The following is a 57,671-nucleotide window of genomic DNA, read 5'->3' on the forward strand; positions in this document are numbered from 1 at the left end:
GTTAATTTACTTACAGTTACCATTAGTCGTGAGGGCAAAGCTGATGTGGTGGCCAATTATGATATGAGTGAAAGCTTATATGATCAGGATGGTCAATATCATTATTTTAAGGTTGGTGTATATCACTTAAATAACTCAAGTGATCCAGATGAATTTGCACAAGCAACATTTTATTCAATTAAAAATAGTCATAGCGGATATAGTGCTAGCGAATAACAACTTTCCTAAAATAAATGCTGAAATGCCACATTAATACGTGGCATTTTTTACATCATGAAGACTTTGTTTAGTCTCTCTTATTAAACACATTTCAATATAGTTAATACCCATCTCTCTTGTCAAAGATGTCATTGTCTTTGAGCTGAAAAGCTCTTTGATTATCACTATGTGCTTTATTTAATATTTGGGTATTAATTAATAGTAGGGCGCTTAAAATGCTTGGGGGGTAGCTATAGTTTAAATGAACTAGGCTTTATAACCTGGGAAGTCCACTTTTCACTTATCTAGCCTATTGAATAAGCTATTTATGTAGAATGAGATATTACCTATCAAACAAACTATTAACCTTATTTGAAAGTTTAAGAAGCAATATGCTATAAAATCAAATCTTATTGAATTGTAGATATTAAAAAGGCGGTAGAACCGCCTTTTTCTAAGTTAAAGTAATTATGCTATATGCAATTCACTCACTGCCAATCGCTTCGATAACCACTAAGTGATTGGCAGTATCTAAAGAAGTTATTCCACTGCTACAATCGCTTCAGAAGTTGATGAATTATACGGTGATACAGGATTATCTGTATCGAGTGAATCACCTTCGGCATAAGACTCAAAGTCATCAGAGAATATTAGTGTTGAACCGTTTGTATCAGAATAGATAGCTACATTATCTACAGATACAACACCAGTATCTTCTCTAACACCACCATTATCACCAAATCTAACTGCAACATGAGTAAGACCTCCTATTGAATTATTGTCTGGTGTAAAACCATCTGTAGTCAGTCTAACACCGTCAATTTCAACAGTAACAAGTGGATTAACGTCTAAATTACCGTTTGGATATTCCCAAGTGATCACAACATTCATGAACTGGTCAAGCAATACAGTAGCCGCTGATGCGTCAACATCACTAGGGCTACGAACGCCGAAGCTATCATCTTTTATACGAAGGTCTAGAATTGCACCATCATTATTTGTTGCAGAGTTAAACAACGTAATAAATGCGTCACCATTACCAAGATCATCATCAAGACGTTTTATCGCTACTTCAAATCTACCTTGAGCTAAAGGACCATTGTCATCTAGGGCATAACGAAGTTCACCGGTATCACCTGAATCAGTATCACGAATTTCTGCAATTTTGTTTCCTTCAACGCCTGGACCACTTACTTCACCGGTAGACTCAACTGTAACTTCAGAGGTATTAGAATGATAAGGAGAAACTGGATTGTCAGTGTCTAGTGAATCACCATCTGCATAAGATTCAAAGTCATCAGAGAACACTTCAGTTGTACCTGCAGCATCAGAATAAATAACTAGGTCATCAATAGTAAATTTACCTGTGGCTTCTCTTACACCGCCATTATCACCAAATCTAAAGGAAACGTGAGTAACACCGCCAATTGAGTTGTTATCAGGAGTAAACCCTTCGGCAACAAAACTAACACCGTCAACTTCAACAGTTACAAGTGGGTTAACCTCTAAGTTACCATTTGGGTATTCCCAAGTGATCACTACATTCATAAATTGATCTAAGAATACAGTAGCAGCTGAAGTGTCTACGTCGCTAGGACTTCTAAGACCGAAGCTATCATCTTTAATACGCAGGTCTAAAATTGCACCATCATTGTTGGTAGCTGAGTTAAATAGCGTAATAAAGGCATCGCCATCACCAAGGTCATCGTCTAAACGCTTAACTTTAACTTCAACTCTTCCTGCTGCTAGCGGACCATTGTCACCAAGCGCATAACGTAATTCGCCTGTGTCACTTGGATCTGTGTCAATAATAACAGCTACATTGTTAGCGCCATTTGAAACACCACCTACACCGGTAATTGTGATCACTAGTTCGGCCGTTGTACCATCGAAAGATTCTACTGTAATAGTATCAGTCTCACGCTCACCACTCACTAGGGCGGCGATAACTTGATTGTTTGTATCAAGTGTATAGGTCCATGAGCCGTCTTCCATTATAGAAAATTGACCAAAAGTACTGGTGAACGACGATGGAATAATGAAGGCTTCGCCTACATCAGGGTCAAGAACGCTAACTGTACCAGTCAATGCTTCAGTCGTATCACTCGAAACCGCTGCAGTCAGGCCAAAGAAAGCTGCAGGTGTTGGCTCTGAAGTACCATCGCCACCATCAAATACAACAACTTCTGAATAGATAGCTGTACTATAACGGCTGTTATCACCATCTAAAGTATTGCTTTCTTCATAGCTTTCAAAATCATCTTCAAATACGCTTACTGTGCCTGCAACATCTGAATAAACAATAATGTTATCTACAAAGAATGAACCAAAAGGAATTGTTCTGTCATTGTCGCCAAATCTGAATTGAATCGATCTCACACCATCAGCAAACCATTGATCTAAGTCACTGAAATCAGGGTCTACAACAGCTGCTGTTGAGAATGAACCACCACCAATAACTTCACCATTAATGGTAACAGTTAATTGCTCAGTTGCATCTAAATCCCATGCAATTTGTACATCATAGAATTGATCTTCAACAAAAGGCGATGTAACCATGATTCCAGGGTATAAGTCGCTATCAGTATTTCGAACGAAGAAACGAGGCATAATTGTATTGCCATCGCTGTCTGTTTGAGTACCTTGAATACGTAAATCAATAAGTGATTCACTTGAGCTACCTGATGTACCGTAAAGTGTAATATAAGCATCTTTTACGTTGCCATCACTGCCTAGAGCTACTTCTTTGGAGATTGAAGCGCTAAGTTTACCTTGGCGTAGGTTATCGAGGTTAAATCTGATCTCCCCAGTGTCGTTACCTGTATCAGAAATTTTAACAACTTGAGTAAGTGCTGCAACGCGAATTGCAATAGTAGCCGTTGTTCCGTCGATTGATTCAATAGTAATGCTGTCATTTACAGAATTACCAACTTCAAGATTAGCAACCGTTTCATTAGTTAAATCAACAGTATATGACCAACTTCCTTGGGCATCAATACTAAAGGTACCATAATCAAGAACTACGTCGTTTTGCTCTACAATTGCATCTTCTGAAAAGTTTGGATCAATTACAGTTACTGTACCCGTTAAAGGGTCTGAAGCATTATTTTTTACCGTACCGCTTAATGTACCTTCAATGATTGCAGGAACTGGCGTATTGTTGTAACCAATGGCAGAACCCATAACATCAAGTAAAGCTTCATCTACATCACCAGCAACGGCCGAAGTCGTTTGTAAGTTGATTTGAGCTGTTTCAAATGCAGATAGATTAACTTCTGAAAATGAACCATCTTCTAAATCAGAAGCCACATTTGTTATGAGTGTAGCCATGTCTATATCAGCGTTATCAGCATCTAATTGTGATAAAAGTGCTAAAGCAGAACCGTATCTATCGGCATTTTCAGCGCCTTGTGTGCCAAGAGCAACTATACCAACTGCTGTTGGTAAAACGGTTGTAGTATCAAAGCGAATACCGAAACGAGAATTGATTTTTGCAGCTTCTTCGCTAAAAGTATTTAAATCACTACCAGAAGCTTGTACAGCCATTTCTGTTAACGGAGATACCACATAAGAGGGCGCAGGTGTATCTTCATCACCTTCAACTACGTCAACTACTGCTCTTAGCATTGGAGCATCAAGTGTAACACCGGTAGATTCATCTAAGTAGCTACCGCCAGTACATGAAACTAATCCTGCACCTTCAAAATGAACGTCTGCAAATGTTACGCTTCCTGACTCACCAGAAATTGCTGTAGCTTGTGCTGATGTTTCTGCTACGCCACTGTCATTTACTGCAAATATTTCACAGTTTGCTCCGTTTACCGGACCTTTTACTACATTAGCTGTGACGTCTAGCGTTGGAAGTATTACAGTAGTTGATGCACCAACACCTTCTGTAAAACCCGCTTCATCAGTATATCTAGCAGAAACTGATATTGTTGAACCTTCATCGGCTTCAGTAATTGTATAGGTTGTACCAGTAGCCCCTGTTGACCATGCGTAGACTAATGTTTCGTTCTTAATGCCGTCTGCATCAGTAACCAATGCAGAGAGTGTACCACCAGCGTATAAATTGCTACCAGTGATTTCTACACTCCCTCTATTATTGCTGTCTATTACAGCATCTTCACCACCGCAACCGACTATAGTGGTTGCGACGATGATGGATATGAGTGACTTTTTAAACATGCTTTTTACTCCTGAAATTTTCAGTTTTAAAATGTTATCTATTACCGAATTTATGCGGTAATTTTGAACATAAAGTTAACCTAATTGGTATGACGTTAAAGCTGTCTTTCTACAATTTTTATATTACCAATTTGATTTATTTAAATTATTTACTTGCCTTATTTAGTGTAAAAACCTTATAGGCAATAAAGATGAAAGGGCAAATAACTCAAATTTTTTCATCTTTACGGCTTAATAATGGCCATTACTGATCAATCATTTTAATTCGATTAATACTTAACACTTACAGATGCAAATAAACGAGGGCCGTAGTCATTTACTTCACCAAAATTTCCTTCTACGAAGAAATCTTGTGACTTAGGCTCACTAAACAAATTAATGGCTTCTACTTTAAATCTAACATTTTTGTTGTATTTATAAGAGGCGCGGGCTTCCCAAACACCAGCAGCATCAACATAACGTAAGCGTGTTCCGTTTGTTGTATATGGCTGGAAATATTTACTACGATATTTGTAGATAAGTGCCGTATCAAAATCACCAACTTGATAATACATTTGTGCACTAAATACATTTTTAGAAAAACCTGGCAAAGAACCTGGTGCAACAATACCTTCAGTTAGTTGAGTTGTATTACCATCTAAATCAATAACAAAAGTGTCACCGTAAAGGCTGTCTTCAAATTCATAGTTAGTATCAGCATAGTTATAGCCTAACTTAGCACCAATACCATTATCCCAACGATAAGCAAGCGATGCTTCTAACCCGTATAGGTTACTTTTCTTATCTGTGGTTACCGAATTGGTAATAGGTAAAGTGACTGTTTGTCCACCCACTACAAAATCTTCTAATACAGTTTGTTGTTGAAATCCACCTTGAAATTGCTTGTAGTACAAACTGACTGCTACCAGAGAGTCATCATTTGGATACCATTCTGCTGCCACATCAAAATTCCATGACATTAATGGTTTAGTATCAGGATTGCCCGAGCCATTAACTCCAACAAATAGATCTGAAAGTGATGTAGGTGTTTCATCATTATCTGTTTGGAACGTTCGGCTGTAGCCCATATCTGCTGGGTTAGCTCTCGACATACCTCGGTAAATACCACCACGAAGTAATATATCGTCACTATAATCAACTACTAAATTAAAACTAGGTAATACTTCGGTATAGCTACCGCCACCTGAAATACTTTCTAATGCATCACCGCTAACTAAGCTTAATACACCTAACTCATCGGTAACAACATCAAAACTATTTCTAAATCCTAGAGAAGTTACTTTAGTATTAACTACTCGGACACCAAAGTTACCACGAATAGTTCGGTCGAACATTTCAGCGTCATAGTTAGCCATTAAGTAAATTGAATTAGTTTTTTCTGTTACATCTTTGGTGCCGGCATTTTCATATTCAACTTCAGGATATTCGAAACTTCCTCCTTGTGCGGCGGCAACTGCTTGAGAGAAGCAAACGTTATCATAGGTTGCCCATGATGACCCTGTACCGCTTTCAATTACACTGCCATTACTATCAACATTAGTAATAATATTGCCATCAGAAACGCTGGATAAGAAGTCGGATTCAGGGAAGTCGATTTGACAATCTTCTAAAATACCAATTGCTTCAGGGCTTGATTCATCCATGGCGTATTCGGTTCTAGAACCATTACCTTGGCTACCACCATATTGGATAAAAGTTAACTCTGACGTTCTTATTCCGCCCTGTATGCTAGAAAATACTTCACCACCTAACTTATAATCAAAATCTAAACGTGCTGACTTTATTTCGTTAATTCGTGAATTTTCTCGATCAAGACGGGTTCGTAGACTGTCAGTAAAGTTTGAAATATCGGTTACATCAAAATCTGTTACAGTAATATGTGGAATATATTCTCCCATATCCCATGTAAATGGCTGATAGGTAGAGGTTCTACCGCGATTCGATATTTGAAGTTCTTCTCGCTCTGTTTTTGAATAAGAAGCATCGAAATTAATCGTAAGAAAATCGGTAGCGTAATGCTCTATATTTATCCCATAACCTACATAATCTTCGACGCGAGAATAATGTTCGCCAGCAGATTCAAATCTGTCAGCGCCTTCCCAGCGAAGAATACTACCAACATCATTAGTAATGAGGTTTTGACCTGTTACGCCTGGAGTAACGCGTTTCTGTAGCCAGTTCAGATCATGTCGAGATTCGGCCTGTGTTCGATTAGAGACTTGAGCGTCGATATTGATATCCCAAGAATCTGATGGGCGATATTGTAATGCTAAGAAATATGCATCTCGCTCGTCTGAGGTTTCATTTTGGCGATAACTACGGCTACTACCAGTCCAAGCGTAAGGTGTACCATCATCTTGTGCTTTTCCTGTTGTAGGGTCTATGCCCGTTTGATAACCTTGGTTACTACTACCACTAACTTGATCTTCACAATCACCAGCACTACCGCGGAAGAAACCTTCATTAGTATTGTATGGGTCGTTCAAACAAGCCCATAATGAAGAGCCACTTGGACTAGAACTTCTAGCTTCAGCTTCAGGTTGGCTAATATCTTGACGTTGTAAACCTATAGAAAGCCCTAAAGCTTGGCCATTGTCGAATTCAAATTGGTCAACATAACTAAAGGTTCCTCGATATCCCAAATCACTTTGCAATGTATTGTTCACATTACTTTCATTAGGATTATAGTTTACTTTAAATTCACCTTGTACTCGTTGCTTTCCAAAATCGAGAGGTTTCATTGTTTCCAGCGTGATAACACCTGCAACACCACCTTCGATCATCGAAGCATCTTGAGTTTTATAAATAGCGACTTTTTTGACTAATTCAGAGGGGAATTGAGAAAAGTTAACTGAGCGATCACCGCTACCATTGGTTGCTTCACGACCATTGAAATGAGTTGCACTTAAAAAGGGTCCCATCCCTCGTATACTAATTTCAGTCGCACCGCCATTTTCACGATGGGAAGCTGCACCTGTTATAGATTCAAGAGCTTCACCAATTGATAATGCTGGTAATTCACCTATGTCATCAGCTGATAATCCATCAACAACCGTCGTTGACTCTCGTTTAATGCTTATTTGATCTTGAACGGTTTTTCGTGTCCCAGATACTTCAATTACTTCAACATTTTTTTGACCTGTCGCTTGACTGGTATCAGATGATTCTTGCGCATTTGCTGCAAAACCAATAGAACCTGCCATACTTGCAATAACAGTTGTTCGTACCAATTTTGCAATGGGTGAAATGCTGAATTGCTTTTCTTGATTATTTAAGTTTGTATGTTTCCTTGATATCGATGACATATCGACTCCCCCTCTTTTTTTTGTTGTATTACCAATTTGGCTGTTTTTAAATTTACCAATATTTTTTATTAAATACTTTTGGTTTTACAAAATTGTTAACCATACTGTATGTAAACATAATAATTTTATATTTTCCAGTTTTTTTGAGGGAAATTTAATCGTTTAATAGGATGGTTGTCGGGGGATGAATATTTTGTTTCTGCAATAGCTATTTTGTTTACGGGTATTACCAATCTGTTTGATGGGGTGTTTGAAGGTATGATAAAAACTAAGGAAATGGCTGAAACACTGCTAAATAAAAGATCAGCCATTTATAAAGGTACTTTAATGTTGGTTATCTAAATGATAGAAGGTGGCTTGTACATAATCTTTAGGTGCTCCAGCGTTGTTTTGATTATAAACACCTGCTTTGAAATACATATATTGATCGCTTTTGTTATATCCACTTTCTTTCATATTAAAAGTTTTTGTAATATTGGGTTTATCTTGTCGTATTAGCGTAACAAACAATACGTCATCTACCACTGAAATTTTATAACTGAACTTTTCATTTAATGCGATACCATCTACTGGATCAGATAAAGTATGTGAACGCGAGCCTATGATATCAATCCATTCATCATCGCCGCCATTAATTTCATGAGCAAAATAAATAGATCCTTTTGTATTATTTGGCAGTTTACGGTAATAAAGTCTAATTGGTTCATCATCTGTTGCATGAATTTGACCAATAATAACGCGGCCTATCATCTTATCATCACCGGTAGTAGAAACACGATTAACCGCAAGCGTTGCTTCAAGGCTACCTTCTACCGCTCCCGCATTTTTACGTACTGAACCATGTGCAGAACTGAATACCCAATTGTTAGCTGTGATCCCTCGTGTTTTAATTTGTGTATTACCTCGGCGTAGCATTTCACGTAGTTCTGTTCGAGCATATTTAGTGTTTTTCGATGTTTTAGCGCCTACATTAGGGCAGGCGAATACCATACCTCCATCGGTACCTGTGTAAAATAGTGGCTTTAACTCAAAACCTTCACTTAATGGTTTTTCATTAACCATATCGGCTTTTTTATCTTTATTTAGATCAGTTGGTAGGGTTAAGCTCCAATCCAATAAATCAAAGTTTTCGCTGGGTTTTTTAGTTGGATCAAGTTTTGTTATATCTCCTAATAACACGCCTTCAGCTAACGAAGTATGTGAGTCTGGTAGAACACTACCATTAGCTAATACATTGCATTTAGCGATAGTTGATGTAAAAACTGCGAACAACATTAAGGGGCTAATCAATACTTTGTTTAAGGTTTTCATTAAGTTTCCTTTATAGGGTAAAACTAAATTTAATACGTTGTTTAGGATGTGTAGAGCCTTTTGGGCTAGGTCTGTTCCGTATCAGAATTTTAGTGGCGATGAGTATCGGAAAACATGTCATTTCAAACAAAATATCTCCTAAATACCCATACACTCACAAGATATTATTTAAATAATTAAGGGCACTATAATATAAAAATTGCACTAGACAAATTAAAACCAAGTAACGAAAAACGAATGTTTTTTATTTTAATATTATTATGTTTTATTGGTTAAAGCCCCATAAAATATATGTAATAACGTATTTTATTATATATTTTGTTTAAGTATTATAAGACAGATTTATTCTAGGCTATTCTAAATCAATTGGAGAATAATTAGCTTTTATGTATTTAACTTGTGCCACTTATTAAAGCATATTGTATGTTTATTACATATTTTTAAATCAGCTAATTACAGCGTTTTGTTAACCAAATGTTGAAAGTGGTAACTTGATTATCTGTAAACTGGTCAGCACACTAAGTGAAAGTGAATTTATTTTGCTAACCACCGTTAATTACAGACGATTCATCGTAAATTAGTCATTTGAGCTAAGCAACTTTCATTAATAAGCTGTATATTTAGGCTTTAAAGTTAAATAAATTCATCTATAGTTTAAAGGAATCCGAATGACGTTTATACGGCACTTAATTTGGCTGTTTGCATTATTAATAATTTCTCCTGTTAAAGCGCAAATTGCTGGAGATACTACTCCTACCGATGTTATTACTACCCCTATTAGTTTTGAAAAAAAGAGTAGTCGTGTTGAAGCGGTTGGTACAGCAGAGGCTATCCGTTCCGTCGTTTTATTTTCCGCCGTTGCTGATAAAGTTACAAAAGTAAACTTTATTCCAGGTCAGTTCGTAAACGAAAAAGATGTTTTATTGGAGTTAGATTCTCGTCGTCAAAAAGTTGCGTTGGAGCGTGTGACAATACAATTAGCAGATGCTGAACGTACTGTGACTCGTTTGGAAGAAAGTCGAAAAAGAGAAGCTATTGCTCAAAGTGTTCTAGATGACGCAATAACGGCTCGTGACTTACTTAAGGTTCAATTAATTGAAGTTAAAACTGAATTAGAAGATAGAATGGTAAGAGCACCATTTTCTGGTGTTGTCGGTTTAACTGATGTTGAACAAGGCGATCGTATAACTATACAAACGGCTATTACTACTATTGATAATCGTGAACAATTGTTAATTAATTTTAATGCACCTGAAACTGCATTACCTATGTTACAAGGCAAATCGACTGTTGAGTTAGAACCTTGGCAAGCACAAGACAAGCGTATTTCAGCTAATATTTTGGAAGTTGATTCCAGAATTAACCTTACAAACCGTAGTATTCGCGTTAGAGCATTGTTAGATAATCAATCAGACTTATATCGTCCAGGTATGAGTTTTAGAGTGATTATGCAAATGTCTGGCGAAGAATATGCTGTTGTTCCGGAAGCAGCTTTAATGTGGGGAGCAACTAGTGCATTTGTTTGGGTAGCTGCAGAGGGAAAGGCTAAAAAAATTGATGTGCAAATTCGCCAACGTTTAAGTGGCCGTCTTTTAGTCTCTGGGGAATTAAAAATGAATGACAAATTGATTGTCGAAGGTGTTCAGAGTCTACGTGAAGGTCAAAATGTAAATGAATTAGGATCACAGGATTAAACTTATGAGCAAACCATTACCTCAAAATGACTTGCCTTCATTATCTATTCGTCGGCCCGTCTTAATCGTTGTTCTTAACTTACTCATTATTATTGCGGGATTAGCTGCATTTAATGCTATAGAAGTGCGTGAACTCCCTGATGTTGATCGACCAATAGTTTCTGTTACTGCCCATTTTCCGGGGGGATCTCCCGAAACTGTTGATACTGAAGTTACTAGTAAATTAGAAGGTGCTGTCGCTCGGGTAAGTGGTGTTAAGTCAATCAACGCTAATAGTGAAGAAGGCAATGCTCGTGTAAGAGTAGAATTTCGCCCAGGAATCAATTTAGATGATGCTGCGAATGAAATTCGAGAATCGGTGAGTCGCGTACAGCGTGAACTACCAGATACAGTAGAACGTTTAGCTATTATTAAAGCTGATAATGATGCTCAATCGGTAGTCAGTATTGCAGTGTCCAGTACAACATTAGATTTAGAGACTTTAACGGAAAGAGTAGAAACTGATTTAGCACCGTTATTTTTAAGTATTCCTGGTGTGGCCGATGTTCGTTTAAATGGAGACCGTGAGCGCGTATTACGTGTTTTATTAGATCCGCTTCGCTTAACAAGCTTTAATTTATCAGTTACTGATGTAGCACAGGCACTTCGGCAAGCTCCTTTTGACGTGCCTGCCGGTAGTATGAAATCAACGGATCAACAACTTATTGTTCGTGCGGATGCAACTTCAATTAGTGCCGAAGAGGTTTCTGACATTATCATTAGTGATAATACACGTATTGGTGATGTTGCTACGGTGTTTTTTGGTCCTGCAGATGCAGGAAGTATGGTACGATTGGATGGTAGACCAGTTATAGGTTTAGGGGTTATTCGACAAGCTCGATCAAATACCATTGAAATTTCAGATGAAGTACTTAGTTTAGTTAAACAAGTAGAAAGCCGTTTTCCTGAGTTGCAGATGCAAGTAACTTCAGATGATGCTGAATTTATTCGAGGCTCTGTAGAAGAGGTTATTACATCATTGTTTTTAACCATAATATTGGTAGTTGCAACCTTATGGCTATTTATTGGTTCAGGTAGAGCTACCATAGTACCAGCATTATCAATTCCTGTTTCACTGATTGGCTCATTGGCTGCAATTTGGCTTATGGGCTTTTCGATTAATATTCTTACTTTATTAGCTCTTGTATTAGCTACGGGATTAATTGTTGATGATGCAATAGTTGTAACTGAAAATATTCAGCGTCGACGTAGTATGGGCTTAGGGGCTAGAGCTGCAGCAGTTATCGGTACTCGAGAAGTATTTTTTGCTGTAGTTGCAACCACCGCTGTTCTTGTTGCTGTATTTGTTCCTATTGCTTTTTTACCGTCTACAGCAGGGCGATTATTTAGAGAGTTTGGTGGGGTGCTTGCCATTTCCGTGATCATTTCATCATTTGTCGCTTTATCATTAGTTCCAGCAATAACTGCGAGATTACCTGTAAAAAGCAAGAGTACTAATTATTTAGCTAGTTTCGGAAATGTCATTCTTGGTTGGTATCAACGTTCATTACATTTTGCTCTAGATAAGGCGTGGTTTGTTTTTATTGCCAGTTTAGCTGCCGCTTTATCTGCGATTAGTTTATATAGTGTTTTGGATAATGAACTTATGCCGTCTGAAGATAGAGGTAGTATCCGTATTTTTGCTCGTGGCCCTGATGGTGTTGGCTTGAATTTTATGGATAGACAAGCTGATAAGATGGAAGAAATACTTTTACCTTATGTACAAGGAGGTAATATTGATTCAATTTATACTGTAGTTGGTCAATGGGATCCTAATATAACGTTGATTAAAGTACCGTTAAAGCATTGGGATGAGCGTTCTCGTACACAACAAGAAATAATTGATGAAATTAAAGGGCCTTTATCTGAAATTCCTGGTGCACCAGCTAGAGCATCAGGATCTAATAGCCTTAATTTACGTGGTCAAGGTGGAGGATTAGAATTGGCGTTAACAGGGCAAAGCTATGATGAAATTTTTACTGCCGCCCAACGCTTTTCAGAAATGATTCAGCAAGAAATACCTGAACTTGGAATGCCTCGAATTTCCTATCAACCTAGTCAACCGCAGCTTAGAGTAAATATCGACCGACGTCGAGCAAAAGAACTTGGTGTCGATTTGTCAGATATTTCTACCACTTTACGTGTGGCTATTAATGGCGATGATATAGCTGATTTGAATGTGGGCGACCAAGCAATTCCTATTATTTTACAAGCGCAAAGCCAGCAAATAAAAGATCCAACAGATTTAGCTAATTTATATGTTGGTTCAAGTAACGGCGGATTAGTACCATTATCAAGTCTTGCTCATATATCTGAAGAAGGTGTAGCTGCCGAGTTAGAAAGACAAGCTCAGCGACGGGCAATTGAAATGGAAATGGAAATGCCCTCAGATATTCCCATGCAGGAGGTCGTGGAAAAGTTACGTGAATTGGGTGAACAGCATTTACCTGCTAATATTGGGTTAATATTTTTAGGTGAAGCGTTAACTTTTGAAGAAACGGCGCGTGACGTTACATTAACTTATGTTTTGGCTTTTGTTATCGTATTATTGGTGCTAGCGGCACAATTTGAAAGTGTCAATAGTGCAGTGGTGGTTATGGCAACCGTACCTTTTGGTATAGCCGCCGCTTTATTTGCATTATTTTTAACTGGTACTTCAATTAATATTTATTCGCAAATTGGCTTGGTAATGTTAATTGGTTTGCTAGCTAAAAATGCTATTTTATTAGTGGAGTTTGCCGATCAACTAAGAGATCAGGGATATAGCGTACGAAAAGCAGTTGAAGAAGCCGCTAGTATTCGATTACGACCAATTACCATGACCTTACTTTCTACATTATTTGGATCACTACCACTGATTTTATCAAGTGGTGCAGGCGCAGAAGCTCGTAATGCTATTGGTTGGGTGGTTTTTGGTGGACTAGGTATAGCGGTAATTTTTACACTTTATTTAACACCAGTACTTTATTTAGCATTGGCACGTTTTACTAAGCCAAGAGCAGATGAAACTAAACGCCTAGAAACTGAATTAGACCAAGCAGAACAGCTTGTAGCTAAATAGAAAAAGAACACTTAATTCATTTTATTATTGGCACCTTTATGGTGCCAATTTTTTTATATAGCTACCCTAGAGAGTTTTATTTTTAACACACTAAAAACTATGGCGAAAATGGCTTAGTTCAAATTTATCTCCTACACTGAAAATAGTAACTTCACGGCAATAAACTTTTGTATCTATAAATCATAAGTGTTAAGGAAAATAAATATGCTATTTGGCAAGGGTAAATATTTAGCAAAAATTGAAGTGTTAGAAAGTGAGTTGGCAATATTTCATGATATTCAAAAAGATCTAAGAGCTGAATTAGCTTACTTTTCGACAGACTTTAATGGAAAGATAATTGAAGTAAACGCATTATTTTTAGACGCTTGTAAATATAGTGAACATGAAATAAAAGGTAGATGTCTTGAAGAGTTAATTCATCCAAAATCTCTTAAAAGTGATGTTTGCCAAAAAATGCTTAATGCCATTAAAGAGGGCGTACATTGGCACGGTTCTATGCAGTTGAAAGATAAAAATGATAATGATGTATGGTTTCGCACTGTAATACAGCCTAGAAATGGGCAATCATCGCTAGCTATATATGCAAGAGAAGCGACTAAAAATATTACCCAATCTAGGGAGCATAAGGACATGTTAGCTGCATTAACACGTTCATCTGCGGTAATTGAATTTTCTTTAGAAGGCAATATATTGAAAGCTAACGAAAATTTTCTTAAGGGGATGCACTACACTGCGGAACAAATTGTTGGTAAACATCATAGCATTTTTTGTGATCCAGCGGATGTTAATTCTAAAGAGTATCAAGACTTTTGGGCACGATTACGGGCAGGGGAGTTTGTATCCGATCGATTCAAGAGAATTGATAGCTATGGGAATGTAGTTTGGCTCGAAGCATCTTATAACCCTATTCACGATGATAGTGGGGAATTATATAAAGTTGTTAAATTTGCGACAGTTATCACTGATCAAATTAATAGAGAGCTTGCGATGTCCGAAACATCAGCAATAGCTTATGAAGTGTCACAAAAGACCGATAAAAGTACATTAAATGCTATTCATGTTATTGATTCAACAATTGAAACAATGGGACATCTTTCAAATCAAATGGAAGGGGCAAGTAAGGGAATTTTCGAATTAGACACTCAGTCACAGAAAGTTGCTCAGTTAGTTGATAGTATTAGAGGTATTGCCGATCAAACTAATTTATTAGCACTTAATGCGGCTATTGAAGCGGCAAGAGCAGGTGAGCAAGGAAGAGGCTTTGCTGTAGTTGCTGACGAAGTTAGGCAACTTGCTTCAAGAACGAGTACGGCTACTGAAGAGATAATTGGTGTAGTAAGTGAAAATAAGAAGTTAACAGAAAGTGCTGTTTCACTTATTGAAGAAAGTATGAAAGAAGCTGATAAAGCGTTACAACTTTCTAATGAAGCAGGTGAAGTGATGAACGAAATACAAGAAGGCGCTAAACAAGTTGTTGATGCTATCGCTCAATTTAATCAGAATTTATAATTGAAGGCTCATCATTATGTGAGTAAATAAGGTAAGAATTGTTATGCAAAATACAAATAGATTAAGTAGTTCTATTTTAGGTCTGTTCATATTTCTTGGCTTGACTACGCTTGGGTTTTTATTGGCTAATGCCGTCATTGAATATAAACAATATGAGCGTACCATTACTGTAAAAGGGCTTTCTGAGAAAGAGTTTAAAGCTGATATCGTATTATGGCCTATACAATTTATAGCTGCGAGTAATGAGTTAGATGCTCTATATAATGCTATTGAAACTAGTACAACAAAAATTAATGCTTTTTTAACTGATAAAGGTATAGATGTAAATGAAATTAGCTTTTCAGCTCCAGCAATAACAGATAAATCGGCACAACAATATGGAAGTTCAAATCAATATCAATACCGTTATACCGCAATGCAAACGGTTACGGTTTATTCTACAAAAATAGGTATTGTAAGAGAGTTAATGGGGGCATTATCTGAATTAGGTAAGCAGGGTATTGTATTTACGGGCGATAATTATCAATCACAAACAGAATATATATTTACACGCCTTAATGATGTAAAGCCCGATATGGTTGAAGAAGCCACTCGAAAAGCTAGAGAGGTAGCTGAGAAATTTGCTTCTGATTCAGACAGTAAATTGGGGAAAATAAAAAAGGCAGTACAAGGACAATTTAGTATTCGAGCAAGAGATAAAAATAATCCACATATAAAAATGGTACGAGTAGTTTCTACGATTGAATATTATTTGTCGGATTAACTTGTTAATTACCAAAAGGCAGATATGAGATATTCTTTAAAACAAAAGATAATTGATGTATGTAATCAAAAAATAAAGCAAAAAGGTGAAAATGTAGGCTTATCATTTTATGCTTTTTTCGCTAATAAAAATGATGATCCAGAATTATTGTTTGAAGTAGCACAATGGTGGATACTAACACACAAGTTAGATCATTTCGAAAAAGCAGTAAAAATTAAGGAAATGGTTAACGAGTTAAGCTAAGTAACCTGAGTTAGTTAATTCAGTTTCAGAATATATAATTAAATGTTAAATGGAGTTTTTATGGTTAAAGTTACATCCTTAATGTGTGTTTTTGTATTTGTCCTTTCAGGTTGTGTCTCTAGCTCGGATCTAGAAAAAAGGGCCGCTATTCAAGCTAAAGCAGGTGACTACTATGCGTCAATTGGTCAACCTCAAGCTGCAGCTCAATCACATCAGGCAGCTAAAGATAATCGAAAAGACGCTATTAAAGGCGGTCCTCTTCTCGTTGAACTATTTGAATTGTTTTTTGGTGATGATAAGTAAAGTAAGCTTATTGAATTAATATACATAAAGTGGCGTTACATAATTTTTTGAGATCATTTGCGGATATTTCAATTTCTAAACCACGTTTACCACCACTAATAAAAATAGTGTCAAAGGTTGTCGCGCTTTTATCAATTAATGTGGGTAAGCGCTTTTTTTGTCCTAAGGGACTCACTCCACCTAAAACATAGCCGGTTGTTGTTTCAACTTTTTGTGCTGGTGCCATGTGTGCTTTTTTCATTTTTAACGTTTTAGCCGCAAGCTTTAATGATAATTGTTCAATTACAGGTATGATACAAACGGCCAATTTATCATCACTTTCAATCACTAAGGTTTTAAACACACGTCCAGGATTAACAGACATTTTTTCAGCAGCTTCAAGACCATAAGACTTTGCATTAACTTCATGTTGATAATGGTGGAGTGTATGTTTGATTTTTTGTTTCTCAAGTAGTTTTATTGCGGGGGTCATAAAACAAACGTTCCCTAGATGTCAGATAAATAATAACTTTTGTCGTAGATATTGAGCGTTATTACGCGTTAAACTCTCATCAATAATAAATGACTTTTTGATAATAAATAACAATATATGACTTTTCGTGTACTGCATACCTCAGATTGGCATTTAGGCCAATATTTTTATGGCAAAAGCCGCGCTAAAGAGCATCAAGCGTTTATTAACTGGTTAATTGAAAAAGTAAGCGAGTTAAAAATAAATGCAGTAATAGTGGCTGGTGATATTTTTGATACGGGTACACCACCGAGTTATGCTAGAGAATTATATTTTGATTTTATTGTTAAATTACAACAACTCAATTGCCAATTAGTACTACTTGCAGGGAATCATGACTCTGTTGCTATGTTAAATGAAGCAAAGCATTTATTATCACAAATGTCATGTACGGTAATTGCTAGCGCTAGCAGTATTACATCTGATCAAATAGTTGAATTAAAAGACAATAAAGGTCATTTGGGCGCTATTGTTTGCGCAGTACCTTTTATTAGACCAAGAGACATTATTACTAGTCAATCTGGTCAATCAGCAAGTGAAAAACAAGAGTCGCTTCAACAAGCTATTGCTGCGCATTATAAAAAGCTATTTAAAGAAGCCAAATTAAAAGCTGATGGTAATGTGCCTATTATTGCTACAGGACATCTAACTACTGTTGGCGTGTCAACGAGTGACTCTGTTCGAGATATATACATTGGAACGTTAGAAGCTTTCAATGCGAATGCTTTTCCTCCGGCAGACTACATTGCCTTGGGGCACATTCATAAGAGTCAGAAAGTAGCAAAATCAAAGCATATTCGTTATTGCGGCTCGCCCATTCCATTAAGTTTTGACGAAGCAAAGCAAGAAAAATGTGTTTTGATTGCTGAATTTGAACAAGCCGTATTAACACAAGTAACAGAATTAACTATTCCTCGTTTTCAACCTTTACTTATGGTGAAAACGAGTATTGATGATCTTGCTGAGCAAATTGGAAGCGTGGTAAGTAATACACCGTTGGAGAATAAAGAGCAGTGTATTTGGTTAGATATTGAAATTAATAGCGCTGAATATTTGCAAGACTTAACGGTTAGAATTGAGGACATTATTAAATCCTTACCTGTTGAAGTCTTGTTAGTTAGACGAGCCAAGGCTTCACGTGAAAAAATGGTGAGTCATGAGAAAAAAATCACCCTGAATGAGTTAAGTTTAACCGATGTATTTGAAACACGTTTGGCAGAAGAGCACTGGCAAACACAAGAGGAAGTTGCAAGAAAAGAGCGTTTACAAACGCTCTTTGCTCAAGTTGTAGAGCAGGTTCAACGGCCTATTGAGCTTGATGAGTTGAGTGATGGAGACAAAGTGTGAAAATACTAAGCTTACGTTTTGAAAACATTAACTCACTTAAAGGTGAATGGAAAATAGATTTCACACAAAGCCCATTTGATAGCAGCGGGCTATTTGCGATAACAGGGCCAACGGGGGCTGGAAAAACCACTATATTAGATGCAATTTGCTTAGCCCTTTATCATCAAACACCTCGGTTGACTGTTTCAGATAAGCAAAACCAGTTAATGACTCGACATACTGCTAGTTGTTTAGCCGAAGTTGAGTTTTACGTTAAAGGACAAGGCTACAGAGCATTTTGGAGTCAACGTAGAGCAAAAGGGAGTTTACAAGGAAACTTACAAAAACCTGTAGCCGAACTTGCAACTATTGAAGGTAAAGTGCTCGCCACTAAAGTATCTCAAGTACGTAGTGAGGTAGCTAAAATAACGGGTTTAGATTTTAGTCGTTTTACTAAGTCGATGATGTTATCTCAAGGGCAGTTTGCTGCGTTTTTAAATGCACCTGCTAATGAGCGTGCAGAACTATTAGAAGAGCTAACAGGTACTGAAATATACGGCACTATTTCACAACAAGTATTTCAAAATTATAAAAGCGCCAATGAAGCACTTAATTTATTACGAGCACAAAGCCAGGGAGTAAAATTACTCGAAGAAACAGAGCGAGTTGAATTAACCAATGAACTTTCGTCTATTAGCGATGAAGAAAAAGACTTGTTAAAAAAGCAACAATTATGGCAACAGGCGTTAACATGGAAAATTAATTCTAATGAAAACCAGCAACAACTCGATAGTGCTAACCATCGATTACACTTAATTGAGCAAAAAGAAACAGAGTCAAAGTTAGATTTTGACTTACTTGAACGCTCAAAGCCAGCTGAAAAAATTCGCCGTAGCTATGAAATTTATCAGGAAAAACGTCTGCAACGTCAGAAACGTTTAAGTGAGCAAGAACTGCTTATAAATGCTTGTAACCAAGATAAAAAAACAGCAGATGAGCTAACTCATACGTTGGCGGTTTTTGATCAAAATATAAAACAACAAGAGCAGATAAATACTGATATTGAAAATATCATAATAGAGCAGGTTATTCCTTTAGACGGCAAAATTAACGATCTTCATAAACAACTAGCATTATTAAAAGATAAACAGACTAAACAGATAGAAGTTAAAGAAGTTCTAGATAACTGCATCAAAAATAAGTCTGACACCCACAAACGATTGGAAGATAAACTTGCATACCAAAAAACCTATCTCCAACAGAATTCATTTGTGAGTTTGTTGCCGGAAAAGTTACCTCTTTGGCAAAATCAGTATCAGTATTTGTTTAAGCAACATAATGAGATTCAACAGCTTGAACAAAATACTATACAGTTTAAACAAAAAGAAACGACGTTAATTAATGATTTAGCACACAAACAACATACACACGCAAAATTAATAGCAGAATATGAGAAAAATACGGAACAAGTTTCCGACTTAACTGATAGTAAAGCAAGATTACTGCGTGAATATAACTTGGAAAATGAACAAGCACTGAGTAATCAGTTAAATGAAATGCAAGGACAATATTCAGTACAAGTTCAATTACTTGAAATATCACGTCGATATTCTCAAATACACGGTGAGGTTATTCAACTTACTGAAAAAATAACGAAACAAGAGCAACAAATAGCAATAGTTGATATCGATGTTGCGAAACTAAGAACTCAGTATCGAGAGGCTCAGCAACAACGTGATGATGTCGCTTTAATTATTGAACAACAAAAATTAATTTTATCTTTAGTTGAACACAGAAAAGAGCTGAAACCTGAGCATGCATGCCCACTATGCGGTTCATTAGAACATCCTGCTATTACTGAATATGAACAATTAGGTGAACAAGATCAAAGTGAGCATCAACAACGCTTAAGTCAACTCAATAACAGTTTGTCTGATTTAGAGCTTCAAGGAAAATCAGCAAGTACACTATTAACAAAACTAACAACTGAGTTGGCTCAATGGCAACAGCAAAGCAAAGATAAACAGCAAGAATTAGAGCAGTTGGTAGGCAAATGGCAAGTTCAACAGGCAAATTTAACTATTGATGTCGATATTTTACAATTGACGGAAATTGAAACTAACTTTGCTCAAAATCAGTGTATTTTCGATAAATTACAAACCCTTTATCAAGATCTACAGAAAATTAATGCCGAAATATTGCAAGTACAAAATATTCTTAATGAAAATGATAAAAACGTATCTGGTAGTCAAAATAGTATTAAGGAAATAGAAACGCTATTACAGGTTAATAAACAAAATTGTGATTCAATTGCTGAGCAACAAGAAACCTTACACGCAAACATAAAAGAGCAATTACGATTATTGTCATCAGAAGTAGGGCTGGTATTAACAACAGAAAGTAATATTTTTCAAGATGAAAGTACGTTAGTAAGCCAGGAGGTATTTGAGCAATGGCATCAAGAAAATAAACAGCGAGTTTCAGCCTATCAAGAAATACTAAGGGAACAGGAGCAGCATAAAACTGAACTGACGGCAATTGAACAACAATTAGCTGTTGATCAATCTCAACAGAATCAATATCAGTTGGAACTTACTGAAATATTAACACAATTAGATTTATTAGCGCTTGAATTAAAAAGCGCAGAACAGCAAAGATATAATATTTTTGGACATCAAGATGTATCTCAAGTACGAAAAAATATTATTAATGAAGAAAAAACAGCAATTGCTGAACGAGAAATTTTAGAAAAAAACTATCAACAAGCAATACAAAAAGTACAACATCACCAAGGGCAATTGACGAGTATTGACCAGCAATTAGCACTTTTAATTCCAGAACTTGAAGATACTGAAAATACGTGGAATGAAGCATTAACCAATAGTGGCTTTTTGACAGAAAGTGACTTTTTAAAGGCACTTTTACCTGTAGAGCAACAAGAGAGTATCAAATTCAGAGTTGAGGAATTAGCAAGAGATAAAGACAGAACTCTTTCATTAATAGAGCAATATACTCAACAATCAAATAAATTAGAGCTACAACAAAAACAACTTAAAAATAGCGGGGTTGTTGATTTTGATATTGATAAATTGAAGCTGGCATTGAATGACATTACAGAAAAGCTAAAGCAATGCCAAATTAAACAAGGGCGATTATCTCAAACGTTAAGTTACGATGAAAAACAAAAAGAACAACAAAAATCCTTAATTTCTAAAATTAGCGAACAGCAAGTTATTGTTGATGATCTGGCACATTTATCTGGATTAATAGGTTCAGCAGATGGGGCTAAGTTTAGAAAGTTTGCTCAGGGACTGACTTTGTCGCACTTAGTTTACCTAGCTAATAAACATTTAGAACGATTATATGGCCGTTATCAGTTACAAAGTCAGTTGTCAGATGCGTTAACTCTTGAGGTGTTAGATACTTGGCAAGCTGATGTAGTCCGAGAGACTAAAACTTTATCGGGCGGTGAAAGCTTTTTAGTTAGCTTAGCGTTAGCGTTAGCACTTTCTGATTTGGTTAGTGCTAAAACAAGTATTGATTCATTATTTTTAGATGAAGGTTTTGGCACGTTAGATAATGACACGCTAGAAGTGGCGCTAGATGCTCTTGATAATTTAAATGCTACAGGAAAAATGATAGGTGTTATTAGTCATGTTGATACATTAAAAGATCGAATTGCGGTACAAATTAAAGTGAAAAAATGTAGCGGGCTTGGCGTTAGCGAATTGGAAGCTTGTTACAAGGTATAAACTTTATTTTGGTTTATTGTCATCAATTAGCTTTCTGTAATAAGCATATATTTAATTAATACTGGAATTACTTTGGGTTTTAGATTAAAAACTCTAAAATGATTATCGAACGATATAACAATAACTTAATCCATAAGAAGTGAAAATGTTGAGTAATTCAAATATAAGAAAGCCGCTATCATTTTTTGTTGGAATGTTAGTTAGTTTAATTGTTATTTATGTTTTATATTCCAGCTTTTTAATAAATAAACTGACTTTAGTGGGAGAGCGCTTATTTCTCGATCTAGAAAACACCATATCGCAAAGCTATAACGTAGTAGATAGGTTGAATAACCTGGGCTTTAGCCAATGTTCAAAGGCTAACTTATTTAATATGAGGAAGGAACAATTTAATTCCAATGATATTAAAGATATTGGCTTTTTTAAAGATGGATTTTTAGTATGTACAACTGGGGCCGGTATATTAGAAAAACCAATCAAAGAGTCTGAACCTAACCTTATTATTAATGGTTATAGTATTTGGGTTAATAAAGCATTAAAAACTTTTGAGAGTAAAATTTCTGGCGTACTTATTCAAAAAGGAAATTACAATGTTGTACTTTCTTTTGAAGGAATACTAAAAGAACATGATAAAAATATTCAATATCAGATAGTTGCTAGAAAAAATGGCCAAATCTCCCACTTATATGGGGTTAATAATTTATTTCAAAATAATGCAAACAGTACTGAAGTTGTAACAAGCTCAGGATTCTTATCTCATTCAATCGAATTATGCGGCAATCAAGGTAATGTTTGTCTTGCTGTTTCACAGCGTAACTATATTGAGTTTAATGATGTTCCAAGCTTATTTATATTTCTTGTTATCATCATCATGTTTTTCTCAGGTGTTTCAAGTATTCATTTGTTTGAGCTTTATTATCAATACCTTCGTAGTACAAAAAGGCGTGTGAGAAGGGGCATTAAAAACAACCGCTTTATTCCATACTATCAAGCTATTATTGAATTGAAGAGTGGTAAAGTGATTGGTTGTGAATTACTGGCCCGTTTTGAAGATAATATGGGCGCATTATATCCTGATGAGTTTATTCCTGTCGTAAGTGATTTAAATAAGTCTTGGGAGATGACAGAATGTCTAATTAACAAGAGTTTGGAGGATTTCAAATTACTTACTAGTAAAGACGGGCCATTTTATCTTTCGATAAATATTTTTCCTAAAGATGTCAATAATGGCAATATTTTAAAAAGTTCAAATTTGTTAGGCGATATCAATAAAAATTTACAAATTTGTTTTGAAATTACTGAAGATGAAGAGCTTAATTTTAGTGGCTTAGATAAAGTGTTAAATTTATTGGGAGAAAATAATATTAAAGTATCGATAGATGACTTTGGTACCGGTTATTCTAATTTATCACAGCTAAAATTGTTAAAAATTGATACGTTAAAGATAGATAAGTCATTTATTGATGAAGTTGAAACAGGTTCGATACGATCTACATTAATTCCAAATATTGTTGCAATAGCAAATAAACTTAATGCCAATATAATTGCAGAAGGTGTTGAAAACCAACTGCAAGTTGATGAATTAATGAAAATGAATATAGAGTTTTGCCAAGGTTGGCATTACGTGAAAGCACTACCAATCAAAGACTTTAAAACCTATTTATTGGTTAATAGCAAGTTTGACTTTTTTAAAAGGTAATAACCCCCTTAGGATTTGATTTTTCTTTCTATTTCGCTTCTATCGCCTAATTAGCGGCTAACTGAACACGTTATACAATCATTAATGTTTATGAGAAAGCATCATAAAAATGGTTTTTGGTTCGTTTTTTGCATTTGAAAATCTTAACAAGAAATAATGTCAATTTAATGGTGCTTTCATTATGAATACAAGTTCTTCAAAACATTTTACTACAGGTAAAACTTGTACCATGTGGCAAAAATTTGCCGCAATTTCTCTCTTCCTGATTGCAAATTTAACTACTGTATTTACTGCAAATGCCACTGATTTTTCTTTTAATCTACATCAAGGTGATCAATCGGAAATTAAGGGTTTTTCATTTTATGTTGCAGATAATTTCACTAGAAAGAGTAATTTTTATTGGCAACTTGGCTACTCAAGTTATAAAGATCTTTCTGTAGCATGGAATAACGATGAGCTATTTTTTGATATTAATAATGTTGAGGGGATAGTCAGTTATCGTCATAAGATAAAAAGCTATAATAAATTTATAAATAGTTTAACGGTTGAATATCAAGTGGGTGCTGCGGTTGTTATGACAGAAAATAAATTTACATGGCCGGAACTACAAGAAGCAAAATTTTTCTCTGAGAAAGGCGATGTAAATCCTTTAATAGGAATGGCTTTGCATTATAGTTTTTCTCGTAATACCTCTCTTGTCTTTGGTGTTAGGTACCAACCAGAAGTGTCTGAATTTGGTGATATGAGTTCAATTTATATTGGTGTTGACCATAAATTTAACCAAGTAGGTTATTAACTTTAATTAGCACTATACTTATTACAACACTGAATCATCGAGCTTTAGACATCCTCTAATAAGCTTTTATTAAGCCGTTAAGCAGTGGAGATAAAATGGCAACTAAAAAATTCATAGCAATTTCTATAACAATGGCTATCTACTTGAGTTCTTCTTCTGCCTATGCAGCTGCGGTAGCAGCATGTCCTGCGCCAGCAATAACGACTGTAGATACTGACGGCGATGGATATGATGACACCATAGATCTTTTTCCTAACGATCCAACTGAATGGTATGACATTGATTTAGATGGCATAGGCAACAATGCTGATACCGATGACGACGGTGATGGTATTCCAGATGTTGCCGACAATAATAATGATGGCGATCCTGTTATTGATTACTATGACCCGTTCCCTGAAATAGCTAGTGAATGGTTAGACACCGATGGCGATTGTATTGGTAATTCGGTGGATACTGATGATGATAATGATGGCTTTCTCGACCAAGCCGATGCTTTTCCTTTAAACCCTAACGAATGGGCCGATACTGATAGTGATCTAATTGGAGACAATTCTGATACTGATGACGATGGTGATTTAGTTATCGACCTTTATGATGCATTTCCTAAAGATCCTAATGAAAGCAAAGATAATGATGGCGATGGTATTGGTAATAATGCTGATCCTGATGATGATAATGATTTAGTACTCGATAATGATGATGCTTTTCCTTTTGATCCAAATGAATTTAACGATTTAGATGGTGATGGCATTGGAGATAACTCAGACAGTGATGATGATGGTGATGGCTTTTTAGATAATATTGATGCCTTTCCTACTGATGCGAATGAATGGTATGACACCGATTTAGACGGTATAGGCAATAATGCTGACGATGATGACGATGGTGATGGTGTATTAGATGCTGTAGATGCATTTCCATTAAATCCAGCTGAAACAACGGACACCGATGGCGATGGCATTGGCAATAATTCTGATGCGGATGACGATGGCGATGGCATTATTGATATTAATGATGCTTTTCCGCTAGATGCTAATGACTTTCTTGATACCGATGGCGATGGATTAGGTAATAACGTTGATACCGATGATGATGGTGATGGGATTGAAGATGGCATAGATGCATTTCCGCTTGATAGTACGGAAACATTAGATACAGATGGTGATGGTATTGGAAATAATACGGATACTGATGACGATGGGGATGGCATTCCTGATGTGTCTGATCCTGATCCATTAGATATGAATGAAACTACTGATACCGATGGTGATGGCATTGCTAATTTAGCTGACACAGATGATGATAATGATGGCGTACCAGATAGTTTAGATGCATTTCCTCTTAATGCGTTAGAAAGCACAGATACCGATGGCGATGGTATTGGAAATAATTCAGACGCGGATGATGATAATGATGGTTTTGTTGATGCTGAAGATGTATTCCCGCTAGATAGTTTTGAATGGCGAGACTTTGACAATGATGGCATTGGTAATAATACCGATCCTGATGATGATAATGACGGCGTATTAGATGCTGAAGATGCTTTTCCATTAAATGCGAACGAAAGTGTTGATACCGATGGTGATTTAATTGGCAATAACACTGACAGCGATGATGATAATGACGGATTTATTGATGGCAATGATGCCTTCCCACTAGACAGTGCTGAATGGTTAGATACTGACTTTGATGGTATTGGCAATAATACTGATACAGACGATGATAACGATGGTGTAATCGATAGCCAAGACGCCTTTCCGTTAAATAGTAGTGAAGCTTACGATTTTGATGGAGATGGCATTGGTGATAATGCTGATAGTGATGACGACAATGATGGTCATATAGATATTTTAGACGCTTTCCCTAATGATCTTTCTGAGTGGCAAGATACCGATGGCGATGGTATTGGTAATGTACTTGATACTGATGATGATAATGATGGCGTTTTAGATCACCTTGATTTGTTTCCATTAAACCCTAATGAACAACGTGACGATGATAACGATGGCATAGGTAACAATGCAGACAGTGATGATGATAATGATGGCGTACTAGACGTTGATGATGCATTTCCACTTGACCCAATAGAAAGCGTTGACACTGACGGTGACGGTATTGGTAACGTATACGATACCGATGATGATGGTGATGGTGTTTTAGATTATTTAGATATTTTACCGTTAGACCCTAATGAGTCTATCGATTCAGATAATGATGGCGTTGGTGATAATGCTGATTTAGATGATGATAATGACGGTATGAGCGATGCTTTTGAAATTGAGTATGGTTTTGATCCGTTCAATGCAGACGATGCTAATTTAGATACTGATGAAGATGGTGTTAGTAATGCCACTGAAGAATTAAATCAAACTAATCCTTTAGCTGATGATTATGCACCTGTTATTTCAACTCCAGAAGTAATGCAAATTAACGCAGTGCATTTATTTACCCAAGTTACCTTAGATCAATTAAGAGATTTCAGTCAGTTAGTGGCTAATGATGCTAAAGATGGCGATGCATGCTGTGAAATAACACCTGTAGGCTTACAAAATGATGTGATGAATTTACCGTCAGGTAAAAACACAATTACCTGGCGCGCACAAGACGCTGCAGGTAATGTTGCAACAGTAGAACAGGTTATTAATATTTATCCACTAGTGAATGTAGAATTACAACAATTTACAGCTGAGGGGAATTATATACGTGTGCCTGTATATCTTTCAGGTACTTCTCCTAATTATCCTGTAGTTATACCTTTTGATATTACTGGAACAGTTGATACGTTAGATTATTCAATTAATAGTAGCGCTGTTACTATTGAGTCGGGTACAGAAGGGTATATTGATATTTTTATCAAACAAGATTATCAAACAGAAAATGATGAACAGTTAATTTTGACACTAGATAATAATGTTAATTTAGGTGCTCAACGAGCACATACAGTGACAATTAGTGACCAAAATTTAGCACCTAATGTTGATTTAACTGTTGTTCAACAGCAACAAGTGACTACGATTGCCAAAGATAATGGTGAGGTAGTCATCACATTAATCATCAAGGATGCCAATATTGAAGATGAGCATTTAATTAGCTGGAATATTCCTGAATATGCAAATGCACAAGTGAGTGCAAATCAGCTAAAAGTGTATTTGCAAGCTGAAAATATTAACTTGCCAGAAGCTAACGGAGGGTTATTATCTCTGTCAGTAACCGTAACTGATAATGGTAACGGTGAACTTTCACAGGAGAGCCATTTAAGCATTCCTGTAGTTGATACTTATCCAAGATTATCTGCTACTGATACAGATAGTGATGGTGTTATAGATAGTGTTGAAGGTTTTACTGATTCTGATAAAGACGGTATCCCTGACTTTATGGATAAATCTACTTTAGGTTATATTCAGCAATTACATGTTAATTCATCACTGACCAAGTTAATGGAAACTGAACCAGGTTTAACGATCACATTAGGTAAGTATGCCAAATTACAATTGTCTGATGGTGTGCAATTAACCACACAAGAAATAACTAATACACAACTAGTTGAAAGTGATGAATTAACCCATCAAAGTGAATACTTTGATTTTGAAATTCATGATATTAAGCCGTTTGGTCGTTCTGTTTCCTTTATCATTCCATTGGTAGATGAAATTCCACAATTTGCGACTTATCGTAAGTACAGTGAGGCTAATGGTTGGCAAAATTTTATTGAAGATGCACAAAATACTATCTCTTCTGCCATTCAAGTTGAAGGGGTATGTCCACCACTAACGAGTAATTTATATCAAGCTGGTATTAATCAAGGCGATCAGTGTTTACTGATAAAAATTGAAGATGGCGGTGTAAATGATGCTGATGGTATTGCAAATGGCACAGTGGTTGATCCTGGGGTTGTAGCAATTATACCCAATAAAGAAATTGCTGAACAAACAACACCTGAAACTGAAAGTAGTGGGGGTAGTTTGAACTTATTGGCGTTGTTGTTTTTATGTTTACTTTCAATGACTAAACAAGTATATCTGCGTAAGTAAGTCTCTGCGATTTTAAAAAGTTCAGGTAGTATATTTAAACTACCTGAACTTTTTGTCGTATAACTGTACGTTAAATTTGACTTAGTTAATGAAATTAAAGACAGTTGCAGTGTAAAATAGGTGATTACTTTATTTCTATTAATTTATATTGAATATGTTCGAATTAAAATATCAAACTCCTCCTCAATGGGCTGATGCTGTATTAGCTGATTTCGATTCCTTTTTACAAGATCATGCTGCCGCCGAGAAAAAAGCCTCAGGTATGGCGGTTTCTATGTTGTCTCACTACCCAGATCGAAAAACGCTTGTCAGAGCAATGACAGATCTTGCTATTGAAGAGTTAATTCATTTCAAACAAGTAATAAAGCTTATGCAGGCCAGAGATATTGAAATGTCTAATGACGAAAAAGACATCTACATTAAGGAAATTCGTAAACTTTTTAGACATGGGAAAGACGTATTTTTTCTTGATCGTTTATTAGTCGCTGGCGTAATAGAAGCTCGTGGTCATGAGCGTTTTGCTTTAGTTGCAGAGGCATTACCAGCAAGTAAAGAAAAAGACTTTTATCACACTATTGCCAAATCAGAAGAAAAGCATAAAAACTTATTTGTAGAGTTAGCGTTAGAATATTTTAATAAAGATGAAGTGTTTCAGCGTTTAGAAGAGATTTTAGAAGCTGAAGCTGAAATATGTGCCAAACTGCCTTTTAGAGCGGCTTTACATTAAGTGCAGTTTAAAACTTTTTCGACTAAACATGCTTAGATGAAAAATATTCATAAATACCTAAGCCATTATGCTGATCCCTGCATTAAGGCTTTAGATGGATTTCCAAACGATATTTTCTTTGTAAATAGTGTTGTCATTCCCGCTTATAAAGAATCATCTACCTTTGTAAGTGGTTATTTAAACTCGTCTCTTGCACAGCAAAACACCCTGATGGTTTTGGTGATTAATCAGCCTGATACTGATACTAACAAATACCCACAACAAACCTTACATCAGGATGTTTGTGCTATGGGAAAAATTATTTGGGCTAATGAGTCTTTTACCTTAGTGAAAAGCGATAAGGGAAATTCATCTGTTCTTTTACTGGATAGTTTTACGCAGCCAATTCCTGAGAAACAAGGTGTAGGAACTGCGCGTAAACAGGGCGTTGATACTGTTTTAGCATTAATTGCTGATAATAAAATAAAATCCGATTGGATTTGCTCAACTGATGCAGATGCAAGTTTACCAGAAAGCTATTTTGATAGCTTAGCTGAAATGCGCAGTGATATTTACCCTAAAATTGTAGGTGCCTGCTTTAATTTTTATCATGAAAGTCCAGATTTAAAAGTACATCAAGCTAATGCGCTTTATGAACAAGCGTTACGGTACTATGTCGCGGGTCTAACTTATGCAAAGTCCTCGTATAATTTTTTTACTATTGGCAGTATCCTATCTTTTAAAGCAAAAGCCTATGCTGAAGTAAGGGGATTTCCACAACGTAGTGCGGGCGAAGATTTTTATCTATTAAATAAATTAGCAAAGCTTGGTGATATTATATTTTTAAAAGACCATATAATAAAACTCACTGCTAGATGTTCTGATAGGGTGCCTTTTGGTACAGGGCCTGCAGTTAATCAAATTATTTCATTGCAAGCGCAAGAAAAAGAGTATTGTTACTATCATCCTCAAGTATTTATTTTACTTAAAGAGGTGTTGTGTGCCTTTACTACATTATTTGACTATTGTTCAACTATAGAAGATTGGTTAGTTTTGTTATCTAAAGAAGCAAGAGAAGGGTTATTATCGTTAGGTTTTGAAAGCTACATTAAGAAACAAAATGCTCAACAACAAAAATTAAGCAATAAAAAACAATTCTATAAACAACTATATATTTGGTTTGATGCCTTTAAAACATTAAAATTTATCCACTTTGCCAAAAATAATTATTGGCCAGATATACCATTAGAACGTGCAATTAATTCCGCGCCATTTGAACTGTTAACTGAGGTAACAAAACATAGTGATTCACTTAATAATGACTCTTAACTAAATAAAATAAGCAGTCATCCGTAGCAACTTCCTTATTTGATGTTGCCATAAATATTCTTATATTCGTTGCACAAACCAATTGATTATCGCGCAATGTAAAATATTCATTTAAAACATCTTCATAGGCATCATTTAATAATTGAAAGTTATCTAAGCCTCGATCATCTACCCATCCAATCATTTGATCTTTTCTAGCATGTCCAAAGTTAAACTGCTCAATTGATGATTTTAATGTAACACCCTCATAACCTTCATCATGTTCGCTATAAGAAAGGTTTACATTGGGTTTTAACTGAAATCGAAAAGGTTTGGAAATAATATCAACGTCAGTTTTTTGATTGTAATGATAAATACTAGAACAATTTCCTAGCTGATTTATACCTTGATATGCTGTTTCGTGAGACTGCTCATCGTGAGCACTACCACATTCAATTGTTAATATTGGGCAATTAAAGTTTTGCTCCATTAACCCGCCAATCTTAAGTGAAGAAAGTATGATGGTATCGCAAAAAAGCGACGTTAATGATAACACTTCAGGTGTAATTATCGTGCAAACTGCAAAAGCAGGACCTGAGCCAGGTGTATTATGAAGATCGATCACACATTCAGGGTTAACCTCTAAAATGGCTTGTTTAATGATTTGTGCTCTTTGAAAGTAGCCTGTCGTTTCGTTGGTATTAAAACACCTATTAATATCGAGACCATTAGGGTAGTACCTATGACTTAATAAAGGTGATTTACAAGCTGCTTCTACAGAGCAAATAATGATACGAATATTTGTTTCAGGAACCGGTAATGCACTGTGTTCAGTTAACCATCGGTGAATTGCAATGAGTCCAGATGGTTCATTACCGTGTAATAATGTTGTGATCACACGACATGACTCATTGTTTATGCCGCTTATGTCAATTATAGTTGGTCCACTAAGTGATAGTAAAAATTGTTGATAATCAGCTTTTAATGTTAAAGCACAAGGGTTTTTTAAATAGGTTACTTCACTAAAATCAATATCCATAAACTTTCCAACGAGTACCATAAAATTTTATATTTAGTTGAACCAACAGTCAGTAAAATTAATATGCGTTAGCTAGTTTAGGTAAAATCGCTAATGATAATTAAATTGATCAAAATACACAGAATGACTGACTTTTTTGTTAACTTAGCATTAGCATGTCATAATTAAATGAACTTTTGTGTTGATTAAGGTCAACAAAAAGAGTTTTATATCATAAACGTTTAAATGCTAAATCACGGCTGTTTTAATCTGAAAGATAATTGATAAAATTTTATAAAAAGGTCAGTAGTATGAATGAGTTAGTAAGTTCTGTGATCCACCAAATTGAACAAGTAGTTATTGGGAAAAAAACACAAGTTAAACTTGCTATTGCATGTATTTTTGCTAAAGGGCATTTGTTGATTGAAGACTTACCGGGGATGGGGAAAACCACCTTGGCTCATACCTTAGCTTCTACATTAAATTTAAGTTATCAACGAGTTCAGTTTACTAGTGATTTACTGCCAAGCGATGTTATTGGTGTATCAATTTTTGATACGCAAACACAAAGCTTTAAACTGCATAAGGGGCCTATTTTTAATCAGTTAGTATTAGCTGATGAAATAAATCGAGCAAGCCCAAAAACTCAGAGTGCTTTACTTGAAGCTATGGAAGAAAGTCGCGTTAGTATTGATGGTTCAACATATCAATTACCCGAACCATTTTTTGTTATTGCCACTCAAAACCCATTATTTCACTCGGGAACGTATTCTTTACCAGAGTCACAACTTGACCGTTTTATGATGCGACTTTCTTTAGGTTTTCCATCAATAGAGGCTGAAAAGAAGATTTTAACTAATGCTTTTGGCGCGATAGACTTTAGAACATTAAAGGCTTTTATTACCCCTGAGCAGTTAATCGAAATACAGAAACAAGTTCAACATATTTATATTTCAGATGCTGTGCTCGACTACGTTGTTGCTCTTTTACAGCAAAGTAGAGGAGGAGAGTATGACGTAAACCCATTATCTCCTAGAGCAGGAAAGGCATTAATATCGGCCGCAAAAGCGTGGGCATTTATCGAAGGTAGAGATCATCTTTTGCCTGATGATATACAAGCGGTATTTGTAGCAGTTTGCCAGCATAGACTTAACCCAGTATTTGATATGTCGTTAAGTAATATTAACGATGCTTCGCAACGAATAATAAATGCTGTAGATGCAATATCCCCTTCATTAACTTAATGCCTTGAGTGTAAATTAATGGGCTTTTTTACAGGATTAAAACAAACGTTAAAAGCTAAGTTTGAATATTGGTTAATTAAACGCATACCTAAAAATTCGACGCAAACCTTATCGGGCCGTAATATCTTTATTTTCCCAAGTAAGTTTGGTTTTGCTTATCTATTTTTTGTTTTATTGTTATTTATTCTAGGAACCAATTATCAAAATAATTTAATTATTTTGCTCAGCTATTTATTAGCTAGCGTATTTATGACTGCGATGTTGCAAAGTTATAGGAACTTATCGAACTTAACTCTTTCTGCCAAAACAAATACCTTACGGGGTTTTGCTGAAACATCATTGGATATACCTATTAGTTTAGAAACAAATAAAGAACGAATGGCGTATCAGTTGTTTTTTCAATCAAAGGTAGTACCTTCAGAGAATATCATTAAACAAAATGACTTTTTATCTAAGGAAACATGTTTAATACCTATTAAACTTGAGAAAAGAGGGCTATTTTCGTTACCTCGCTTAATTCTACAAAGCTACTATGGTCTGGGGCTTTTTAGGTGCTGGACTAGTGTTGATTTGAATATCTCTGTATTAATTTACCCTAAACCAGAACGACCACCTCAAATTAATATTGATCAATTGTTATCAAACAATAGAGATGTAAATTCTGATGACTTATCCAACGAAACACTCACTATTAAAAGTGGTGCGGATGAATTCAATGAGTTGATACCTTATAAACAAGGAGAATCATTAGCTAAAGTTGCTTGGAAACAGGTAGCAAGAGGTCAAGGTTGGTATACGAAAAACTATGACAGTGTAGAAAATAACACGCCTAATTGGCTGACATTAGATGCTTTACCTAAAGCACCTATTGAACAGCAATTACGCTGGCTCAGTTATTTAATCGTTGAATTACAAAAGCGAGAACAAGTGTTTGGTTTACTATTACACACAAAGACAATAGCACCAGATAAAGGAATTTCGCATAGCCATTTATGTTTAAAAGAGATTGCATTATATGGATGATACGATTGAAATAGCGGCTAAAAAACAGCAAGTTCAATGGAGTTTAGCAAAAAACACCCAGTTTTTATTAATGATAACGTTGGCATTGAATTGTTTATTGCTAATATTAGAACTTTCAAGCTGGCTAATTGCGTTTATCGTGATCAGTGTATTGTGGCAAAGCTGTATCTACTTCAAAGTTATCAGTCAGCCAAATAAATTGATAAAAATGTTAGTGTCTATCTCAGGTCTAATTTTATTAGCACTTTCAGCAAAAGGACTGGGCTTACTCAATAGTATGGTACATTTATTAGTGTTCTCATATTTGTTAAAACCCCTAGAAATTCATGCGCAAAAAGACTTTTATATTCAGGTGTTATTAGGAATATTTGTTCTTGTTACCTCTTTAGTTTTTATTCAATCTTTGTATTTTATGTTGTTGATTTTGCTAGTGCTAGTGACAAATTTTATGTTATTGATGAGTGCTTTTAAACAAACGGAAAGCTATAAAACCTTAGCTAAACAGGTGTCAAAAACGTTAGTAAAAAGCTTACCTCTTGCACTTATATTGTTTATTGGATTTCCTAAAATAGCACCATTTTGGCAAATGCCATCAGCTAAAAATGCTGAAGTAGGTTTGTCAGATGAAGTTAAAGTGGGAGATATCGCAAATTTAGCGCTTTCAAATAAACTAGCATTTAGAGTTGAATTTGAACAAGCACCACCTAACTACCAGCAAATGTACTGGCGAACTCTAGTCTTGGAAGACTTTGATGGTTCAAAATGGTATCAACAGAAAAAAAATCATAGATCTTGGCAGCGACAACCTAAGCGTGAAGAAGCTGAACTCTCATTGATTTCAGGGCTTTCAACATTACCTACTGTTAGTTATCAAATTATTGCTGAACCAAGTTACCAGAAATGGTTATTTGCTTTAAATGTTATGACTGATGCATCAAGCGAACAACAAAAACTCAATAAAAACGTAAATTTAACTTTATCAGCTGAAAAGATATTGAACTCTGTGACTAGTTATCAAGTTACGTCTGCGTTAACCAACCAAGTGAATACTCCATTATCTAGTGAAGTACGTTCACGAAATTTAGCTGTTTCAGTTACTAATAATCAGCAATTGGTTGCTGAAGGTAAACGCCTAAGAGAATTATATTCAGATGATTTAAACCTAGTAAATGCTGTACTTAGTCGATTTAATCAACAAAATTACCACTACACTTTAAACCCTCCTTTATTAAGTAATAATAACTTAGCTGAGTTTTATTTTGATACTAAAGCGGGATTTTGTGAGCATTATGCCAGCAGTTTTACTTATTTAATGAGAAGTGCAGGCATTCCCGCTAGAATGGTTTTAGGGTATATGGGGGGAGAATATAACGAGAGAGGGAACTACTTTAGTATTTATCAAAGAGATGCTCATGCATGGAGTGAAGTGTGGATTAAAGGTTTAGGATGGCAGCGAATAGATCCTACAGCCGCCGTAAGCCCTGAACGAGTTGAAAGAGGATTTTCTCAATCTTTACAACAAGAGCAAAGTTTACTTTCGAGTGATTTTTTATCATCGTTTAATACTAGCTTATGGTTTAGTCAGCTCCGCTATATGCTTGAGGCGATTGATTATCAGTGGACAAAATGGGTGGTAGGCTATTCAATTAATGATCAAATCAATGTGATTAAGCATATTTACTTGTTTTTTGCAGAGTATAAAAGCTTTTTAGCCACCTTAAGTTTATTACTGATATTTTTAGTGGTTATATTTATCGTGTTACGTATAAAGCATAAAAAATCTCAGCATTCACAAACTGCTTTGTTGTTGTATCAGTTAATGAGCCTTGCCACTAAAGTTGGAGTAGTTAAAAACCGTTCAATGACAATTGATCAATTTGCTTTGAAATTTATTGAGAAGAAACCTACTTTTAAATTAGCAATAGTTAGGTTTGTTGATGGTTATAAAAAACTTCAATACCAAGCATTATCTTCAGAAGAAAAGAAAAAAGAACTGACAAACTTAAAGCACTTATATCAACAATTAAGACAGCAAATAAAACACGAAATATAAATTGGGCACTTACATTTTATAAACCTTAATTTTAAGAAGAAACCTCATAGTCAGTACATCATAAAACCGTAATATTTTGATGTTTTAATACTTGTTATTAGAATAATTTGTTAGTAATTATTGAATAGTAAAAGGAATAAATAACATTACTTTTAGATTAAAAATGTCTTAGTCTAAATTGTTAGATAAAGTAATAGCTTACCTATTTATTTCTTAAAACTTGGTAATTTTAGCTTTTTCACATTTGTATAGTGACTCATTATTCGCTAGTTTTAAGTTATAGCTTTTATCAATGAGGTTACCGTTATGACGCATTATCATTCAGATAGTCAAACACAGTATGATATGGCAAAATTTATTTCTACAATCAGTTATTTAACTCTGGTTGGGTGGTTGGTTGCAATTGTTTTATATGGTAAAAATCACTCAACGTTGGCAAGTTTTCATTTACGCCAATCACTTGGCTTAATTGTTACGGCTGCCGTTTTATCCTTTATTCCTCTGTTTGGGTGGTTACTTAATCTTGTTGTGGCATTTTTTTGGTTTGTTGCCATTTATCACACTGTTTTAGGTCATAAGTTTTTAGTGCCAGTGTTAGGGCAGTTTTATCAAGAAAACCTTGACTTTATACGTTAAAAACAAATAGTACTTTCTTTGTTCTATCAATAAATTTATAACAGATTATTGTGGGCTTAATTGTTTATTTATCTAGAGTTATATGCGCTGGTGTGGTTAAATTTACTCATGGTTTTATGAAACGATTAAGCTAATTTGATACATTTATATCCTGCTAATAAAATGGAAAATTTATTAGCATTGCTTGATAAAGTTCATCAAGTTTCTCCTCTTCCGGTTTTCGCTAAAGAAGTGATTATTGTTCAAAATGCAGGCATGCAACATTGGTTGAATATGTCTTTAGCACAATCAAGGCAAATTAGCTTAGCGAATGAGTTTTTATTACCTGCTCAATTTCTTTGGCAACTTATGCGCTCATTAGCGAGTGCAGAAAAAGTCCCTGAGCAATCTCCATATTCACGAGAAGCCTTATGCTGGCGTATATATCAAGAGCTTGCTCATGAAGATATTATAGATAATGTAATCTACCAGCAGGTAACGCGTTACTGGTTACGGTGTGATGATAGTCGTTACAGTGATCAAGAATTAAAGCGCTATCAGTTGGCTTGTCAATTAGCTGATTTATATGAACAATATTTAATATTTCGCCCTCAATGGATTAATAATTGGTATCAAGGAAAAGGGCTAGATAATGAAAGCGATAGCCTACAGGAAAGTCTTGATAACAACTTTGAACAATTGTCTACTTGGCAAGCAGACTTATGGCTGAGGCTAACTAAGGAAACCCCATATAATCCTCTTGAATTAATGCAAAGCGCGATTGACAATATTGCAGATAATTTACATTTGTTACCTCAACGTATTTCATTTTTTGGTATTAATGCCATGGCACCTATGTGGCTAGAATTTATAAATGCCATTAGTGAACATACGCAAGTCCACTTTTTCCATTTAAATCCGTGTTTTAACTATTGGGGCGATATAAAAACTCAAAAACAAGCACTTCAGCATATGACACAATGGACTGAGGGCTATGATGATATTGCTAAACTTATTGGTAATCCCATTCTTGCAAACTTAGGTCAGCAAGGTCGTGAATTTCTGGCATTATTGCAACAATACTCAACGGTTGATATTGATGTTTATCAAAGCTTCCTTAATCAAAAAAAACATGTCTTTGATGACATTAATATTGAGCAAAGCCATAGTGTTTTATCGCAAATACAAGAAGATATATTAACGCTTTCCGATAGCTCTCAATTAACAAATCAGAAAGTTCATCAAGTAGATGACTCTATCGTATTTACTAGTGCCCATAGTGCACTACGTGAAGTGCAAGGATTACATGATTGGTTATTACATCAATTTAATACAGATAATTCACTGACTCCGAAAGATATACTCGTAATGTGTCCGCAGGTAGAGGAGTATGCTCCTTATATTCAAGCAGTTTTTGCTAATGGTTGGCAAGATCTGTCAGGTGATATACCTCCATTACCTTGCTCTATTTCAGACCGAGTTAGTAAAGAAAGTAACCCATTAGTTATCGCTTTTAGTGAGATTGTCTCTTTACCTGATAGTCGATTTTCTGTCTCACAAATATTATCTTGGTTACGTATTCCTGCTATTCAATCAAAATTTGGTTTTAGTTTAGAAGATCTTGAAAAATGTAGTCAATGGTTAAATGAGGCATGTGTTCATTGGGGACTTAACCAATCTCATAAGCAACAGCTATTAAACAGTGAAACGATATCAGGGCAGTTTACTTGGCAGTTTGGTTTTACAAAGTTATTACAAGGTTTTGCTTATGCTGATGAAGAATGTTTATACCATGATCATGTATTACTCGCTAATGTTGAAGGTAATGATGCATTAGTTCTAGGTAATTTAATGTTGTTTATTGAACAGTTGCAATTGTTTTCAGCATCATTATCTCAAGCAAAAACTCCCCAACAGTGGCATCAATATCTTACTAGTCTATTAGAACAATTGTTTGATGTGACTAATGAGTCGGCTGACGAATCTGGATTTGTTGCCATACATAATGCTATCGAATCTTTGGTCGAGTATTGTGAACATGCTCAATTTAGCGAAGCACTTGGATTGAATATCATTAAAGAGTTTCTGAATAATCACTTTAGCCAACCTGACGCAGGTCGGCAATTTATGGTAGGGCAAGTGACATTCTGCTCTATGCTGCCTATGAGAAGCATTCCTTTTAAAATAATTGCTGTGCTGGGTTTGAATGACGGTGAATTTCCTCGTCAACGCCAACCGTTAGGCTTTGATCTAATGTCTATGCAACGCAGTGAAATTGGTGACCGTTCACGTAGAGGCGATGATAAATATTTGTTTTTAGAAGCCATTATCTCTGCTAGAAAAGCACTTTATCTTAGTTTTCAAGGCCGTAATATAAAGAAAAACACGCCTAAAGAGCCCTCAGTAGTATTAAAAGAATTAATGAATTATTTAACTGCTGCTTTTGGTTGGGATTTTGATAATTCAGACGAGCGTCATGGCTTAAATCAAATTAGGCAGCTGCCTATGCAAGCCTTTAGTTTACGTAATTTTGTTGGTGAATATGCTAGTTTTGACCCTCACTGGTTATCATTAGGGCAAGTATTAGTTAAATCAGCAGAAGAAGCACGTTTTAATGAGTCAAATAATGATAGAAATGCCTCTTTTAATAGTGAAGACTCTAGGTATAACAAGCTTCCGGTAATTGCTTTTAATGATACTGAATTAAGTTTATCTGTTGCTGACCTTATTGCCTTTTATCACCATCCAGCAAAGTACTTTGCTAAGAGGCGCTTGAACTTATATTTAGCTCATGACAGTGTTGAACTTAGCGATGTGGAGCCATTCACTGCTAGCCGGTTGGAGAGTTATCTATTTAACCAAGAACTACTGACCCATCATTTGTATGATGAACCTGATGCTCTAGATGCTAATTTAGAACAAAGTATGTTGTTTGCCAAGGTAAGTGGGAAATTTCCAGAATTACCAACAATGGAAATAGAATATAAAAAATGGCTAGAAAATAGTCGAACATTAGCGGATGCTATTCATCAAAGTAGTGCTAACCAATCAACTGAATCACTCGACTATGTTGCTGGAGAGTTAAAACTGCCGATAGTCTTGCCAAACCGGCCAATGATTAACGTAACTTTGCACTACCAACTACCAGTAAAGGCGGATAATTGCCTATTTTATCGTTCATCTTCCGCCAAAATTAAAGATAAACTTTCTCTTTATATTCACCAGTTAGTTTTACAGATGGTGAAAACTTCAACATCAGAGCACCAGTTATCGCATGTAATTGCGACCAAAGGTTTCTATTTCAACACTAAGTCACAAAAGGTTGAACAATTTAAATGTCAGGACATAAAAGAGCCTGGTCGAAGTTTAGATGTTTTATTACGAACTTTTATTGAAGGGCTTGAGCGACCATTATTATTAAATGGCGAACTTGCTGAATTTATAACGAAAACAAAGAATTTAGAACAAACAGTGTTAGAAAGTTTTTGGAATAGCTCAAATAACAACTTTTGTTTAGGTAATGACCCCTATATGAATTATTTTTGGCCTGAATACCCTGAGTTGACTAATATTACCGAGCCGCTAATGAGTGTTTATGAACCTATTTTTACTCAGCTAACACAGGTGAGAAAATAATGAACAATACATTAATAGCTGAGCATTTACCGTTAGAGGGCCAACATTTAATTGAGGCCAGTGCAGGCACAGGTAAAACCTATAATATTACCCGTATTTATTTACGTTTATTATTGGAAAAAAAATTAACGGTTCAGCAAATACTTGTAATGACATTTACTAAAGATGCTACAGAAGAGCTTCGCGGTAGAATTGAAAACTTCATTCGTCAAGCGTTAACTCAATGGCAAACATTTGAAAAAGAAGATGCGTACTTTCAGGTGATTGCAGAGCGAGTATCTGAACCTGAACGTTTGCTTTTATTAAATAGAGCCCTCGTAAATATTGATGAAGCTGCTATTTTTACCATACATAGTTTTTGTAAGCGGGTATTAAATCAACACGCGTTTTTAAGTGGTGTTTCATTTTCTGCGCAGATGGAAGTGGATAGTAAAGAGTATGTTATTGAAATTTGTCGTGACTGGTATCGACAATTAGCGAATCAGTCTCCAGAAAAATATATGGCTATAGCAGGATACTGGCCAACACCCGAAAGTTTAATTCGGCAGTTTAATAAAGCGATTAATCATTACTGCTTACTTGATATTATTGATGAAGAGAAGATTAAACTAAGCTTTTTTGCTCAAGTTAAAGAAGTGCTTAAGACAATAGATAATAATATTGCTTTATTAACAACTTATTTAATTGACAGTAAAAAAGGCGCAGAGAAAACTAAAAGGCAAACAGAGTTAACTCATTTAATACAGTGGTTAAGTACTGCTTCAACAGACTTTTCTGTGATAGAAACTAAGTTTCCTGGAGATTTTTTAGATGGTCGACGTTTACCTCGCTCTGAAATAAAAGTTGAACTATCGGCAGCGCTATTACCGGCAAATAATTTAAAAAAGGCTATAAATACAATTATTAAAGCGGTATCAAAAGCAAAAGCTTTAGTCATAGTGCAAGCGGGTATATACAGCATGCGTGAGCAGCTGAATCAGTTAAAACAAGAAAAAAATATTTTAACCTTTGATGATCTTATCTCTACTTTAGCGACACAACTTAACCTTGCTAATGGAATTGATGATGGTACAACGGGCAATGCTACACTGGCTTCGACACTATTAAAGCAGTTTCCGGCTGCACTTGTTGATGAATTCCAAGATACTGATCCACTACAGTTTGATATTTTATCCGCTATTTACCATAAGCAATCCGACTCATCTTTATTTATGATTGGCGATCCGAAACAAGCTATTTATGGGTTTAGAGGGGGGGATGTCTTTGCTTATTTGAATGCGCGAGCAAAGTGCGATCAACAATGGGTGATGGATACCAATTGGCGTTCAAGTAAAAACATGATAACGGGTTATAACCGATTATTTTATGGTAATAACTTAAGAGAAAATCCCCGTGATGTTTTTGGTTACAATATAGCGTACCACCCAGTTAAAGCATCACCTAAAGCTGATGATAAACAGTTAGTTGACTTATCGTTTAATGCGTTACAATTTGTACATTTTGAATCAGAAGATAAAACAGTCCCGGCTAGTTATCGCCAAAAATTAGCGCGCTGGTGTGCGAATGAAATCACGCGTCTACTTTATACTAAAAATGAAAGTCAGCCACAAATCAAGGCCAAAGATATTGCTATCTTAGTGCGAGATGGTACCGAAGCAGCAGATATTAGAGCTGCACTTAATGAGGCTAATTTAGCCTGTGTTTACCTCAGTAATCGAGCAAACCTGTGGCAAAGTGAACAAAGTAAACAACTTTTATTAGTATTAAAAGGTATCTGTCATGCTGAAGATAATCACCAATTTTTGGCATCGTTAACCAGTCCTTTGTTAGGTATTGCTCCTCACTCTTATGTTGAACTTTTAAATGATGACATTCAATGGCAGTCATTAGCTGAACACTTTATTAAATTAAGATCATTATGGCGTAGCTATGGGTTTATCACTATGGCTTTGAAATTACTGCACGAATTGTTTAAGTTTAAACCTCAGCAAGAACGAGAACTGACGAATGTTTTACACTTATTTGAATTATTACAAACAGTGAGTCAACGTCTTCAACAACCTGAAGAACTCGTCCACTGGTTTGAACAACAAATTAGTCAAGACTTTACAGAAATTGAAGCAGAATTAAGGTTAGAAAGTGAAGAAGACCTTGTTAAGATTATTACTCAACATGGTTCGAAGGGCTTAGAATATCCTATTGTATTTGTACCTTATGCTACACGCCACAAAGATCCGCTAAAAGTTGCAAACACAAACGTTGAGTTAATAGAATATCATCAAAAAGATGGTGGTTTAACCTTAAGCCTAGACGGTTCGAAAGAAGCTAAACAGGCAATGAGTAACGAACAATATGCTGAATCAATACGTTTACTCTATGTCGCTGTAACTCGTGCTGAACAACGTTGTTATATCTTAACCACGAATTTTGATAAAAGTGAACTTTCACCATTAGGGCAAACTCTTGCTTGGCAAGCTGAGCAGAATATTCCAGAAAGTTTGGCTCAATTAGTGACTGATAACCCTGAAAGTATCGGCCTGATATCTATCAAAGATGAAGCTCTACCTTTAACAGTTGCACCAGATAATGTTGATCTATTCAACGTTAAGACTGCTCAGTTTACCGGCAAAATAGAAAGAAATTGGTGGTTAAGTTCTTTTACTGCACTAAGTCGCAACTTACGAGATATTGGAGTGTCCTCTCCTGATAGAGACTTATTTGAGTCAAATTCGTTATCAGATGAAATATATAATGCAGCAGAACTGCGTTTCGACTTAGTAAAAGGGGCAAAAACAGGTAATCTTTTACATGATATATTAGAGTTTGTTAACTTCTCGCACCCTAATTGGGAAGTTGCCATATCTTCACCCTTGATGCGTTTTGGTCATTTGGGTAACGGCTACCATGAAACCGAGTTAATTTCATGGCTTGATCAAGTTATCAAAACGCCATTAAATATGAATCATCAAGCATCAGACCTTATTGATACTGTACCCAATGATAGTTTTTGTTTGGCCAAGCTAAACCATAGCCAAACATTAAGAGAAGCGGAATTTTATTTCCCATTAGAAACAGCAAGTACCAAGGAATTAACGTCACTTTTATCTCAACATAGGTTAAGGGTTAACAATCATTTTAAGAGTGGTCAATCAATAGGATTACCCCCTCAGGTTTTATTACCTAATATTGCAACTTTACAGGGAATGATGCATGGCTTTATTGACTTGATTTTTGAACATAACGGTAAATATTATTTATGTGATTATAAAAGCAATCACTTGGGGGATAACTTTAGTGATTATAGTCCTGAAAAGCTAAGTCAAAGTATTCAAACCCACCATTATGATTTGCAATATCTGATATACAGTGTTGCCTTACATCGGTTTTTACAGCAAAAACTCTCTGATTATAGTATCGAAAAGCATTTTGGAGGTATCTACTATTTATATTTAAGGGGAATGTCCCCTAACAGTACTAATACAGGTGTATATTATTGTCAGCTTAGCCATGATGAACTCACACAAGTAGATAATGTGTTTTCAAATGAGGAATCACATCATATATTGACAAAACAAAGCGCTCAATTAAATAAGGAAATAAAATAATGAGTTTAATTGTTAACTCAATAGATATAAAGGAATTATCTCCTTATCCAAGCTTTAATTTAGCCCAACAACAGTTACATGACTTAGCTCCTATCGATTATTTTTTAGCAAAAGAGTTAGTTCTATCAACAAACTTCACTGTTAAAAGTAAAACATCGGGTGACGTTAATGTCATAAATAAGGATGAACTTACATTACTGTTTCATTTGATCATAGCGGTAAGTCATTCAATAAGAATAGGAAATAGTTGTCTTCCCTTAGTTCAGGTAGCAAACTCTCGAATAGGTTTTTATGCGGATGATAATGGCATTATTAGCCATCATGGCTATGCTTTTCCGTCTTTGGAGGAGATAAAACTATTATTAACATCTTTATCAACAAACCCTAAAGAAAATAAATTGATAATACTTTCAGAAAACGCACTATATTTACCACGCTATTATAAGTTTGAACAGGAGTTAAATAACTTTATAGCAAGCACTAAAAATAATGAAGTTTCATCGTCTAGGTACCCAGTAAATGAAATTCAACAATGCTTAAGTGAACTTTTTATATATGATACTAAAGAGAATGTTGATGCAGACATTGATTGGCAAAAAGTAGCGGTAGCAAATGCGTTAAATAAACGTTTTTCTATCATTGCAGGTGGCCCAGGAACTGGGAAGACTTACACCGTAACTAAGCTGTTGGCAGCTATAGTGTCATTAAATATGCAACAACCTTTAAATATTTCCCTGGTTGCGCCTACAGGAAAAGCAGCACAACGCTTAACCGAGTCGTTAATCAATGCAATTAATGGTTTTGAAGGAATCATTTCAACTCATATACTTGAGAAAATTCCTAGGCAAGCACAAACATTGCATCGTTTACTTGGTGTACTTCCTAATAAAGTTAATTTTCGCCACAATCAAAATAACCAATTAAATATTGATGTGTTAGTTGTTGATGAAGTGTCAATGGTCGATTTACCTATGATGGTTAGATTAATAAGAGCCTTGCCTTCTCATTGCCAGTTGATATTGTTAGGAGATGCTGACCAATTACCTTCGGTTGCCGTCGGGAATGTATTAGCTGATTTAGCGCCTCGACCACATAAGGGATATAGTAAAGCAAATAAAGACTATTTAACCCAGGTGACACAAAGTAAAGCCTTTAAATCATATAAAAATAATGCTTATGATCACGTTACTTTTTTAACTAAAAGTCGACGTTTTGATAAAGAAGGAATAGTAGGGCGCTTAGCTGAGTTTGTGATTAAAGGTGATGCAAGTAATAGTTGGCAATTGTTAGAGCGTAGTGAAAGTTCGCTATTACTTTCGTTAGATATAAATCAATGGTTACCTAAAATGGTAACGAAATATTATCAAGGTCTTGCAAAATGTCAGGATATTTCACAAGCTTTTGAAATGTTAGCGCAGTTTAGAATATTGTGCGCAACTCGCGTAGGTACAGAAGGTGTAGCAAATATAAATCAACAAATAGAACAAATTCTTTATACCAAAGGAAATCATCAAGCTAACAAACCATTTTACCATGGCAAACCGATTATGATCACCCAAAATGACTATGGTCTCGGTTTATTTAATGGTGATGTAGGATTAATTTGGACCGATGAAAAAGGCTTGTTAGTCGCTATTTTTGAGCAACCAGATGGTCATTACTTACGTGTACTTCCCGCAAGGTTGCCCTCATATGAAAGTGTTTATGCTATGACAATACATAAAACTCAAGGGAGTGAATTTCAACAATTAGTGATGATATTGCCGCAAAATAAAGAAAGTAAGATACTTTCAAGAGAATTACTATATACAGGCATTACCAGAGCTAAAAAGACATTACAAATAGCATCGGCAAAAACCACATGGTTTCAAGGTGTTGACACACAAGTTCAGCGTTACTCTGGTATACAATTAAAAATGGAAACTAATGAAAATTCAAAATATTAATAAAACAACTTATCGCAAACACCTTAACCAAATTATTATTGGCTTTATTGTTGTTCTTCTTTGCTTATCGTTATTTTTTGGTAGTGTTTTTGTCTATTTCTGGGGCGTGTCGCCGGAGCAAATAGTGAATGGTGAAAGTAATTTTCGTTTTAATTTATTAGGTGTGATATTGGCATTAATTAGTTGCTCAGCAATTCTTTATAACATTCGTACAAGTGAATTTTTTAAAGAGGTTTATTATGTTTGGCAGATGAAGCAGGTACAAAACTTAATTTATAGAAAGCTAAGAAAAATTACTTCAGCAGCTAAATATGATGATGTTAATGCTTTAATCATATTGCACTATTATTATGAAAGTTTAATACACATATATCAGTTAGATGATAATACGATTACACTCAATGAGTTAATTAAAAAACAACAAGCTGTAGAGCAACAAATTGAAGATAAAAAGTTAAATATTTCATCTTCTCAATTTGATAAGTCATTACTAACAAAATTTTAAAGCTCAATAATTAGGGAATAAAAGAATGATTGGTTACGTTACATTAGGCACAAATAACTTAGAAAAAGCATGTCAATTTTATGATCAACTTTTTGCCACTATCGGCGCTGGACGTTTTTTAGAAACCGAACAATTTGTTGCATGGGCAAATGCGCCGGATCAAGCAGGTGTTTCAATAACTAAACCTTTCGATGGTAAACCAGCTACAGTTGGAAATGGGGTGATGGTAGCACTTGTGATGGACTCAACGGAAAAGGTTGATGCTTTTTATCAAAAAGCCATTGAACTAGGGGCTACTTGTGAAGGAAAACCTGGACCAAGAGATGAAATTGATGGTTTCTATGCGGCATACTTTAGAGATTTAGATGGTAATAAATTAAATGCTTTTCATATGAATATGGGATCGTAATTTAATCAAGCAATACTAGCAGAATATGATTGTTGGCATTTGTTTATATGTGCTAAATAAAATTAGCCGTAACATTATTAAAGGTAAAAATTTTCTATATGAAAAAATTAAAAAATGAATCAGCGTTGTTGAAAAAGGCAATTACTATAGGTGAAAAATATGCGCTTAATAGAGGCTATAAAGGTTTTTCTGAAACTGACGCCGCTAAAGAAAAAGTAGAAGTGCTTTACCGACTACTTGTTCAAGATAAATTAATACATCCATTAGCAGAGAGTGAAGAAAATTTATTGAACATGAAACATAAGCTTGCCTTGTGGATCGCTAAACAATTACCTACTGATCATCCTTTACTCCAATAAATAAAACCTTGGCAATAGCATTATTTATTAGCTTATAAATTTAAATAAAAACGCAGGTAGAAATAAAGATGAAAAAATTAATTATAACAACATTATTTACTTTACCCATTATGAGCTTAAGTAGTTTAAGTTCATTGAGCTTTGCTCAAGAACAACCTTTTGCTATCGCCATCCACGGAGGTGCCGGCACTATTGATAAAAGTAAAATGACGCCAGAAAAGCGTGTGGCTTATGAAAAAACACTTTCATTAGCATTAGATGCGGGTTATCAGTTATTGTCCGAAGGAAAATCTAGCCAACAAGCCATTATTGCTGCGATTCAAATCATGGAAGAATCGCCATTATTTAATGCAGGAAAAGGGGCAGTTTATACCTACGAAGGTACACATGAATTAGATGCATCAATTATGGATGGAAGAACCTTAAATGCCGGCGCTGTGTCAGGGGTTAAAACAGTAAAGAGTCCAATAGCACTTGCACAACGCGTTATGGACGAATCTGTTCACGTTATGTTAAGTGGTAAAGGCGCTGAAACTTTTGCACAAGAGCAAGGGTTAGCATTAGTTGAAAATAGCTACTTTAATACCGATAGTCGCTATCAATCACTATTAAAAGCTAAAGAAAAACTTAAAAAGTCACTTGAAGCAACTAAAAACTATCAGGCCGCACATCAATCACTCCCTAATGAATATAAAATGGGTACAGTAGGCGCCGTTGCTCTTGATAAAGCCGGTAATATTGCTGCAGGAACGTCAACCGGTGGCATGACAGCTAAACGTTATGGAAGAGTTGGTGATGCGCCTATTATTGGTGCTGGCACATATGCTAACAACGAAAGTTGTGCGGTATCAGCCACAGGACATGGTGAATATTTTATTCGTTATCATGTAGCAGCAGATATTTGTGCTCGTATGCAATATCAACAAAAATCATTGAATGAAGCCGCAGATACTGTAATTAATAAAGTTCTTGTGAAAGCTGGTGGTACGGGGGGCGTTATTGCTATTGATGCAAAAGGTAATATTGCAATGCCATTTAACACATCAGGCATGTATCGAGGTAGTAAAACATCATCAGGTAAGACATTTGTGGGGATTTTTCAAGATGAAAAATAGTCATTTCTTTATATTATTATCGACACTATTTTTTGTAAATGCTTGTTCTGATGATGTAGGGAAAGTGAGTTTAGGCTTATTTACCACTAAAGATGTCATTATTGTAGCTCAGCAAGATCCAATCGTTAAAGGTGTTACCTGTCATATTTCGCATATAGAAGCAAATCTAGATTTTTCAGATCCCTCAGATATGTCAATAGCGTGCAGGCAAACAGGACCAATAACTACAGAGCAAGTAGCTGAAATAGATAAATCTAAAAATGGGGAAATTGTTTTTAAAAAATCTAAAAGTATTCTGTTTAAGAGTTTAAAAGTTCGCCGTATTTATGATGCAGAGCATAAAAGCTTAATCTATCTTTCTTATTCTACTAAAGAGTCAAGTGGTAGCCACCATCATTCTTTATCAACAGTACCATTATATAATACAGAAGCTTGGCAATGGGCGAATGCTAATCAAGTTCAGTAACTATTTGTTATTTATTGGACAATAATTTGATAAATATAGGAATTATTTTGTAAATGGGTCTATGGTTAAAGTGAGTTTAATTAACACGTTATTATGTGGAATATTGGTATAACAAAGTTAAGCAAAGGAACATCTATGGAATCATTACAAGTAAAAGAATATATGAACCATTATCCCGTCACTTTTACGCCAGAAATGGCGGTTGAAGAGGCATCGTTAAGATTTTTGAAAACTAAGCAAATCGGTGGTCCGGTTATCGATAAAGATCATCATTTAATTGGCTTTTTATCAGAAAGTGAAGTGTTAGCTAAATTAATTGAATCAACGTATCACAATGTTCACTCAGCTAATGTGGAAGACTTGATGCGTAAAGACGTATTAAGTGTAAAACCATACGATAATGTCATCGAGCTTGGACAAAACATGCTTAAAAATAAACCTAAAGTTTACCCAGTCGTTGATGATAATGGTAATTTATTAGGCACAATTTGTCGTAACGATGTACTTTCTGCTATTGACCGTCATTTACGTTCAGGCTTTAAGGTGGGAGCATAAAGTCTATATTTTTGTAAATATACAACAATAAAAGGTTAGGCTAGCACGTCGCATTTGCTCAGAGGGAAATTAAAGTGTTTGTTGATACTATCACCATACTCTCTGGGCATTTATCACTGCAATTTATCCTATAAACTGATAAACTTCATTTTTTGATTGTTTACTTAGAGTTTGTCTTTTGTCTGCCTCTGAATTTTCTGATGATAACCTGTCTATTGATGGCCTATATCAACAATTAACACATGTTAAATTGGCTGATATTGCTCGCTTAAAAAGCCGTTTGAATGGCGTAAAAAAATTAACCAATGCTGATAAACAGCAAAAAGTATTACGAACTATTGAAACACAAATCCAACAATCAATTGCTAGTAAAGCTTTTAAACTCAGTAATAAGCCGGTAGTACAGTACCCTGAAACTTTACCTGTTAGTCAAAATGTTGATGTTATCGCCCAAGCAATTTTAAATAACCAAGTTGTTATTATTGCCGGTGAAACAGGTTCAGGTAAAACGACTCAAATTCCCAAAATATGTTTAGCTCTTGGTCGTGGCGTAGAAGGTAAAATCGGTCATACACAACCACGACGAATTGCAGCGCGAACAGTTGCCACCCGTATCGCCGACGAATTAAACACACCATTAGGTAAAACAGTTGGTTATAAAGTTAGATTCAACGATATGGTTGATGAGAACAGCTTTATTAAACTTATGACTGATGGTGTTTTGTTGGCAGAAATGCAAACCGATAGGTTATTACGACAATACGATACCATTATTATTGATGAAGCCCACGAGCGTAGTTTAAATATTGATTTTATATTAGGTTACTTACGTTCAATTTTACCTAAACGTCCTGACTTAAAAGTAATTATTACTTCAGCAACCATTGACCCTGAGCGTTTCGCCGAACATTTTAAGTCGGCTGAAGGTAAGCCAGCACCCATCATTGAGGTTTCTGGGCGTACATTCCCAGTAGAAATGCGTTATCGTCCTCTGATAGAACAGGGGGATGATGTCGATATGATCTCAGGGATCGTTAATGCTATCGAAGAGTTATCATCCTTAGATAAAGGGGATATTTTAATCTTCCTCAATGGCGAGCGTGAAATACGAGATACAGCTTACGCGTTAGAGAAAGAGAAGTTTCCTCATACACAAATATTGCCATTGTATTCACGCTTAACGGTACAAGAGCAAAATAAAATATTTTTACCCCACACCGGTCGTAATATCGTGTTAGCGACAAACGTTGCTGAAACCAGTTTAACCGTGCCTGGAATAAAGTATGTTATCGATCCCGGTACAGCAAGAATATCACGTTATAGTTATCGTACTAAAGTACAAAGGTTACCTATAGAGCCTATTTCGCAAGCCAGCGCTAATCAAAGGGCAGGGCGTTGTGGACGTGTTTCATCAGGCGTCTGTATTAGGCTATATTCTGAAGAAGATTACTTATCACGCAGTGAGTTTACTGATCCTGAAATATTACGTACTAATTTAGCTACTGTTATTTTACAAATGCTAGCGCTGGATTTGGGCAGTATCGGAGATTTTCCTTTTTTACAGCCACCGGATAATCGAAACATTACTGATGGTATTCGTTTGCTTGATGAATTAGCTGCCATTGAACACATTGGCGCAAAAACACGCTTAACGAAAACAGGGCGCACATTAGCTAAATTCCCGGTTGATCCACGATTAGCAAAAATGGTGTTAACAGCCATAGAAATGGGATGTGTTAAGCAAATATTTGTGATTGTTGCTGCACTAAGTATTCAAGATCCAAGAGAAAGGCCCCACGAAAAACAACAAGCGGCTGATGAAAAACATAATCGATTTAAAGATAAGCAATCTGATTTTATAACATTCTTAAACTTATGGACTTATGTTAATGACCAGCAACGTGAGTTATCGAACAGCCAGTTTAGAAAGTTATGTCAAAAAGAGTTTTTATCTTATATCCGTATCCGAGAATGGCAAGATATCGTTAGCCAATTAAAGTTAACCTTAAAAGATCAAAATATTGCGCTTACTTCATTAAATATGGAGTCTGAAAGTGCTAATGACACGCTACATCAAGCAATATTATCTGGTTTATTAAGTCATTTAGGGCAACAAGACGAGAATAAAGAGTTTAAAGGGGCTCGCGGCAGTAAATTCTTTATATTTCCGGGCTCTGCACTTGCTAAAAAACCACCTAAATGGATTATGGCGGCTGAACTGGTTGAAACCAGTAGACTTTTTGCGCGAATGGCTGGAAAAATAGAGGTTCAATGGATAGAGCCTTTAGCCAAGCATTTATTAAAATATAGTTATAGCGAACCGCACTGGGAAAAGAAACAAGGTGCAGTAATGGCTTTTGAACAAGCTACCTTGTATGGCTTGATCATTATCGCTAAACGTAAAGTTAATTTTAATAAAATTGAACCGAAAACATGTCGAGAAATATTCATTCGAGAAGCCTTAGTTAATGGCGATTCTACGATTAATGAAAAATTTGCTCAAAAAAATAAGCAACTCATTGCAGATATTGAAAAATTAGAGCAAAAGGCACGTAGAAAAGACTTTTTAGTAGACGAACAGCAGTTATATGAGTTTTTCGATGAAAAATTACCAGAGAGTGTTATTTGTCAACGTAGCTTTTTATCGTGGTGGAAGAAAACTAAGCAACAACAACCGAATTTATTATTATTTACTAAAGCCTTTTTATTAAATGAAAGTGATGAAGCTGTTAACAAAGAGAAATTTCCGGATTTCTGGCAGCAAGGCGCATTATCTTTACCTTTAAGTTATCATTTTTCACCAGGTGATATTGATGATGGTATCAGTGTTTCTATTCCCATTAGTTTATTAAATCAAGTGCAAAATCAAGGTTTTGATTGGTTAATACCTGCTATGCGTTATGAGTTAATTATTGCGTATATTAAAGGTTTACCAAAAACACTACGTCGTAATTTTGTGCCTGCCCCTAATTACGCTGAAGCTTGTTTAGCAGCTATTTCCCCTAACGGGCAAGCGTTTAGTGATGCTTTAGGCAAACACTTATTAAGAATGACAGGTGTACGTATCGATGATGAACACTGGCAGCAGATTGAGTTACCTCAGCATTTAATTTTAAATTTTAAAGTTATTAATGATAAAAATAAATTGGTGGCACAGGGACGTAATTTAGATGAATTAAAAAATCAGTTACAAGGGAAAGTTAAAGCGTCAATTAAGTCAGTTGCTGATAAGGGCATAGAGCGTGAGAATATTGTGCAATGGGATTTTGATGCTATCCCGGAAAATTACCAAAAGAAAGTCGCTAATCTTACCATTAAAGCTTTTCCCGCTTTAGTTGATAAAAATAAAACGGTGGCAATTGAATTATTTGAGCAAGCAGCAGTAGCAGAACAAGCTATGTTAGAAGGGCTAAGTCGATTAGTTTTATTAAATATACCTTCACCATTAAAATATTTACAAGAAAAGTTACCGAATAAAGCTAAATTGGGTATGTATTTTAATCCGTTTGGTTCGATTAAAGATCTGCTTGATGATTGTATTGTGGCTGCTTGTCAGTATTTAATTCAACAACATGGGGAGCTGGCTAGAAACGAAGAAGCATTTACCATCACCAAAGATTATGTAAGAGCTGAGATATCTGATTGCGTTTTACAGGCTGCAATTACCGTTGAACAAATTTTATCTTTAACTCACGATATTAATAAAAAGCTAAAAGGCAAAGTTTCTTTAAATGTTATTCAATCACAAGGAGATATCAAACAGCAGTTACAAGCATTAGTACATAAAGGCTTTGTGACACAATCTGGTTTAAATAAATTGCCTGATATTTTACGTTATTTACAAGCGATCATTCGACGTTTAGAGAAGTTATCAATTGATCCAAACCAAGATCGGTTAAAACTCATTGAAGTAGAAAAGGTGAGTGAAAGTTATCAGTTATTGCTAGCGAATCAGCGCAAAGACATACCTATTAATAAAGCAATAGCAGAAACTCGCTGGATGATAGAAGAGCTCAGGGTGTCATTATTTGCACAGAATTTGAAAACACCGTATCCGATCTCTGTTAAACGTATCGTTAATCATTTAAATCAGTTTTAATATATGCTCTGTTGACAGCGAGAATGTCAATGCGTATAAAAGAAGTAGGTTTATAGATAAGTGATGGAGTATTCATGTTAAGTTATGACGATAAGCGAGATTTCTATCGCATGATGGTTAATAGTGATGTAACTGTAACCATTATTGATGATGAAGCGAATAGTACCTTATTAGCCACTTGTAGAGACCTAAGCGCTACAGGTTTGGCGATTGAAATGTCACATCCATTAGCGCTTAATACATTAGTTAAAGTTAACATTGATTCGGCAAATAATGGTGTACAATCTCTTAATGTAAAAGGTAAAGTTGTTAGGGTAACAGAAGAGACCTCGGACAGTTATCTTATTGGGATTAATATCTCAGAAATTGATTAGCCAGTAGAAATAACCGAACTTAAAAAACCACGTATCAATGCGTGGTTATCATTAAGCCAAATATTCCCAAACTAAATCCTAATAACGCACCTAACGGTGGCGCCCAATGATTTTCCAATTTTACTTGTGGCGCTATATCTTGAAATATTGAATAGATAATTCCGCCTGATGCAAATAACATAATTGCTGCGATCGTTTCAGGATGTTGCGATAACCAAACAAAGCCTGACACACCAAACATAGGGCCAAGAAATGCCATCAAGACAAAAACAGTAATAATTTTTATTGGTTTGTAAGAACTTGTGGAATTGAGTTCACGATAAGCACTAAATCCTTCTGGTAGGTTCTGTAGAGCCATTAACCCAGCTAATAAATAGGCACTACTGCTTCCAGTGGCAAATGCTGCGCCTAATGCGATGGATTCTGGAATAAAATCCGAAAGCATAGCCGCTAATTGACTAGCTGGCGTGTTAATTTTCTTTAAGAAAATATCAAGTAACATGAAAGCAAAACCGCCGAGGACAAACCATGCGCATGCAGCATAAGGGGTATACTCTGAAATCCCTTCAGGCACTAATACTAGTGCAACTGCTGACAATAAAGCCCCAGCGCCAAATGCCATAATGCCGTGTCTAAGCTCTTCCTCTAACCACTTTTTCTTTATATTTTCGAGATGCGCAATAGCTGCGCCTAGTGGCATTGCAAGTCCAGCAAGTAAGGATATAATTATAACCGTCAGTAGCATTTCGACATTCTTATTAGTTAGACATGTTGATCAATTAAAATAGGATTTCCATCGGGATCAATAATGACAAAATTAGCTGGCCCGGTCGTGTTTTCATCAACTTCGTTTGTTATTTTAACACCTTTCTCTTTAAGTTGTTTTTGCAGGTGGCGTATGTCATCAAAATCATTCAGTGCTTTTGAATCTTGGTCCCAACCAGGGTTAAAAGTCATCATATTTTTGTCAAACATACCTTCAAATAGGCCAATAATATGATTGCCATTTTTCATGATCAACCAATTCTGTGACTCATCACCGCCAATGATGGTAAAACCTAAATTTTGATAAAATTGTTTTGATAAGTGAATGTCTTTTACAGCTAAACTGATTGAAAAGGCGCCTAAATTCATAGCATTATCCTTGATCATAAGTGTAAATTATCTAACGATAGTAAATACTTATAAGTTTATTTAGTACAGTGTAATTACCTTTAATATATAGATTTGTTTTAAACAAATGTAAACAGAGTAGCTCATTTAATCGACCTGACACACTAAACCTTTTAAATAATAACCTTCAGGATAATTACTTGATACGGGGTGATCAGGGGCTTGATGTAAGCGATCAACGATATAGGCATTTCGTTTAGCATCAAGTGCCGCATCAGCTACTATTTTCTGAAATAAGCTTGATTCCATTAAACCAGAGCAGGAAAACGTTAATAACGTGCCTTGAGGTTTGAGTAACTGCATTGCAAGCATATTGATATCTTTATAGCCACGACAAGCGCCAGTTAATTGCGCTTTAGATTCAACAAATTTTGGGGGATCTAAAATGATCATATCAAAGGTACGTTTTTCAGCTCTAAAGCGACGTAATAATTTAAACACATCTTCTTTCAGATACGAGACTTTATTTTCATCGATATTGTTAAGTTCTACATTTCTTTTAGCTGTGTCTAATGCTTCTTGTGATACGTCTACATTAATAACTTCTTTTGCACCTTGCTTAGCGCAATGTAATGAAAATGTGCCGGTATAAGAAAAACAATTAAGGACAGTTTTATCTTTAGAGTAAAATCCTGCAGCTCGTCGTGATTCCCTTTGATCAAGGTAAAACCCAGTTTTATGGCCTTTTTTTATATCAACTAGTATTTTAACGCCGTGCTCTTCAATAATACATTCTGTTGTTGGTTGCTCTTTAGTCAGCCAACCGGTAACAGGCTCTAAGCCTTCCTTTTTACGTACATCTACATCTGAACGTTCATAAATATGACAATCCGGATAAAGCTCTTTTAAACACTCAACTAAGGTATAGCGATGGAAATCTGCGCCAGCACTTAATAGCTGACAAACAATAAAATTGTCGTATTTATCAATAGTTATACCGGGTAGACCGTCAGACTCCCCAGCAATTAATCGGTAGCCGGTGAGCTTACCTTGTTCAATAAACCAATCTCTGCGTTGTTGTGCTTGAAATAATTTTTTACGAAAAAATTCATAGTCAATTTGTTCATTTTCTTGCCAAGTCCAAACACGAACTCGGATCTGAGATTCAGGGGAATAAGCACCACGAGCGAGCCATTTTCCTTGATGATCACACACATCAACAGTATCGCCAAGCATTGGGTTTCCTTTAATTTTGTTGATTGCTTTTGAGAAAATCCAAGGGTGTTTGCGTAATAATGATTTTTCTCGTGAAACTTTTAAATAAACTCTTGCTGACATATGCCTATACTTATAATGACTAAAGGATGATCTGGGCGCAGTTTAGTCTTTGAAGGACATAGGTGCAAATTTATGCTTGATTTAATATAAATCTAATAAAGAGTATTTAATATGAATGTAAGTTATTTAGTGCATGTTAGTGGTAAAGTTCAAGGGGTATACTTTAGAGCTTCAAGTCAACAACAAGCCATTGAACATGGTATTAGCGGTTATGCACGTAACTTATCTGACGGTGATGTTGAACTGTTGATATGCGGTGATAACAATAATGTAAACATAATGCTTGAGTGGCTCAAGAAAGGACCTTCTATGGCTAGAGTAGATAAAGTTGATATAAAACAAGTAGAATGGCAGTATCACGACTTTTTTTCAATTGGGTAATTTGGGGCGTTTTTTTGCAATATATAACAGTTACAGAATCTAAAACATTAGTTTTTGATAAAACTTCACTCCCTGAGTGTGATCAAGATGAATGTTTGATAGAAGTAAAAGCAATAGGTATTAATCGTGCTGATATTTTACAAAAACAAGGAAAGTACCCACCACCTCCTGGAGAGTCTAGCATTTTAGGCTTAGAAGTCAGTGGTATTATCGCTAAAATTTCTTCAGAAGCAGCTTTAACTAGTGGGTTTGCAGTAGGGGATAGAGTATGTGCTTTGGTCGCTGGTGGCGGCTATGCACAGTTTGCTAAAGTGAATGTGGCACATTTAATTAAGTTGCCGATCCATTTTAGTTTTGAACAGGGAGCAAGTATTGCAGAAGTGTTTCTTACAGCTTATCAAAGCCTATTTAGCATCGGTATGCTTAAATCAAATGAAAGCGTACTTATTCACGCTGGAGCAAGTGGTGTAGGAACTGCTGCGATACAATTAGCTAAGGCGATAAATTGTCATGTAGTTACGACGACAAGTAATGAAATAAAACAAAAAACTTGCATTGCATTAGGTGCCGATCAAGTAATAAATTATCATGAAAAAGACTTTGTTTTATGGGCGAAAGAACATCAACCTAAAGGTTTTAATGTGATTCTTGATGTTGTTGGTGGTGAGTATCTGAATAAAAATATAAACTGCTTAGCACTCGACGGAAGGATAATTATTCTATCTATGTTAGGTGGGCGTTATAGTGAAGGAGTTGATATTGCAAAGTTATTGATGAAAAGAGCTACTATTCATGCTTCCACATTACGAAATAGAACCTTGGAGTATAAAAGCGAATTAATCGCTAATTTCAAACAAGATTTTTATCCACTATTACAATCAAAACAATTAGAACCTGTAATCGATCATGTCTACAGTTGGAGCGATGTAGCTCAAGCACACGCTAAAATGGAGCAAAATGATAATATTGGTAAGTTAGTATTAACGGTAGAGTAATTTATCTCATTATCCTGTATATTTGCTTAACTAATCTGCTACCTTGGCAAAGCGTTGTTGTGTTTTGCCATTACGC

At 35.5% G+C, this 57,671-nt stretch carries 39 protein-coding genes and 2 pseudogenes (2 of these 41 cut by a window edge); 32 read left to right on the forward strand and 9 right to left on the reverse strand.

What is annotated here, in order from left to right:
* Positions 1 to 216 carry the end of a polysaccharide lyase family 7 protein gene (locus tag IE155_RS10305; protein ID WP_189378174.1) on the forward strand. It extends 1,230 nt beyond the left edge of the window, so only the last 216 of its 1,446 coding nucleotides appear in the window; the start codon falls outside the window, past its left edge; it ends in the stop codon at positions 214 to 216.
* Between the two features lie 522 nt (positions 217 to 738).
* On the opposite strand, the gene IE155_RS10310 is transcribed toward IE155_RS10305, so the two are convergent.
* The 3 genes from IE155_RS10310 to IE155_RS10320 form a co-directional block, all read right to left on the reverse strand.
* On the reverse strand, positions 739 to 4,386 hold the full coding sequence (locus IE155_RS10310; RefSeq protein WP_189378175.1) for a VCBS domain-containing protein: 3,648 nt from the start codon (positions 4,384 to 4,386) through the stop codon (positions 739 to 741).
* Between the two features lie 269 nt (positions 4,387 to 4,655).
* A complete protein-coding gene (locus tag IE155_RS10315) occupies positions 4,656 to 7,691 on the reverse strand; it encodes a TonB-dependent receptor (RefSeq protein ID WP_189378176.1) in 3,036 nt (1,011 codons plus the stop codon).
* A gap of 324 nt (positions 7,692 to 8,015) precedes the next feature.
* Entirely contained in the window at positions 8,016 to 9,002 is a 987-nt protein-coding gene (locus tag IE155_RS10320; RefSeq protein ID WP_189378177.1) for a polysaccharide lyase family 7 protein, read from the reverse strand.
* Between the two features lie 668 nt (positions 9,003 to 9,670).
* On the opposite strand from IE155_RS10320, the gene IE155_RS10325 reads away from it, so the two are divergent.
* The 7 genes and pseudogenes from IE155_RS10325 (at position 9,671) to IE155_RS10350 (ending at position 16,614) form a co-directional block, all read left to right on the forward strand.
* Positions 9,671 to 10,696 (forward strand): efflux RND transporter periplasmic adaptor subunit, encoded by a 1,026-nt coding sequence (locus IE155_RS10325; protein WP_189378178.1) that lies wholly within the window; start codon positions 9,671 to 9,673, stop codon positions 10,694 to 10,696.
* A gap of 4 nt (positions 10,697 to 10,700) precedes the next feature.
* Positions 10,701 to 13,796 (forward strand): efflux RND transporter permease subunit, encoded by a 3,096-nt coding sequence (locus tag IE155_RS10330; protein WP_189378179.1) that lies wholly within the window; start codon positions 10,701 to 10,703, stop codon positions 13,794 to 13,796.
* A gap of 204 nt (positions 13,797 to 14,000) precedes the next feature.
* Positions 14,001 to 14,765, forward strand: a pseudogene (locus IE155_RS18155) (PAS domain-containing protein); the annotation flags it as partial.
* A 108-nt stretch (positions 14,766 to 14,873) separates the two neighbouring features.
* Positions 14,874 to 15,305 (forward strand): annotated as a pseudogene (locus tag IE155_RS18160) (methyl-accepting chemotaxis protein); the annotation flags it as partial.
* Positions 15,306 to 15,348: 43 nt separating this feature from the next.
* Positions 15,349 to 16,068, forward strand: a complete 720-nt coding sequence (locus tag IE155_RS10340) for an SIMPL domain-containing protein (RefSeq protein WP_189378181.1) — start codon at positions 15,349 to 15,351, stop codon at positions 16,066 to 16,068.
* Between the two features lie 24 nt (positions 16,069 to 16,092).
* Positions 16,093 to 16,311: a DUF6500 family protein gene (locus IE155_RS10345; RefSeq protein ID WP_189378182.1), complete on the forward strand. Its 219-nt coding sequence runs from the start codon at positions 16,093 to 16,095 to the stop codon at positions 16,309 to 16,311.
* 60 nt (positions 16,312 to 16,371) lie between these two features.
* Positions 16,372 to 16,614, forward strand: a complete 243-nt coding sequence (locus IE155_RS10350) for a hypothetical protein (protein WP_189378183.1) — start codon at positions 16,372 to 16,374, stop codon at positions 16,612 to 16,614.
* Positions 16,615 to 16,621: 7 nt separating this feature from the next.
* Here the strand turns inward: IE155_RS10350 and ybaK are convergent, their stop codons facing one another.
* A complete protein-coding gene (ybaK, locus tag IE155_RS10355) occupies positions 16,622 to 17,086 on the reverse strand; it encodes a Cys-tRNA(Pro) deacylase (protein WP_189378184.1) in 465 nt (154 codons plus the stop codon).
* A gap of 117 nt (positions 17,087 to 17,203) precedes the next feature.
* Between ybaK and sbcD the strand changes: the two genes are divergently transcribed.
* From sbcD to IE155_RS10390, 7 genes are all read left to right on the forward strand, one after another.
* A complete protein-coding gene (sbcD, locus tag IE155_RS10360) occupies positions 17,204 to 18,472 on the forward strand; it encodes an exonuclease subunit SbcD (protein ID WP_189378185.1) in 1,269 nt (422 codons plus the stop codon).
* Positions 18,469 to 22,203: an AAA family ATPase gene (locus IE155_RS10365; RefSeq protein WP_189378186.1), complete on the forward strand. Its 3,735-nt coding sequence runs from the start codon at positions 18,469 to 18,471 to the stop codon at positions 22,201 to 22,203. The genes sbcD and IE155_RS10365 overlap by 4 nt, the downstream gene beginning before the upstream one ends.
* 145 nt (positions 22,204 to 22,348) lie before the next feature.
* Positions 22,349 to 23,902: an EAL domain-containing protein gene (locus IE155_RS10370; protein ID WP_189378187.1), complete on the forward strand. Its 1,554-nt coding sequence runs from the start codon at positions 22,349 to 22,351 to the stop codon at positions 23,900 to 23,902.
* Positions 23,903 to 24,083: 181 nt separating this feature from the next.
* The gene (locus IE155_RS10375; protein WP_189378188.1) at positions 24,084 to 24,698 is read left to right on the forward strand and encodes a hypothetical protein; all 615 of its coding nucleotides are present in this window, start codon (positions 24,084 to 24,086) and stop codon (positions 24,696 to 24,698) included.
* A 95-nt stretch (positions 24,699 to 24,793) separates the two neighbouring features.
* Complete coding sequence (locus IE155_RS10380) at positions 24,794 to 28,732, forward strand: thrombospondin type 3 repeat-containing protein (RefSeq protein WP_189378189.1); 3,939 nt, start codon at positions 24,794 to 24,796, stop codon at positions 28,730 to 28,732.
* Positions 28,733 to 28,886: 154 nt separating this feature from the next.
* On the forward strand, positions 28,887 to 29,459 hold the full coding sequence (locus tag IE155_RS10385; RefSeq protein ID WP_189378190.1) for a tRNA-(ms[2]io[6]A)-hydroxylase: 573 nt from the start codon (positions 28,887 to 28,889) through the stop codon (positions 29,457 to 29,459).
* Between the two features lie 36 nt (positions 29,460 to 29,495).
* The gene (locus IE155_RS10390) at positions 29,496 to 30,767 is read left to right on the forward strand and encodes a glycosyltransferase family 2 protein (RefSeq protein ID WP_189378191.1); all 1,272 of its coding nucleotides are present in this window, start codon (positions 29,496 to 29,498) and stop codon (positions 30,765 to 30,767) included.
* Here IE155_RS10390 and IE155_RS10395 read toward each other — a convergent pair.
* Positions 30,751 to 31,785 (reverse strand): M14 family metallopeptidase, encoded by a 1,035-nt coding sequence (locus IE155_RS10395; RefSeq protein WP_189378192.1) that lies wholly within the window; start codon positions 31,783 to 31,785, stop codon positions 30,751 to 30,753. The two genes, IE155_RS10390 and IE155_RS10395, sit on opposite strands and share 17 nt — an antisense overlap.
* A gap of 290 nt (positions 31,786 to 32,075) precedes the next feature.
* Between IE155_RS10395 and IE155_RS10400 the strand changes: the two genes are divergently transcribed.
* From IE155_RS10400 to IE155_RS10470, 15 genes are all read left to right on the forward strand, one after another.
* On the forward strand, positions 32,076 to 33,008 hold the full coding sequence (locus tag IE155_RS10400) for an AAA family ATPase (protein WP_189378193.1): 933 nt from the start codon (positions 32,076 to 32,078) through the stop codon (positions 33,006 to 33,008).
* An 18-nt stretch (positions 33,009 to 33,026) separates the two neighbouring features.
* A complete protein-coding gene (locus tag IE155_RS10405) occupies positions 33,027 to 34,031 on the forward strand; it encodes a DUF58 domain-containing protein (protein ID WP_189378194.1) in 1,005 nt (334 codons plus the stop codon).
* On the forward strand, positions 34,024 to 36,084 hold the full coding sequence (locus tag IE155_RS10410; protein WP_189378195.1) for a transglutaminase TgpA family protein: 2,061 nt from the start codon (positions 34,024 to 34,026) through the stop codon (positions 36,082 to 36,084). Before IE155_RS10405 ends, IE155_RS10410 begins: the two co-directional genes overlap by 8 nt.
* A 306-nt stretch (positions 36,085 to 36,390) precedes the next feature.
* Positions 36,391 to 36,720 carry a hypothetical protein gene (locus tag IE155_RS10415; protein ID WP_189378196.1) on the forward strand — a complete coding sequence of 110 codons (330 nt, stop codon included), beginning with the start codon at positions 36,391 to 36,393 and terminating at the stop codon, positions 36,718 to 36,720.
* 135 nt (positions 36,721 to 36,855) lie between these two features.
* Positions 36,856 to 40,335: an exodeoxyribonuclease V subunit gamma gene (recC, locus tag IE155_RS10420; RefSeq protein WP_268245251.1), complete on the forward strand. Its 3,480-nt coding sequence runs from the start codon at positions 36,856 to 36,858 to the stop codon at positions 40,333 to 40,335.
* Positions 40,335 to 43,940: an exodeoxyribonuclease V subunit beta gene (recB, locus tag IE155_RS10425; RefSeq protein ID WP_189378198.1), complete on the forward strand. Its 3,606-nt coding sequence runs from the start codon at positions 40,335 to 40,337 to the stop codon at positions 43,938 to 43,940. The genes recC and recB overlap by 1 nt, the downstream gene beginning before the upstream one ends.
* A complete protein-coding gene (gene recD, locus IE155_RS10430) occupies positions 43,940 to 45,886 on the forward strand; it encodes an exodeoxyribonuclease V subunit alpha (protein WP_189378199.1) in 1,947 nt (648 codons plus the stop codon). Before recB ends, recD begins: the two co-directional genes overlap by 1 nt.
* On the forward strand, positions 45,867 to 46,391 hold the full coding sequence (locus tag IE155_RS10435) for a DUF3087 family protein (protein ID WP_189378200.1): 525 nt from the start codon (positions 45,867 to 45,869) through the stop codon (positions 46,389 to 46,391). Before recD ends, IE155_RS10435 begins: the two co-directional genes overlap by 20 nt.
* A 25-nt stretch (positions 46,392 to 46,416) precedes the next feature.
* Positions 46,417 to 46,800: a VOC family protein gene (locus IE155_RS10440; protein WP_189378201.1), complete on the forward strand. Its 384-nt coding sequence runs from the start codon at positions 46,417 to 46,419 to the stop codon at positions 46,798 to 46,800.
* A gap of 98 nt (positions 46,801 to 46,898) precedes the next feature.
* Positions 46,899 to 47,159 (forward strand): DUF5062 family protein, encoded by a 261-nt coding sequence (locus IE155_RS10445; RefSeq protein ID WP_189378202.1) that lies wholly within the window; start codon positions 46,899 to 46,901, stop codon positions 47,157 to 47,159.
* Between the two features lie 68 nt (positions 47,160 to 47,227).
* Positions 47,228 to 48,274, forward strand: coding sequence for an isoaspartyl peptidase/L-asparaginase family protein (locus tag IE155_RS10450; protein ID WP_189378203.1), 1,047 nt, complete (start codon positions 47,228 to 47,230; stop codon positions 48,272 to 48,274).
* Positions 48,264 to 48,740 (forward strand): CreA family protein, encoded by a 477-nt coding sequence (locus IE155_RS10455; RefSeq protein ID WP_189378204.1) that lies wholly within the window; start codon positions 48,264 to 48,266, stop codon positions 48,738 to 48,740. The genes IE155_RS10450 and IE155_RS10455 overlap by 11 nt, the downstream gene beginning before the upstream one ends.
* Positions 48,741 to 48,875: 135 nt before the next feature.
* Positions 48,876 to 49,295: a CBS domain-containing protein gene (locus IE155_RS10460; RefSeq protein WP_189378205.1), complete on the forward strand. Its 420-nt coding sequence runs from the start codon at positions 48,876 to 48,878 to the stop codon at positions 49,293 to 49,295.
* A 178-nt stretch (positions 49,296 to 49,473) separates the two neighbouring features.
* On the forward strand, positions 49,474 to 53,394 hold the full coding sequence (gene hrpA / locus IE155_RS10465) for an ATP-dependent RNA helicase HrpA (RefSeq protein WP_229817211.1): 3,921 nt from the start codon (positions 49,474 to 49,476) through the stop codon (positions 53,392 to 53,394).
* A 74-nt stretch (positions 53,395 to 53,468) separates the two neighbouring features.
* Positions 53,469 to 53,768, forward strand: coding sequence for a PilZ domain-containing protein (locus IE155_RS10470; RefSeq protein ID WP_189378206.1), 300 nt, complete (start codon positions 53,469 to 53,471; stop codon positions 53,766 to 53,768).
* A 34-nt stretch (positions 53,769 to 53,802) separates the two neighbouring features.
* Here IE155_RS10470 and IE155_RS10475 read toward each other — a convergent pair whose 3' ends face one another.
* The 3 genes from IE155_RS10475 to IE155_RS10485 all read right to left on the reverse strand — a co-directional run bounded on the left by IE155_RS10475 (position 53,803) and on the right by IE155_RS10485 (position 56,219).
* Entirely contained in the window at positions 53,803 to 54,513 is a 711-nt protein-coding gene (locus tag IE155_RS10475) for a ZIP family metal transporter (RefSeq protein ID WP_189378207.1), read from the reverse strand.
* Positions 54,514 to 54,530: 17 nt separating this feature from the next.
* The gene (locus IE155_RS10480; protein WP_189378208.1) at positions 54,531 to 54,902 is read right to left on the reverse strand and encodes a VOC family protein; all 372 of its coding nucleotides are present in this window, start codon (positions 54,900 to 54,902) and stop codon (positions 54,531 to 54,533) included.
* Positions 54,903 to 55,028: 126 nt separating this feature from the next.
* Entirely contained in the window at positions 55,029 to 56,219 is a 1,191-nt protein-coding gene (locus IE155_RS10485; RefSeq protein ID WP_189378209.1) for a class I SAM-dependent methyltransferase, read from the reverse strand.
* Between the two features lie 111 nt (positions 56,220 to 56,330).
* Here IE155_RS10485 and IE155_RS10490 point away from each other — a divergent pair, with 111 nt between their 5' ends.
* Positions 56,331 to 56,600 carry an acylphosphatase gene (locus IE155_RS10490; protein ID WP_189378210.1) on the forward strand — a complete coding sequence of 90 codons (270 nt, stop codon included), beginning with the start codon at positions 56,331 to 56,333 and terminating at the stop codon, positions 56,598 to 56,600.
* Between the two features lie 14 nt (positions 56,601 to 56,614).
* Positions 56,615 to 57,595 carry an NAD(P)H-quinone oxidoreductase gene (locus tag IE155_RS10495; protein ID WP_229817212.1) on the forward strand — a complete coding sequence of 327 codons (981 nt, stop codon included), beginning with the start codon at positions 56,615 to 56,617 and terminating at the stop codon, positions 57,593 to 57,595.
* A gap of 30 nt (positions 57,596 to 57,625) precedes the next feature.
* On the opposite strand, the gene IE155_RS10500 is transcribed toward IE155_RS10495, so the two are convergent.
* Positions 57,626 to 57,671, reverse strand: partial view of a DUF1653 domain-containing protein gene (locus IE155_RS10500; RefSeq protein WP_189378212.1) — the 3' end only. It continues 170 nt past the right edge of the window; 46 of the gene's 216 nt are visible here — the last part of the coding sequence; the start codon falls outside the window, past its right edge — the gene reads right to left on this strand; the stop codon is at positions 57,626 to 57,628.

This window comes from Thalassotalea profundi (assembly GCF_014653195.1).
Taxonomy (GTDB): domain Bacteria; phylum Pseudomonadota; class Gammaproteobacteria; order Enterobacterales; family Alteromonadaceae; genus Thalassotalea_B; species Thalassotalea_B profundi.

Coding starts and splice junctions, on each gene's coding strand:
- IE155_RS10320 (WP_189378177.1), bottom strand. CDS start 9,002: ATGAAAACCTTAAACAAAGTATTGATTAGCCCCTTAATGTTGTTCGCA.
- IE155_RS10310 (WP_189378175.1), bottom strand. CDS start 4,386: ATGTTTAAAAAGTCACTCATATCCATCATCGTCGCAACCACTATAGTC.
- IE155_RS10470 (WP_189378206.1), top strand. CDS start 53,469: ATGTTAAGTTATGACGATAAGCGAGATTTCTATCGCATGATGGTTAAT.
- IE155_RS10435 (WP_189378200.1), top strand. CDS start 45,867: ATGAAAATTCAAAATATTAATAAAACAACTTATCGCAAACACCTTAAC.
- IE155_RS10415 (WP_189378196.1), top strand. CDS start 36,391: ATGACGCATTATCATTCAGATAGTCAAACACAGTATGATATGGCAAAA.
- IE155_RS10445 (WP_189378202.1), top strand. CDS start 46,899: ATGAAAAAATTAAAAAATGAATCAGCGTTGTTGAAAAAGGCAATTACT.
- IE155_RS10390 (WP_189378191.1), top strand. CDS start 29,496: ATGAAAAATATTCATAAATACCTAAGCCATTATGCTGATCCCTGCATT.
- sbcD (WP_189378185.1), top strand. CDS start 17,204: ATGACTTTTCGTGTACTGCATACCTCAGATTGGCATTTAGGCCAATAT.
- IE155_RS10340 (WP_189378181.1), top strand. CDS start 15,349: ATGCAAAATACAAATAGATTAAGTAGTTCTATTTTAGGTCTGTTCATA.
- IE155_RS10400 (WP_189378193.1), top strand. CDS start 32,076: ATGAATGAGTTAGTAAGTTCTGTGATCCACCAAATTGAACAAGTAGTT.
- IE155_RS10330 (WP_189378179.1), top strand. CDS start 10,701: ATGAGCAAACCATTACCTCAAAATGACTTGCCTTCATTATCTATTCGT.
- IE155_RS10490 (WP_189378210.1), top strand. CDS start 56,331: ATGAATGTAAGTTATTTAGTGCATGTTAGTGGTAAAGTTCAAGGGGTA.
- recB (WP_189378198.1), top strand. CDS start 40,335: ATGAACAATACATTAATAGCTGAGCATTTACCGTTAGAGGGCCAACAT.
- IE155_RS10370 (WP_189378187.1), top strand. CDS start 22,349: ATGTTGAGTAATTCAAATATAAGAAAGCCGCTATCATTTTTTGTTGGA.
- IE155_RS10455 (WP_189378204.1), top strand. CDS start 48,264: ATGAAAAATAGTCATTTCTTTATATTATTATCGACACTATTTTTTGTA.
- IE155_RS10345 (WP_189378182.1), top strand. CDS start 16,093: ATGAGATATTCTTTAAAACAAAAGATAATTGATGTATGTAATCAAAAA.
- IE155_RS10385 (WP_189378190.1), top strand. CDS start 28,887: ATGTTCGAATTAAAATATCAAACTCCTCCTCAATGGGCTGATGCTGTA.
- recD (WP_189378199.1), top strand. CDS start 43,940: ATGAGTTTAATTGTTAACTCAATAGATATAAAGGAATTATCTCCTTAT.
- IE155_RS10325 (WP_189378178.1), top strand. CDS start 9,671: ATGACGTTTATACGGCACTTAATTTGGCTGTTTGCATTATTAATAATT.
- IE155_RS10485 (WP_189378209.1), bottom strand. CDS start 56,219: ATGTCAGCAAGAGTTTATTTAAAAGTTTCACGAGAAAAATCATTATTA.
- IE155_RS10395 (WP_189378192.1), bottom strand. CDS start 31,785: ATGGATATTGATTTTAGTGAAGTAACCTATTTAAAAAACCCTTGTGCT.
- IE155_RS10350 (WP_189378183.1), top strand. CDS start 16,372: ATGGTTAAAGTTACATCCTTAATGTGTGTTTTTGTATTTGTCCTTTCA.
- IE155_RS10315 (WP_189378176.1), bottom strand. CDS start 7,691: ATGTCATCGATATCAAGGAAACATACAAACTTAAATAATCAAGAAAAG.
- IE155_RS10450 (WP_189378203.1), top strand. CDS start 47,228: ATGAAAAAATTAATTATAACAACATTATTTACTTTACCCATTATGAGC.
- IE155_RS10480 (WP_189378208.1), bottom strand. CDS start 54,902: ATGAATTTAGGCGCCTTTTCAATCAGTTTAGCTGTAAAAGACATTCAC.
- IE155_RS10375 (WP_189378188.1), top strand. CDS start 24,084: ATGAATACAAGTTCTTCAAAACATTTTACTACAGGTAAAACTTGTACC.
- ybaK (WP_189378184.1), bottom strand. CDS start 17,086: ATGACCCCCGCAATAAAACTACTTGAGAAACAAAAAATCAAACATACA.
- IE155_RS10405 (WP_189378194.1), top strand. CDS start 33,027: ATGGGCTTTTTTACAGGATTAAAACAAACGTTAAAAGCTAAGTTTGAA.
- IE155_RS10475 (WP_189378207.1), bottom strand. CDS start 54,513: ATGCTACTGACGGTTATAATTATATCCTTACTTGCTGGACTTGCAATG.
- IE155_RS10440 (WP_189378201.1), top strand. CDS start 46,417: ATGATTGGTTACGTTACATTAGGCACAAATAACTTAGAAAAAGCATGT.
- IE155_RS10410 (WP_189378195.1), top strand. CDS start 34,024: ATGGATGATACGATTGAAATAGCGGCTAAAAAACAGCAAGTTCAATGG.
- IE155_RS10380 (WP_189378189.1), top strand. CDS start 24,794: ATGGCAACTAAAAAATTCATAGCAATTTCTATAACAATGGCTATCTAC.
- IE155_RS10460 (WP_189378205.1), top strand. CDS start 48,876: ATGGAATCATTACAAGTAAAAGAATATATGAACCATTATCCCGTCACT.